This is a genomic window from Runella limosa DSM 17973, from assembly GCF_000482465.1.
In the GTDB taxonomy this organism is placed as follows: Bacteria; Bacteroidota; Bacteroidia; order Cytophagales; family Spirosomataceae; genus Runella; species Runella limosa.
Map to the genome: position 1 here is coordinate 1 of NZ_KI519429.1, position 57,671 is coordinate 57,671.

Annotated in this window: 41 protein-coding genes; 7 read left to right on the top strand and 34 right to left on the bottom strand. The window is 42.9% G+C overall.

Annotated elements, in window-relative coordinates:
* The 21 genes from K339_RS37795 to K339_RS0128820 form a co-directional block, all read right to left on the bottom strand.
* A partial coding sequence (locus K339_RS37795; RefSeq protein ID WP_211243840.1) for a hypothetical protein occupies nt 1-262 on the bottom strand: 262 nt, incomplete at its 3' end.
* A 56-nt stretch (nt 263-318) separates the two neighbouring features.
* Complete coding sequence (locus tag K339_RS0128730) at nt 319-2,715, bottom strand: hypothetical protein (RefSeq protein WP_028526686.1); 2,397 nt, start codon at nt 2,713-2,715, stop codon at nt 319-321.
* Between the two features lie 3 nt (nt 2,716-2,718).
* Complete coding sequence (locus K339_RS0128735; protein WP_028526687.1) at nt 2,719-6,399, bottom strand: hypothetical protein; 3,681 nt, start codon at nt 6,397-6,399, stop codon at nt 2,719-2,721.
* A gap of 23 nt (nt 6,400-6,422) precedes the next feature.
* Nucleotides 6,423-8,132, bottom strand: coding sequence for a hypothetical protein (locus tag K339_RS0128740; protein ID WP_157607774.1), 1,710 nt, complete (start codon nt 8,130-8,132; stop codon nt 6,423-6,425).
* A 231-nt stretch (nt 8,133-8,363) separates the two neighbouring features.
* On the bottom strand, nt 8,364-9,005 hold the full coding sequence (locus K339_RS36310; protein ID WP_051398320.1) for a methyltransferase family protein: 642 nt from the start codon (nt 9,003-9,005) through the stop codon (nt 8,364-8,366).
* Entirely contained in the window at nt 9,002-9,712 is a 711-nt protein-coding gene (locus tag K339_RS0128750; protein ID WP_028526689.1) for a GNAT family N-acetyltransferase, read from the bottom strand. Before K339_RS0128750 ends, K339_RS36310 begins: the two co-directional genes overlap by 4 nt.
* Nucleotides 9,687-9,887, bottom strand: coding sequence for a hypothetical protein (locus tag K339_RS37335; RefSeq protein WP_157607775.1), 201 nt, complete (start codon nt 9,885-9,887; stop codon nt 9,687-9,689). The genes K339_RS0128750 and K339_RS37335 overlap by 26 nt, the downstream gene beginning before the upstream one ends.
* Complete coding sequence (locus K339_RS37340; RefSeq protein ID WP_157607776.1) at nt 9,877-10,050, bottom strand: hypothetical protein; 174 nt, start codon at nt 10,048-10,050, stop codon at nt 9,877-9,879. The genes K339_RS37335 and K339_RS37340 overlap by 11 nt, the downstream gene beginning before the upstream one ends.
* A gap of 75 nt (nt 10,051-10,125) precedes the next feature.
* On the bottom strand, nt 10,126-11,070 hold the full coding sequence (locus K339_RS0128755) for an NAD(P)-dependent alcohol dehydrogenase (RefSeq protein WP_028526690.1): 945 nt from the start codon (nt 11,068-11,070) through the stop codon (nt 10,126-10,128).
* A 141-nt stretch (nt 11,071-11,211) separates the two neighbouring features.
* Nucleotides 11,212-13,689: a DUF8696 domain-containing protein gene (locus K339_RS0128760; protein WP_028526691.1), complete on the bottom strand. Its 2,478-nt coding sequence runs from the start codon at nt 13,687-13,689 to the stop codon at nt 11,212-11,214.
* A gap of 21 nt (nt 13,690-13,710) precedes the next feature.
* Nucleotides 13,711-14,466, bottom strand: coding sequence for a hypothetical protein (locus K339_RS0128765; protein ID WP_028526692.1), 756 nt, complete (start codon nt 14,464-14,466; stop codon nt 13,711-13,713).
* A 17-nt stretch (nt 14,467-14,483) separates the two neighbouring features.
* Nucleotides 14,484-14,867 (bottom strand): cupin domain-containing protein, encoded by a 384-nt coding sequence (locus tag K339_RS0128770; protein WP_028526693.1) that lies wholly within the window; start codon nt 14,865-14,867, stop codon nt 14,484-14,486.
* 20 nt (nt 14,868-14,887) lie between these two features.
* Entirely contained in the window at nt 14,888-15,259 is a 372-nt protein-coding gene (locus K339_RS0128775; RefSeq protein WP_157607777.1) for a cupin domain-containing protein, read from the bottom strand.
* An 8-nt stretch (nt 15,260-15,267) separates the two neighbouring features.
* On the bottom strand, nt 15,268-16,479 hold the full coding sequence (locus K339_RS0128780; protein ID WP_028526695.1) for a hypothetical protein: 1,212 nt from the start codon (nt 16,477-16,479) through the stop codon (nt 15,268-15,270).
* Between the two features lie 23 nt (nt 16,480-16,502).
* The gene (locus K339_RS0128785) at nt 16,503-16,907 is read right to left on the bottom strand and encodes a hypothetical protein (RefSeq protein WP_028526696.1); all 405 of its coding nucleotides are present in this window, start codon (nt 16,905-16,907) and stop codon (nt 16,503-16,505) included.
* A 13-nt stretch (nt 16,908-16,920) separates the two neighbouring features.
* Nucleotides 16,921-18,183, bottom strand: a complete 1,263-nt coding sequence (locus K339_RS0128790) for a hypothetical protein (RefSeq protein WP_028526697.1) — start codon at nt 18,181-18,183, stop codon at nt 16,921-16,923.
* 1 nt (nt 18,184) lies between these two features.
* Nucleotides 18,185-20,677, bottom strand: a complete 2,493-nt coding sequence (locus tag K339_RS0128795) for a hypothetical protein (RefSeq protein ID WP_028526698.1) — start codon at nt 20,675-20,677, stop codon at nt 18,185-18,187.
* Nucleotides 20,678-21,051: 374 nt separating this feature from the next.
* On the bottom strand, nt 21,052-24,051 hold the full coding sequence (locus K339_RS0128805) for a ligand-binding sensor domain-containing protein (RefSeq protein WP_028526699.1): 3,000 nt from the start codon (nt 24,049-24,051) through the stop codon (nt 21,052-21,054).
* The gene (locus K339_RS0128810) at nt 24,052-24,693 is read right to left on the bottom strand and encodes a response regulator (RefSeq protein ID WP_028526700.1); all 642 of its coding nucleotides are present in this window, start codon (nt 24,691-24,693) and stop codon (nt 24,052-24,054) included.
* 133 nt (nt 24,694-24,826) lie between these two features.
* Nucleotides 24,827-25,645 carry a nuclear transport factor 2 family protein gene (locus K339_RS0128815; RefSeq protein WP_169731912.1) on the bottom strand — a complete coding sequence of 273 codons (819 nt, stop codon included), beginning with the start codon at nt 25,643-25,645 and terminating at the stop codon, nt 24,827-24,829.
* A gap of 51 nt (nt 25,646-25,696) precedes the next feature.
* Nucleotides 25,697-25,888 carry a response regulator transcription factor gene (locus tag K339_RS0128820; RefSeq protein ID WP_037302188.1) on the bottom strand — a complete coding sequence of 64 codons (192 nt, stop codon included), beginning with the start codon at nt 25,886-25,888 and terminating at the stop codon, nt 25,697-25,699.
* A gap of 194 nt (nt 25,889-26,082) precedes the next feature.
* Between K339_RS0128820 and K339_RS36315 the strand changes: the two genes are divergently transcribed.
* Both K339_RS36315 and K339_RS36320 read left to right on the top strand, forming a co-directional pair.
* Nucleotides 26,083-28,029, top strand: a complete 1,947-nt coding sequence (locus K339_RS36315; protein WP_028526703.1) for a histidine kinase — start codon at nt 26,083-26,085, stop codon at nt 28,027-28,029.
* A 22-nt stretch (nt 28,030-28,051) separates the two neighbouring features.
* Entirely contained in the window at nt 28,052-30,043 is a 1,992-nt protein-coding gene (locus K339_RS36320) for a tetratricopeptide repeat-containing sensor histidine kinase (protein WP_028526704.1), read from the top strand.
* Nucleotides 30,044-30,047: 4 nt separating this feature from the next.
* Here K339_RS36320 and K339_RS0128840 read toward each other — a convergent pair whose 3' ends face one another.
* Nucleotides 30,048-30,689: a response regulator gene (locus tag K339_RS0128840; RefSeq protein WP_028526705.1), complete on the bottom strand. Its 642-nt coding sequence runs from the start codon at nt 30,687-30,689 to the stop codon at nt 30,048-30,050.
* A 202-nt stretch (nt 30,690-30,891) separates the two neighbouring features.
* Between K339_RS0128840 and K339_RS36325 the strand changes: the two genes are divergently transcribed.
* Nucleotides 30,892-32,706 carry a tetratricopeptide repeat-containing sensor histidine kinase gene (locus K339_RS36325; RefSeq protein ID WP_051398322.1) on the top strand — a complete coding sequence of 605 codons (1,815 nt, stop codon included), beginning with the start codon at nt 30,892-30,894 and terminating at the stop codon, nt 32,704-32,706.
* Between the two features lie 17 nt (nt 32,707-32,723).
* Here the strand turns inward: K339_RS36325 and K339_RS0128850 are convergent, their stop codons facing one another.
* The 8 genes from K339_RS0128850 to K339_RS0128890 all read right to left on the bottom strand — a co-directional run bounded on the left by K339_RS0128850 (nt 32,724) and on the right by K339_RS0128890 (nt 47,904).
* Nucleotides 32,724-33,374 carry a response regulator gene (locus K339_RS0128850; RefSeq protein ID WP_037302189.1) on the bottom strand — a complete coding sequence of 217 codons (651 nt, stop codon included), beginning with the start codon at nt 33,372-33,374 and terminating at the stop codon, nt 32,724-32,726.
* 146 nt (nt 33,375-33,520) lie between these two features.
* Entirely contained in the window at nt 33,521-36,634 is a 3,114-nt protein-coding gene (locus tag K339_RS0128855) for an efflux RND transporter permease subunit (RefSeq protein ID WP_028526707.1), read from the bottom strand.
* Nucleotides 36,635-36,646: 12 nt separating this feature from the next.
* The gene (locus K339_RS0128860) at nt 36,647-37,753 is read right to left on the bottom strand and encodes an efflux RND transporter periplasmic adaptor subunit (RefSeq protein ID WP_028526708.1); all 1,107 of its coding nucleotides are present in this window, start codon (nt 37,751-37,753) and stop codon (nt 36,647-36,649) included.
* Between the two features lie 184 nt (nt 37,754-37,937).
* Nucleotides 37,938-38,441, bottom strand: coding sequence for a DUF4843 domain-containing protein (locus K339_RS0128865; protein WP_157607778.1), 504 nt, complete (start codon nt 38,439-38,441; stop codon nt 37,938-37,940).
* Between the two features lie 51 nt (nt 38,442-38,492).
* The gene (locus K339_RS0128870; RefSeq protein ID WP_028526710.1) at nt 38,493-39,899 is read right to left on the bottom strand and encodes a RagB/SusD family nutrient uptake outer membrane protein; all 1,407 of its coding nucleotides are present in this window, start codon (nt 39,897-39,899) and stop codon (nt 38,493-38,495) included.
* A 21-nt stretch (nt 39,900-39,920) separates the two neighbouring features.
* A complete protein-coding gene (locus K339_RS0128875; RefSeq protein WP_028526711.1) occupies nt 39,921-42,902 on the bottom strand; it encodes a SusC/RagA family TonB-linked outer membrane protein in 2,982 nt (993 codons plus the stop codon).
* Between the two features lie 239 nt (nt 42,903-43,141).
* Nucleotides 43,142-44,725 carry a RagB/SusD family nutrient uptake outer membrane protein gene (locus K339_RS0128885; protein WP_037302190.1) on the bottom strand — a complete coding sequence of 528 codons (1,584 nt, stop codon included), beginning with the start codon at nt 44,723-44,725 and terminating at the stop codon, nt 43,142-43,144.
* A 26-nt stretch (nt 44,726-44,751) separates the two neighbouring features.
* The gene (locus K339_RS0128890; RefSeq protein ID WP_028526713.1) at nt 44,752-47,904 is read right to left on the bottom strand and encodes a SusC/RagA family TonB-linked outer membrane protein; all 3,153 of its coding nucleotides are present in this window, start codon (nt 47,902-47,904) and stop codon (nt 44,752-44,754) included.
* 239 nt (nt 47,905-48,143) lie between these two features.
* Between K339_RS0128890 and K339_RS0128895 the strand changes: the two genes are divergently transcribed.
* Nucleotides 48,144-51,185 (top strand): PD-(D/E)XK nuclease family protein, encoded by a 3,042-nt coding sequence (locus tag K339_RS0128895; protein WP_051398324.1) that lies wholly within the window; start codon nt 48,144-48,146, stop codon nt 51,183-51,185.
* An 8-nt stretch (nt 51,186-51,193) separates the two neighbouring features.
* On the opposite strand, the gene K339_RS35180 is transcribed toward K339_RS0128895, so the two are convergent.
* Nucleotides 51,194-51,544 carry a LytTR family DNA-binding domain-containing protein gene (locus tag K339_RS35180; RefSeq protein WP_051398325.1) on the bottom strand — a complete coding sequence of 117 codons (351 nt, stop codon included), beginning with the start codon at nt 51,542-51,544 and terminating at the stop codon, nt 51,194-51,196.
* Between the two features lie 128 nt (nt 51,545-51,672).
* Between K339_RS35180 and K339_RS0128905 the strand changes: the two genes are divergently transcribed.
* The 3 genes from K339_RS0128905 (at nt 51,673) to K339_RS0128915 (ending at nt 54,105) form a co-directional block, all read left to right on the top strand.
* Complete coding sequence (locus K339_RS0128905) at nt 51,673-52,197, top strand: 3'-5' exonuclease (RefSeq protein ID WP_028526715.1); 525 nt, start codon at nt 51,673-51,675, stop codon at nt 52,195-52,197.
* A 252-nt stretch (nt 52,198-52,449) separates the two neighbouring features.
* Nucleotides 52,450-52,989 carry a TetR/AcrR family transcriptional regulator gene (locus K339_RS36330; protein ID WP_051398326.1) on the top strand — a complete coding sequence of 180 codons (540 nt, stop codon included), beginning with the start codon at nt 52,450-52,452 and terminating at the stop codon, nt 52,987-52,989.
* Nucleotides 52,990-53,022: 33 nt separating this feature from the next.
* A complete protein-coding gene (locus tag K339_RS0128915) occupies nt 53,023-54,105 on the top strand; it encodes an MBL fold metallo-hydrolase (protein WP_028526716.1) in 1,083 nt (360 codons plus the stop codon).
* Nucleotides 54,106-54,223: 118 nt separating this feature from the next.
* Here the strand turns inward: K339_RS0128915 and K339_RS0128920 are convergent, their stop codons facing one another.
* From K339_RS0128920 to K339_RS35190, 3 genes are all read right to left on the bottom strand, one after another.
* On the bottom strand, nt 54,224-54,472 hold the full coding sequence (locus K339_RS0128920) for a NifU family protein (protein WP_206019723.1): 249 nt from the start codon (nt 54,470-54,472) through the stop codon (nt 54,224-54,226).
* A 74-nt stretch (nt 54,473-54,546) separates the two neighbouring features.
* Nucleotides 54,547-55,653: an Mrp/NBP35 family ATP-binding protein gene (locus tag K339_RS0128925; protein ID WP_028526718.1), complete on the bottom strand. Its 1,107-nt coding sequence runs from the start codon at nt 55,651-55,653 to the stop codon at nt 54,547-54,549.
* Nucleotides 55,654-56,034: 381 nt separating this feature from the next.
* The gene (locus K339_RS35190; RefSeq protein WP_037302193.1) at nt 56,035-57,468 is read right to left on the bottom strand and encodes a PQQ-dependent sugar dehydrogenase; all 1,434 of its coding nucleotides are present in this window, start codon (nt 57,466-57,468) and stop codon (nt 56,035-56,037) included.
* Nucleotides 57,469-57,671 lie beyond the last annotated feature (203 nt).

Genomic DNA, 57,671 nt, shown 5'->3' on the forward strand with positions numbered 1-57,671 from the left:
CATGAATATCTTCTGGCATGCTGCTTATCCAGTCATCAATAGCTTTGAGCTCGTTCTCAACTTTGGTGAAAACCCAAGTAGTATTATCTTCACAAGCGATGTGAATAAAGTCACTACTAATGTCGATTCCAAGATAAGTACCCATAACTAAAATAAAAAAAGATGAAACAATTAAATGCCTATAAACAACATTGTGAGACGGGCTAAAATACCCAATGAACTGTCCGTTATCAGCATTTGTCATGAAGGAGAAACCAAACATAACCTCAGTATCTGAGTACCAGTGAGTAATCGGTTTAACTCCTTCATTGCCAAATATTATTTTGAAAAAGTAAATCTACAATAGAGTAAAATAGAATTTCCTCCAATTTGGCTTGGTTGCAGGGTCGGATACCTATACTGCAACTTAAAGTTGTACCCTCCTGCGGTAGGCATGGCAAATTCAATACCTACCTGACGTCCAACATCCATGATTTTTTGATCCCAGTCGTCTTCTAGTTCGATTTGTTGCTGGTTAGCATTACATTCCACCGCTACTTCTAATGTTCCTTCCAAAATGGCCTTGAGTTGATTTTTGGCCGCAATATCTTCTTCAGTAAAGCCTCTTAACGCCAGTTCATCCGCAACTCGTTGTGCCTCTGTTGCTAGCCTATCTCTCTTCTGCATAACGCTTTCTCCCGCTGGAGCAGGACTTGCGCTTGCCGCCAACTGATTCCGCAAAGTTGTCAATTGCAGTTCCCAATCATTCAGGTTTTTCTTCACTTGTTCGTGCCAAGGCGCATTAAAAACAGGGATGGCTTTGAAATAAGGATAAAGACGCTCAACCGACCTATTAACCAACGGCGTAGTGGATGAACTCAATTCAAAATTATCCCAGCCTTCTTCTCTAAGGAGCAACTTTGAGACCAGAACGTTGGTGTTTGATTCCTGCACAAAGCGTTTTGACTGACTAGGAATTCGGTTTATTTTTTCGGCAAACGTGGCGAATTGACTTGTTTTAAACGAATAAGAAAGAATTTTTTTCCTAACTGTCTGCTGCGTATTGGTTGTATTTCCTGACAAAGCATTGCTGCTCAGTTGTTGATAGGATGAATTGGCTTGAAACGAGACAGGCGGAGTCACTTCCAACCAAAACTCAAGCGAATACAACGAATTGGTTGTGATCGTAGGTAATTTATAAGCCAGTGCCGAAATACTGTTGGGCATCATCTTCACTTCAAAAGGTACCTCTCCTACCACCGTTTCACCTTGCTTCACTCTCACATATTTACGCTTGCTATACCCCACTCGGTTTTGTTCAAAACTATTTACCTCATTCTGGATATTATAGTTTAACAATACAAAACGTTCGTCTTCAAGGCCTTCATTCGGCAAGTAGAATTGTTGCCCAATGGCTGGGTAGCTTAGCACAATATCACTGAAAGCAATCTGGTAGTCGTTGGGTTTTACTTTCAACGCTACTGTCGAGGTCGTTTTAAACTCGGTTTCTACCCAGTTGTTTGTATTTTGCTTACTTTCTTCCAAAACCAGCACCATCATAAACCTAATCGTCTCGCCTGTCGCTGGTTTTTGAGTAGTGTTATTGCCATTGATTGTAAATACCAATTCTTTTGATTCGCGTCTATCGGTCATCAACAGCGGAATGACGGTCGAGTTGGCTTTTTTCAACTCATACGATTTTAATTTCCAACGACGTTTATACGCCGTTTTTGTACCCGCATCGTACCATTGCCATTTTTGCTCAAGTTGTTTTGACAGCGACACGTAAATACTTCCTTGTGGTTCAATCGAATCGCCTGGCGTAATGCTAGACACAATCGACTCTGTCCCTTGGCTCCGATCTACCACAGGTCCCGAACTAGGAATACATGGTGTACCTATTTCGATAGGCACATACGTTTTCGCAGGATTCCCGTCCTCGTCTTCGGTGTCTAATGCCCACCAAACGGCGGCCCCAACAACTGGGTTGAGCCCCCAAGCCAAGTCAATGAGATTACTATTTAAAAATTCTAACTCACCCTTTAACCAAGTCGGATTAGGCCCCCCGAAATCGGCCATCATTTGGGAATCTATTTTGTACAAATCTTCTATATTATCGTCATCGTGTTTCCACTGAAGTGCCCCTTTAATGTAAGCATAAAGTTGTCCTCTACCATAGAACCCGTTGATACCCAACGTCCCTGAAGCCCCATCACAAGAAGCAGAAGCTGCATAACGCAGAAGCGCAACATCAAAGCCCGCCCCTAGGTTAATTCCTGCCCGCAAGGCATCAAACAACCACGGCGTAGCGTAGTCGAAACCCATCCAACCACCAAAAGCAATTCCTGCACCGCTGGTAAGGCTCGGGTCTGGCGCTCCACGGGTACTCATAAGTTGACTTCTGATGTTGTCAGGAATTGAAAAGCCTTCTCGATTAGGGGGCAACGGTGGTAAGCCATAAATACCGTACGTACCCATTGCAAAATAAGCACCTGCTCCCCCCAACCGAATGTTAAAGCCTGGGATTACTACACTCACTTCGGCATACTGTGGCATACTCGCCAGTAAATTTCCAGGGTCTCCTGCATTGGTGGGTGCCCAAGGATTACCAATATAAACATACCAATCGTTGCTTCCTACGTACAGGGCCATCTTACCCGCTAAATCAGGCTCATTTAGGTCTGCATTGTCGGTGCGGGCTGTTCCAACCAGCACATTTCCTACGTTGATATACACTCTCTATGAGCCCGTCAGTACATGATTATTGAAGTCGTACATGAGACCCAAACTAGCCCTCAGCTTCATGCCGTTGTTGACCCCAATTGCCAGTGATGCCGTAGGTGGTTTGATAAAGTCCATGAAGCCCCCCACCGCAAGGTAATCTACCCCACCTCGCACCAAGTCGATTTGTGAAAACAGCCCCATGCCCCCGTTGAAGGCAAAGCCACCCGCGGCGGCGTCTTTGAACAGTACCGAAAACAAAAGTTGAAACTTCCCTTCCTCTGGCACCTGCGGGAAGTTCGACATGGGAGCATCAGTAGAACACTGCCCTCCCCCTATCAATCGGTCTACCACCGCATCAATCATAGGCTTGGGGCTATTTTCTCTCATTTTCATATTATAAGACAAGCCACCTACAAACCCATTGATAGCGAGGTATTGCCCAATCATCAGATTAAGATTTTCAATTTTACCATCAATCGAGAAGTAGGAATAGCCATTTGTTCCCATCGTTCTTCCGAAAATAGCCGCAACATTCCCTTGTACTTCTACCCCCACCCCCAATTTAAAATCGACGCATCCTCGAAACCCATTGCCAAATACAGGGTCGTTGTCAATGAGAGTAAAGCTACCTTTGATGTGACATACTGCCGCATCAGCATCAATACCAATCCCTAATAAATTGAGATTAAACTCCTCAATACTAGGCTTATAGTCCTCCCCTATTTTACAAACCGCACTCAGTTCGAGCGTAGCACTCGCCCCAAACGACGACCAGGTATCGTTGCTTTGACTAGCACTGCCATTTTGACCTATGAGTTTGATACCCAGCGTAAAAGAAACGCCTAACCTAACCCCTCCTCCTTCTTCAAACTTTCCGTCAAAAAATGGGGTAATATTTTTCAAATCAGCATCAAAACCTTTAACGTGCGGAATCGCAGGAGGTTGATTACCCGTTCCTGTTGCTGAAGTAGTGACAAACCCGAGCGTAGGCTGAGATTCAAAACCTGTTTTGGTAGAATACCTCAACCCTGTAAACTGCATCAAGGGGATGTCTATCCCTTTGGTTGTATCAATAATAGACCATTTTCCATTAAGGCTTATCTTTATCTCAGCATCATATACTGCGCTGCTCGTTGGTCTGGCCTTCGTAAAAATACACTCTACCCGCGACCCTTCCTGCATTTTAAAAACGGACTTAATGCTATTGGCCTTCAACTCCACGTTATCCCCAATAACGGCCAATACAAGGCTCTTGTCAGATTGACGGTACTCAGCCGTGTACCTGAAGGGGTCATCAAACAGCGGAAATCTTAGCCGACCTTCTAGTTTAGGTATAAAACTCAAATCATGGTTGGCCGACTTAATTGTGAGAGCTAAACGGTCGATGGAGAACTGCCACCCCGACAATACGCCCCCCGAATCACCCTCAAGCGTTAAGATGTTTTCTACTACCCCCGTCAGCTGCATCGAACCATTAAAACCAATGGTAAGGTTTTCAAACCCTGCGGTCAACCCGCGACCTGTTTGTCCCCCTTTGGCAAATTTGAAAGAAGGCGGTAGCGTCACCGCAATTCGTTTGGCGTATAAGCCTGTCCACAAGTTTATATTGCCAGCTAAAGCCGCTTGGTCTTCCTCAGGGAGACGGATGCCCGCGGGATTTGCCAAAGCAGACAAATCAAGAGCGGCCTCTTTTATCTCAAAAGCCCAATCAGGATGCGAAACGAAATAGAAGGGTTTGACGCTCGTTTCAAGCATCAACTCTTCCCATTTTTCGACTTCTACGGCAAACAACGCCTTTACTTGCGAACTATCGGCCACCTGTCGTACTACACTGGTATCAAGACCTATTTCTCCTACCAAACGAATCCGTTTGAAGGCCATGTTGCAGTCGAGGGTTATACTTGTCGTTTGGGCTAAATCTTCAGAACCCTTCAAGGTAAAGCTGTAATTAGACCCAAATGAAGGCAAACGTAAATCTGCTCCCAAATAAAGTGTCGCCTGATCACCTGATATTCCATTGGGAGAAAAACAAAGATCTTTAGCCCCAAAATAAAGTTCTTGGGGCGTTTGCAGGGGCAAAGGAGGCGTTTGAATGACGACTTGCATGGTTGCCTTGGTAGGCGTAAACTCCATGCCAAATACCCCAAACTTCAGTTTATTGTCCCCTAAAGCTAAATCAATACCGAGGGGTAGCGTCGCTTCGTAAGACTCTTCATTGAGTCTGAGGGTACGCTCTATGTTATCAATGTTATTAAATTGTTCTTTCAAACCCGACACAATCCCTGTGGTGATAGCACCTTCTACCCCCGTTTTCATGGTAATCGTATCGGCGGGTGTTCCTGTTTGCCTTTGATTCAAGGCTAAGAGTTGTTGTACAGCTCCGTTTTCGAGGTATCCAGCGTCTTTTACACCATACGCTTTCCCTTTCACGGCAAAAAAACAACTGCTCTTTTTCTTTAACTCAAGGTCATCAAACTTAACCTGAATCCAAGAATTCAAATAGGGGTTTTTTATCAGTCCATTCCCCTTAAATTTCCCATTTTCATTGGTCGCCGATTTTACCACCAATTTAAAATAGCCCAATTGTACTGGCACATTTTCTAGGGTAGTGATGTTCCCCAAATCAACCAAGTCTTTTGGCAAAATCGTACTATCGACGATGCACGCACAGGCTTCGGTCGGGGCTAAGGCTAAATCACACTCCGAAGGCAATGGCCTACTATCATTATCAACTCCCTCAAGCTTAAAAACTTGGGCTGGACTAAATCCACGATTGGGGAGATTATCATCACTTATTGAATTACTTTTTGCCTTAACAGCAAGAGCATAGGTGCGGCCTTTTTCCAGGGGTTTTGAAAAGTCTTGAGGCTGTAACAACTCAGTAAGTTGAGGCGATACATTTGGGCCAAGTAGTTCTTTTTTCACCACAAAATTAACGTCATTTCGATCGATAGCCGTTTGGATAAGTTGGTTCGGGTCTTCTATTCCCGTCACCATTTCAAGAAGGTAGATAGTGTACGAAAAGTCATTCACCATCACGCTGTTGAGTTGGGCTAAGGCTGGAGTGAAAGCAACTGGAAACGGTATGTTTGGATTGTCCAATGGCGGCACCTCCGTACACATGGGGCACGGCTGATTGTTGATGCTATTAATCAAAGGGGAGCTTAATTGCTGGAACGTCAAATTGGCGCATCCTACATTACTCAATTCGTTGGTTAATTGCTGATTAAGCGTTTCGGGGCGCAGACGTATGCACAATTGATAATTTCCGCTGGGGATTTGCCCATCGGGATTACTGGCAAGGTATTCCACTAATGTCTTACCATCACCCGTAATAAAACTATCCTCGCCAAATAGCTCGCTCAAATCTTGAACAGTATATGATTTTGTGCCTGCAACGGTTCCCGCAGGGCCTAGTACACCACCAGATGCAGGTGCATTAGGATTCGTAATGAGTCGAAAAGACGTGGTCTGTGAATAAAAAACTGCTTCAATCTGAAAGGGCTGATTTTCAGTCGTGAGGTTGGTTAGGGTCAAAATCATTTGACCTGAGTTGGCAATTTCTTCCAACTCAGACAGCCTAGACAAAGGACGTTGGGTGGTCACCAAAAAATTAATGTTAATTACTTGAGCTCCCACGCTCTCCCCTGAGAGTAGGCATACAATCAACCAAAATATCTTGCGTAATTCTTTCATTGCTTGACAATTAACAGTCTTCTTCAAAATCGAATCCCATAACTTAATGTCGCCCTTAATTCGCTAAAATTGCGATAGACTAGCGCATCCTGTTGTACTTTATAACGGTTGTATAAATAGTTACCTCCGACACTGATGCTCTGCTTATTGAGGGGGCAAAAAATAGTCAGCCCAGTATTAGTCATGATGCCGTCGTCCTGGCCATCGACTTTCCTAAGCTGACTATTATGATTTACCCCCACTCTTACTTTCAGCTTTGGTATCTCTTTACTCAATCCTACATTTGGCCCTATATTTAACAAGGATTTACCTGCGGTTTCGATGGATACATAGCTCAGAGCAATGGTTGAACTGAGTTTTCGTGGAATATGCGTAAAGTTGTATGTTACCACTCCAATCATCGACGACGCTCCCGTGTATTGGCGCGTAAAAGCATTTTGGTCGTTTGTATTTTGGTACGTAGCAGTTATCCCAAATGATTGCTGACTTATCTTACTTCCAAGCGAATAGTTAATGGTGGCATTGTACGATGAATTAACGACACTTACGGCCAGCGAGTCATTAAAAAAATCGCCCAACCCTCGGCTTTGACCTACCCCAAAATTGGAATAATTAAGTCCAACAGTGAGGCGTTTCATCGGACTCATCGAGAGATTGACCGAACTCACGTTTCGATGGGTAGTGGCCCCCTTATTTCCCTTCAAGTTATCGTGGGAGCGCCCTATGGAACCGTTGATGATTAATTTGTTTTTGAAAAGCATAAAAGTGGGCGAAATGGTTATCTGTTCTACATCGTTTTGGAAATAATACGCCCCAAGTGATTGATAATCGGGGTCAACGCGCTGGTAAATCGCACGAATAGCTCCTTTTTTAAACCTCCAACCCATCGCTGCCATACCCGCCGTAAAAAAATTGGAACTAGCGTTTACCGCCACTATATCCAACAATTTATTTTGCCAAGGTTCAGGATTTTCAACATCTCTTTTTAGGGAATTTCGGGTAAGTAAACTAGCCCCTACGTCCAAGTCAAATGTTAATTTCTGTTTAAAAAAGCCGAAGTGGTTTTTGAGTCCCACGGCAAGGTTTTCCATGGGTAACACCCTAGATTGCGGTGAGGGTGCGGTGATTGAACTGATGATATCTTTGGCTTTAAATACGCTAACATCTACGTAAGATTTTGGCGAACCAACCCCCACCTTTGCTGCCCATCCTATGCGCTGATACACTGGCCGAATGTGCTGATAACGAACATCTTGCCCCGTCGCATCTTCATTTATAGGCCGTGCAAACTGCCCATACACAAAACCTAATCGAATATTTTTAGGGGTATATTCGACTCCTGCACCCAAAAAATTGGCTCCCCCAAGAGTGTAATCCGAAAATCGTACATTTCGGTATCCTAAATGGAGTTTGAGTGATTTATAATAAGGACTCACTCCGTATTGATTGAACGGTTGAGAAAATCTACGTTCCTGCTCGCTTACCACCAGTGTAAATGGGAACGTCATTCCAAACCACTTCACGACGGGCGTACCTGTCAGATACCATGTGAAGGGTTGGCGGCGATTGTTGATACCATTGGCCTGATAAAACTGTACATTGGCGGCCAAACTCCCCCTGATTTCTAGGATTTTTTGGTTCTTGAGCGAGCCTAAGTTCTGTGATACAACGGGTGTATGAACCAGCAGAAACAAAGCCACCAAGTAACGCAAACAACAACATAGATTCCTCATATTTTACTTGTATTTGATTGCCGCATTCATCTTTTGGATTTGTTATTTTCGTCTAGCTGGAACTGTCCAGTAGCGCAAAAATAAACAAACGCTTACTAATATACGTCTTTGGAGCATTTGCCTAAAAGCGTATAATATCTTAGTTCGTAACCGATACAAAACTCACCCTACTTAGCCATTTTCTCCCCCCCCAATCTTGGTAGTTTTCATCATGTACCTTGAAAGCTACCCCTAATACACAAAGGGTAAAAACCGCTTAGAGACTTTCTGGTAACGTGCATATTCCTCTCCAAAAGCAGCAACTAACGTAGCCTCTTCTACCACAATGCGGTAATAATAGGCACCCCCTAACAATACCGCCGTAGCCAATGCCGTCATGTAAGCATGCACGACCAAGGTGCTACCCACAATGGCCACATACGCTCCCAAATAGCTTGGGTGACGAACGTACTGATAAGCCCCACTGGTGATGATGCGTTGTTCATGTTGAATTTTTACTTCGGACGTAAAAAAACGCCCCAAGGTCCGAATACACCAAGTACGAAACCATAGGCCTCCGATTATTCCGATTACCCCCGTTACAAACACTCCATCCACAATCACGTGACCTTTACCGACATACATCCACTCAATCATGGCTGCCGCTTGACTTCCTACGTACACCAACACAATACCCAAGGTCGAAAAACGATCGTGCGCCGCTTGAGTTTGTACACCTTGAAGCGTGATAGGGGGTTGGGTAAAGACTAAAGCGATTGTTTTCAGCAACAAAAACAGCAAGGGAATACTCAGTATCTGCTCCCAATGTCCCCAAAGTGGTAGCAGATACACTATCACCGAAAAAACAACGATATTCAATAGTTTGTGCTTCATATAACCTCTACAATCTGGTGGGTTTTGTATAATTGTTTCTCAAGCGGTTTGGGTTGTTCACGAAAATAGTTAGAAAGAGCGTAGGAGTCTAATTTAAGGCCAAGTGTTACTTTCTCAACACCATTGGCAACGTAACGCTTGTCTCCATCGATATTTTCAGCTCCCAGTTGCTTGTAAAATTTCTCGTAACTTGGACTGCAATTAATAAACAAATACGTAGTGTCTTCACGCATTGAAACACTCGACAAGGAACTCGACATTATCATTTTAGCAATTCCTGCCTGTTGGTAAAGTGGATGCACCACCAGCCGACTTACTTCACAAAGTAGTTCTCCTTGACGTTCTAAACGGTCTTTACACTCGAAATGCTCCGCTGGCACACCTTGATAGCTTAGAAAAGGAAATTCGGCACCCGAGGGAAGTTCGTACCTAAATCCGCACTCTTGTAATAGCGCTTTACTTACCCAATTGGTGTATTTTTTGTACGAATACACAACGCGTAAGTACCCGACGATTTCCTGCGTTTGTTCATTCAGCGACACAAAATGTTTGGAATGTGCATCAAAACTATCCATGTCTAAACCCTGCTCATTGGCTCGAATAAACGCCTTGTTCTCCGACTGGGCGTACACTTGGTAACGCAATTGAAACACCCGTTTCAATTCTTCTTTTTCGGTGACTTCACGGTAAATAAAAGACGGTGACATGGTCGTAAAAATTAGTGGTCAACATCGTAGATGATTGAATATACATATAGGTCGCGATGCTTACGAGGATTCCTCCCGCAAGTAGCAACCCCAAACCAAAAAGCGTGTTTGGCGCAATTCGGATACGTTTCCGTTGCCAACCGACAGGTATTGCAAGTGTAGAGCTATTTTTCATCTATCTGTGAGTTTAGGTGATTTACTACAGTCGTACTAATGATGGACACAAAATTCAGCAGGATACGGCATTTTCCTGCCCCCCAATCTTGGTAGTTTTCTTCCATCATTGACATGGGCAAAGTACCCCATTTAAAATTGATTCTGTACTCATGGTTATCCATGATATTGATTCATGGATAACCATGATTTTGCAACTACTGGTTTTCCATTAAAAGAATAAATTGCCCCCACATCCATCATAACTGTATCACCAATTTACCCCTGACGTGCCCTGCTTCTAAGTTGGCCGTAGCTTCGTAGATGCTTTCGAGACCTTGGTACGTTTTATCAATATTTATCTTGAGCTTTCCTTCTTCGACTTGTTGTACTACCCATTTTAGGTCATCGATAGAAGGTTTTAGAAAAAAAACAGCCATTTTTTTAGCACGAAACGGATTCCACAACGCGCTGAACATTTTTGCGGGGCCAGGCACTGTGTTGAGGTAAAGCCCCCCACGGCGAAGGGCCTGTTTGGCGTCTTTAAACGAATATTTATCTACCACGTCAAAAATCAAATCGTACGCCTCCATCTGGGCAAAAGGAGACGTTTGTGAGTAGTCGATTACGCGGTCGGCCCCGAGCGATTTTACAAAATTTGCGTTGTTATACCGACAAACCGCCGTCACATTGGCACCCATTTGTTTTGCAAGCTGTACGCTAATGTGTCCCAATGACCCCGCAGCGCCTAAAATAAGCACATTTTGACCCGCTTTTACTTTGCCTACGTCGCGCAAGCACTGTAATGCAGAGACCGCAGAGATAGGCAACGTACAGGCCGTTTCAAACGTAATAGAAGTTGGTTTTGGGATAATTTGCTCCGCTTTCACGAGCACATATTCGGCATAAGGCCCCGACTGCTTAAAAGCATCAACGGTTCCCAGTACTTCATCGCCTACTTTCCACACCGTACTGTCCTCTCCCACCTCCGCTATTTCCCCAGCAAAATCAGTCCCCATGAGCATTGGGAGTTTACGCCTCACAAACATCTTAGCCTCTCCGCTTCGGATTTTCAGTTCAAGGGGAGAAATCGTAAAAGCGTTCACTTTGACCAATACTTCCCCAGCAGCAGGGACAGGCGTAGGAACTTGCGCTATTCGCAGAGCGTCGAGGTTTCCGTAGTTTTGTAGTAAAATCGCTTTCATAAGAGGTTTATAGCATAAAAATTTTGCCCCAAATATCATGGAAACTGAGAACTTTTCTTCTCATGGTTTTCCATGATATTTGGGGCAAATGAGGGGGAAATTTTAACAAATGTGGCCTGATTGGAGGCCCAGTGCTAAATATTAATTACAGCCACCAATCTCCGCTTTGAATACAGTACCACTTTCTGCTCTAAAGCCAGGTTTTAGTTCCACCGATTTATTTGATCTAAACAAAACATTAGAGCTACCTGTAATTGCATTTTGTCCTGTGATTGTAAAATTACTCTTTACAGGAAACGTCACTGAGTTTAAAGGACTTGAATTATTTAAAGTAACGGCTGTGGTTGAAATGGCTATCTGCCTATTGCCTGTATTTACTTCTGCACAGGCGCCACTTTTTACCACCGCTCGATAATAAGTCGTAGTATTGATATTGGTTACATTTAAACTGGTAGAAGTATTGTTTATATCCACTGGTGAGGTAAAGGCAGAACTTGAGCTCGATTGCCATTTCAATACATTCCCAACTTTGCCGCTTAGATTAATCGTATTGTTGTTTATACCCGCACAGAAAATACCGTTTACTGACGATAACGTACCTGAGACAGTTGTTGGACTGACCGTAAAGCTTGTTGCAATAGAATTTGCAGAAGCACAACTACTATTTTGCACAACAGCTCTAAAATATCTATCAGCAGTCATGTTGCCTACATTGATTGTTGCAGTTGTGAGGTTAATGTCTAATGGCGAGGCAAAATCTGGTGTTGAGCTTTGTTGCCATTTTAAGATATTGCCTGTTTGGCCACTAAGGGTAATTGGTATAGGTGTAGTTGAGCCTGTGCATACAGTTGTGCCACCTGTTACGGTGCCCCCTTTACTTGCGGCGATAATATTGAAACTAAATAATGGGATAGCCAAACCAACAACTTTTGGATTTGTAGAAACCACACGCACTTTATAGTTTGTTCCAACAGTATTTGTGGGTAATATACTTGTGATTGGACTTGATAGTCCTGTCCCAAGATTTTGATTTCTTGTAAAATCGCCATTTGCATCGCTCAATTCTACTCTAAAAGTATTTTCTATATCGTAGATGCCTGATGCTGTGAATGGGACCGAAATATTTGTGCCTGCACAATATGAGCTACTTGATAATGGATTTGTTGAAAGAGAGCCTTCAAAAAAGCATTTTTGCGAAAACATATCTCCTCTTGCGAATGAAACTGTAAATATTCTTGAGCCTTCAACTGTTATTCCCATACCATATTCATCGCCAAGAGGAATGTTCGTTTCACTTGTATTTTGTCTGCTCCATAAATAATTTCCATCAAGATTATATTTTGCAAAATAGGCAGCGTATTGGTAAAATTCGGGATATAATGAAGTTGGTACCGTTAAAATATTGGAACCATAGTTTGATGGGGTATTAAAATTGACGCCATCAATGATAAAGCTACCCACTGTGTAAATTGATAAACCATCATCTGAAAAAGTAATATCATTGATAGTTCCTCCTGACCTTTTACCCCATTGAAGCGTACCACTTGAATTATATTTTGCGATATATCCTTCATCTATCTGTAAACCAGAGCCCCAAGGACTACTAAAACTAACAGTATTGGAATTTTGAGAAAAACTCATATCTTCACAATATCGACCAGCCACATAAACTGAATTATCTTTAGCTATCACTGATGTACCCCAAGTTTCACAATTATCACCAAACCTTCTTGACCAACTATAATCACCTGTTGTAGTAAACTTTACTAAATAACCACTGTATATGCCTGAGTAGAAATTTGGCATACTATTGGTGGCGGTATTGTAAGGGGTATTAAAATTTAGTAGTGAAGAACGAGAGGTTCCGACAACATAGATGGAATTATTATCAATAGCGATGGAACCTGCATAATCTTCGTCGGTACCGCCCGCACGTTTTATCCACTGAGTCGAGCCGTTTGCTTTATCAAACTTTGCTACAAACATATCAGCATTATCACCACCTGGTGCAGATAAGGTATTGCTACTATATGATGAGGGTGTATTAAAATTTGCGGGCGCACTTGTAATTACACCTGTTAGGTAAATACCATCATTTAGACCTGCTAATCCCGAACCCCAATCCCAGCCACTACCGCCAAATCTTTTAACCCAATTTACAGCCCCATTTGTGCTATATTTTGCGATAAATCCGTCCCTATTTCCAGCAGAAGTAAGTTCGGCAATACCTGAACTTGAAAAAGGGCTAAAATTCATAGTGCCTTCAAAATTACCAGTAATATATATGGCACCATCAAAGAATAGTATATCAATGCAAAGTTCGTTACCTGTACCGCCAGCTCGCCTTGCCCATAATACTTCGCCATCTTTATTGTATTTGACCAAATAAGCATCACCATTTACAGCAGTTAAAGTAGTATTTCCAAATGTAATAGTGCCATTGAAATGTCCCACTTCATAAAAATTGTCGAAATGGTCTGAAGTACATTTTCTTGCTTCGTTAGGTGCTATTTCGGTTGCATCGTCATTTCGTTTTACGGCTTCCCAAATTTTATGGGTTTGAGCAGATGCACTAAAAGTTAATAAAATGAATAAAATTATTATTACTATTTTTTTCATAATTTTAAAATTTACGCTTTTTTACTTATTTTGCACATTTGTCATTGTTAAAGATTTTACTTCATTTGATGGAATAATTGATACTTGACGACTCTTTTTTTCGTAGAAAAAGAAAAAATCCTTGGTTTTCCCTAAATAGATTTTGTCTCTGTTGGTTTCGACTGAAATAGTATCTGAAAGTATTATTTTATAAGAATTGGGAGAAGTTTCTGTTTTATTCCAGTCATATCTTCCAATAAAAAATGAGAAACTTAATATAGTAATAGTAGATGCCACTATGACAGGATTGTATTTATCTTTATGAGAATTTTTCTTTGCGAAGTAGTCAAAAAAAGTAGCCCAAATAAGTGAATGAAATACGATTAAAGCCATTTTGTCAAATTCAAACCAAATAGAATTAAATATGACGAAAATAGTAATTAAAAAACTAACATTACGCCACCACTTATTTTTATTTAATTTTGAAAAAAAGCTATTACCTTCTTTTATTTTTTCATCTATGTTATCATTTTCAATGGATTTATGTGACCAAAAAACAATCCACAATGTTATTATTACTATTAACAATAGAACCAATGCTAAATAACCAGAAACAAACCCTGCAATTTTGAATAAAGGCTCAATAACATATAGCGCAATTTCAGATGTAGTTAGGTAATCAAAAATGGGAATATTCCAATGGCTATAATAGGTTATTAATCTAATGCACGAACAAACAACCAATAATGGAATTATTACTGCTATAGTTTCCGAGATTTTTTTTGTTGTAGATTCCATTGTTTCAGTTGATTTTACTACCAAATACCATCTACTTTTATTGCTTCATCAGCCCCAGGCCATTTAGGCATAGTGGATATTATTATACAAAGTGGTTCACTTCCAATATTTTTAAATTGAAAGCTACAGCCAACAGGAATAGAAAAACAATCGCCACAAGTAAAATCTTTGACCTTTGTTTCTTCATTATTTTCCTGCCAAATTGATCCAGAACCCGATAGGCAATACCACACCTCATCAACAGTTTTATGTTTTACAGCTGATGAAGTCATGCCGACAGGTAAAGTACAATGACACAAACCTCCTTTTTCCAAGGTTGGTAATAGCCTAATTTCTGAACCATCGGGGGCCAAATAATCATATTTCTTTTGGAGTGTCTTGAATTCAAAGAGATTATTCATATTTTGAGAATTTTATTAATTCAAAGATAAATTGAGGGATGAACATCATCAGAATTGTAACAAGGCTTGCTAATTACACACAACCTATTTGTATCAGATGTTTTACTGATTTTATGGTGAATACCCTTACCAATCATCATTAATTCATTAGGCAGTAAGGTAGTTTTCAGTCTGATTCCCCCTACTGGTTCATACGTTTCAACTTCAATTTCTCCATCAATCACCAAATAAATCTCATCGAAATCCTGATGAAAATGTGCGTCTGTTGCTCGTATGTCTGGAAAAATCACCAAATCGGGCTGATATTCTTCTCCCGATAAAATTTGAAAAAACTCTCCACAAAACGGAGATGTTTTTCTGGTGAATGAATCTATTTTTTTTATGAGTATCAATTTGCTTATTATTTAATCTTCACCTTTGTTGCCTTTTCCCAAAGATTGATGATAGTGAGGATGTTATTTGCACCAGGAGGAACAACATTACCTGCAACAATTATATTATTTTGCACGAATTGACCATCAAAATTGTCATATTCAATGTTTCTAAGCAGTTCAGCCATTGGACTTGCTAACTCTAAAAATTCACGTGTATTGGGGTGTGGGCTTATACCAACTTTTGCCCCAATTTTTATCAATCTATCTGCCGAAGTTTGACCTTCAGCCCCTAAATCGCTCACCACAGGCGAGTCCCACATGATTGCATGATGAAACCATGCCATCATGATGACTGAGCTAAATTCTTCACGAGTGAGTGTAGCATTTGGGTATTCATTATTAAATTGCCCAGGGCTGGTAATCCCCCGTCTTGCTAGAAGAATATCTCTCAAATCACCTATCGTTCTATTAATACTATTTATGTCTGTTGTATTGGCACTAACATTATTGTTTCGGTTGATATAGCCTTGCCAAATCTCAGTTAATAATTTGCTAAAAAGTGTTACAAATTCACGGTTGTTGATGTTAGAGCGTTGGTATTGAAATACTGGATTGGCAGGATTATTAATATCTCCATGTGATAAATCCATCCCAAACAAGCGATAATAAGCATTTCGCCGAACAGCTTCCTCACGGTCTCTGAGACGACTTACAGTATTTCTGAAAGAACTCGCCGAAGGATCCCTGAAAAATAATGCTTCTGAATTGCGTACCCAGTTTTGTAATAGTGGGTTAGGACGATTTGCTAATGTTAAAACCTCAGAATTGACATAGTGCGAAAGTACCTTCTCGAATATCTGAAGTATGCGAGTGTTTTCAATTAGAAATGAGTAAATTAGATGAAATGGATAATCAAATGGTGGATTATCTAAATTATCATTTTTTGGTATTTGCCAATCTCTGAAAGTTATTGTAAATGCTCTATCTATCAGTATTGGGTCATTTAGAGTAAAAAAATCAATTTGGGCCTCAAGTCCTATTCTAGCTGGATTTTGTCTATTATCGTTGTAATTCTCATCTTCTAATTCATCAAGATCTGCTGGTGTGTAGAGAATAGGAACATTATTTATATTGAATAGATTTCCTAAACCATTTACCCCACCTGGGTTCTGTCTATTATTATCATTATTTGGATTTTGAGCATTAAAAGCTCTTGCTATTTGTGAAAATAATTGCATCGTATTGTTTGTTTAAAATTATTCTAAAAATTTTTACTTATTCGTGTAGTTTTTCTTCTATTATCCACTAAAACTTCTCGATTATTTATAGTGAGTTCAACAACAATTTCTTCAAAAGTTTTTTCTTTTAGTATCAACTTACGCGTTAATATTTTGAATGCATCAACATCAGAAACTAACTCTCTAATGATTTGAAGTTGTTCTGATTGTACATTTTTTGATTCTACTCTATCAAAAAACTCACCCATTGCTTTTATTTCCGTTTCTTCTAAATTACCTTTATATGTTACGGCAATATCTGTTCTCTCTGGAGGCGTTAATAAAGTACTATCAATGTTTGTTACATCAACTTCTGTGACAGGAATTTTTGTGATTTTTTCGGCAGGTGTTGAAATAAATGCACCAGCTTTATGAACTGTCTTTTCCATTCTATTATTAGTTTTAATTGTATCTAAAATTATTCCCTATTCTGTTCATCCATTGCTCTTGCTGTTTATAGATAGCTGATAATGAATGTGTTTGTGTTGCAATCTTGTAGCCAGTTAGAGCCAAGATTCGTAAGCTTTCGTCTGTCCACTGTGGAGAGAAGTATAAGCCATCTCCAGCTCTCATTTCAAGTTTTAGCAAAGCATTGGGACTAGCTCTTTGTGGGTCTATCAAATCTACAATTGCCTGGCTTTTAAATGCTTGCTGCCTTGAGAGGAGTGTTAGCTTGGCAATTTTTCTAAGCAAGGGCAAGGTCTCGTTTATGATCTTAATGGAGGAAAACGGGTATTTTTTTGTATCGTAACTTGCCTTCCAAGCGTTTTCCATGTCATTCCACGCACCGTAATCAAAGCAAAGTTTACACATTTCGATGTTGAGTAAAACCCTAAGGTAGCTTATTGGATGCGGAGTGCTTGGGTTATAACTAAACACAAACAAATCATTTCCTGAGAGTACATCGTGTAAAGAAGCAACTGCTGCATACCCCGTATGTACAAAAGCAAAAGCATCTGCCGCTATTTCTGATGCCCAGGCAGCACAAACTTCTGCAACCAAAACCGAATCAAGTTTAAGCCCCTCATAAAGTGTCTTAGCTAATTCGTCATTCCAATTTAAAATATGAGCCACCTGATGCCCCGTTTCATGAATAATAGCGGTTGGTCTAAACAAATTATGCTGGGTCACTTTAACCACGGCAACAGGGCTGATGGTACCACCATCCCAAAGTCTTAAACCTGCTTTTAGAATTGAAGCTCCTAAACCATTATCAACATACGTCAGTACTGGTGGTGCTTCCATTCCTAATTGATTCAATAAAACATTCATACTTTTCAAGCATAGCATATCGCAAGCCCTGAGTAATGATGAAATGTTTTCAGAGGTTCGGCTATTAATAGCATCTGTAAAGAAATGCAGTGTTGTTTCAGTTCTCAGATATTGCTCCCTGAATGAAAGAATTGACACTTTTATCTGTTCCAAATCCTCAGAATCATCTCTTTGTGCCATCAATCGTTCTATCTGATATCCCTTCACTCTCAGCAAATCCACCGATTTCAACAAGTTATTCTTCAATTTTAGACCCAAGGAGTATTCTATTCCTTGCCAAGCCGATGCCGATGCCAAGTTTTCAAGAACAGCTAATTTCTCAGTTGCTTGTTGCCAGTGAGTCAATTGTCGGCTCAGTTGTTGTTTGATATTTTGATTATAAGTCTCTACCATCTCAATCAAATTGTTTGTTGGGTACAATCTTGATTTCTGGAATTAAATTGGAGATGCTCGGTAAAGATATTAAGTCCTTTATGTCGCCCAGAGATACGTTTTTCCCTTCTCTCAATATTTTTAACATAGCCCTAAGTTTGGCCATAAAAGGTATTTTTGTAAATATTATTTTGACAGTAACTCCATTTTTTGATGCTCTTTGGGCAGTTATAAATTCCTGTCGGCGGGCTTTAAAATAATTTTCGACAGCTTTGAATAGATAATCTGCAAATTTTGAAATCAATTCTTCTATCGCTTTTTTCAGTGCGGCCATCGCCATAGCTCCTATAGGTGCAAGTTGCTCTTCTCTTGGGTTTTCCATTTCATTGAGGAACATTTCGGGATAAGCCTCATGAATGATTTTTATTTTATCCCCAATATTTCTCAGCAAAATCCGTGATAAAACCTCGCTAAAGGACTTACGAATCGTTTGGGCTAAAGAAATGACATCCCCTTGATTGAGTTTTTCTGCTATTTGTTGGGCTTCGACTTGCCCGAAATAATAGTTAAAACTAATCTCAGATTTTAGAAAATTTAAAACGGCTTGAATGTCCGATTGCCCTAAAGGAGCAGGAGGTGTGGCGGGAGTAACTGTTGGCTTTGAACCAGATGTCGGTATTGTAATTACTTTGCTTCCTGGAATTTCAAAATAATAAAAACGTTGCCCAACTGCTATCTGATTGTGGTTATTAAGAAATTTAATTGGTACTGGTTTTGCCAAACAAGGTTCTTGAACCAATACCGCCGATGCCAATTTAGTAAGTGGATGTATTTGAATCCACCCAGCTTTATGAGCTGTACCTAATCCATAAACTCCTTTTTCTCCTAAACTTATTTTACTCAGCCAAGTACCAGGAATAGCCTCATAGATGTGCATTTTAGCTTTTACTGGGGCTTTTTTTAAATCAATGCCCATTGTTTGATTTAAAAAACTTGCTATTGTTCGACCCCCAAAAGTGTTTATGCAAGAGAGTTTTTGGTAATCTAAAGTTACATCATAAACCTTTGACAGCTTTTTGTATTGTTTTCTGCCACTAAGAGGTAGCATTTGCCAAGCAGTATTTGAGTTAGAAACCTCCCTAAGTTCTTGTTTGATATTATAATCAGGAAAATTGGCGGCGGCTGATGATTCAAAATTCTCCTTAACACAGTTTTCTATCGTTTCGAAATCTGAGACATAATCTTCTGGCATTGTTGCCAACTGATTCAGAGAGTTTTGCAGCGTTTCTTGGACTGTATTGGCAATAGCTTCATAACCAAGATTATTTTGGTCGGCAGTTTCAAGCCCAATGAGACCCATCCCAACATCTACCATGGAGCGAGAAAGTAATTTTGCTGGGCCTTTACCAACAAACTGACTAATGAGTTTTGCCACCAAACCCGCCAAAAAATTTACAACTTTGTCTCGCCCAATTACTTTAATTCCAATTTTAACGGCGGGTAAAATAGCCATCAATGCGGGTAGAAAATTCTGAATTGCAGGTTCGGCACTTTCTCCGTCATTCAAATTTTGAAGTTCCTGTATAAATTTTTGACGTGCGTTATCAAGTGTAACGAGTGCATTTTCTTGTTGGCTCTGTTTTTCTATTTCAGCTTCAAAATCTACTTCATAACTTAACTCTCCATTACCCAAAGCGGTATTTACTACCTCATCTACAAACCAGTTTTGAATTTCATTTATCTCATTATGTGCAGGAACAAATAATGACGATGGAGGGTTTTCGTTGTCCGCAACTGTCATTACCTCAAATTTGGTAAGTTTGTCAGCTAACTTATTGGCAATAGGTCTAACCGCTGCTGGAAGTTTATTGATAGCAGTTTTAATCACTCTTTTGATGAGCGGCCTTACGAGTTTTTTTAATTTATTAAAAAGAATGGTGGTAGGCATTAAGCTTCCCACTTTCTTAATTGCTTTTTTTGCAAAGTTTACTACTTTTCCAAAAAACTGTTGAATAGGAGGAGATGCTGGGTCTGTTTCACCCTCCCAAGTAAATCTGTCTAAGAATTGTTCGAGTTCTGTATTGCTTCTATTTAAATAATCTCCTTGCTGTAATTCATTACTCATTCTGTCAAAAATCTCTTCCACTTGAGCAATATGAGGAAGATAATAACTAAAAGCCTCTAATTCTAATTGGTTTTGGTATTGAGGCATTTCAGAAGCAATATTGCTACCAAATCGCTCTTGAACTTCATTCATCAATTCATAAAGTAATTCATTGAATTGGTGATTATGTAATTCGGCTCTAAGTTCAACGAACCGCTCGGTTTTCGGGTCAATGGATTGCCCAGCTTCAGATTGATAAGTGGTTGAAAAAGGCCCTTCATAAATGTAGTTATTAGTAAGAGGAGAATCAAAACGCTCTTTAAATTCCAATATTACTGAATCACTATTAGTATTCATCTCATTTACAAGAAATGGGCTTTCTAGTTCAAAATTTCTATCATTATCTTTCATTATTATATATTTTTTAAGTTATTAATTCAATGAGTTAAATCAGCAAAAATAGTCGATACTTTAAGAATTTATAAATCTAAAAATGATTAATACGTATCCTCCGTTCCACCTCTACTAAGGAGGTGGCTTTTATGCACCCGCACAAATTCTTCGGGTAAGAGTGAATCATTTCCTTATTTATTTTTCACCCAAACAACAACCCTACGACTGCTACTAAAACCGCCACGATCGACAGCACAATCACCAAGTACCATTTCCATCGTTGTTGTTTGGATTTCATATTTCAAAGGTCGGGATAATTGGAAGGCGGGACATCCCTTAATTAGGGTAAATCGAATACGTAGAAATACGTGTTTTTATCCCTTCACCTCATCCTAAAAAGGAATCTCTATGCTTATGGTTGTACCTCCACCCACCACCGATTTTATATCAAGCTTACCATTGAGCAATTGAGTACGGGTATGGAGATTAGATAACCCATTGCCAGTAGCAGAAATAACAGATGTATCAAATCCACGGCCATCGTCGATGTAATGAAGCGTCAAACTGTGGGCATTTTGGCTCAATTTGAGTATTATTTGATTGGCTTGGGCGTGCTTGAGCGCATTCTGAAAGAGTTCCTGTACTATTCGATACAAATTTACCTGCATTTCCTCGGGCAGGTTTTCAGGAAAATTGTCCGATTCTATAGCTACCTGTACTTTACCCGTTTGATTGATGATGATAGCCAATTCTTGAACGGCCTTGAGCAAGCCCAGCCGCTCCAAACTCCGTGGACTCATGGCATGAATCAACTGTCGCAGGTCATCAATTGATTCATTAAGAAGGTACTCGGTCTTCGCTTTAATAGGCAGCGAGGCAGGGTCATTGAGAAGTCCAAGCACCATTTTCATCGCTGATAAATTGGCTCCCAAGCCATCGTGCAGGTCTTGCCCAAAACGCATCCGCTCTGCTTCCTGAGTCTGCACCATCACGGCCAGTTCCCTCCGCTGCTGCTGCACTATGCCATATAGCCGATAACGATAAAATCCATAAATTCCCACTAGTAGGAGTAAAAGCATCGCAGCTCTAAAACCAATGGTTTCCCATAACTGCGGCGCTATTTCAATCTGCAACGCCGTAGGCACAGGATTCCAAACCCCGTCACTGTTGGCGGCTTTCACTTCAAAAGTGAATTTTCCTGCGGGTACTTGCACAAATTGCGCCGTGGTTTGTTGATGGACCTGACTCCATCTATTGTCAAGCCCTTTGAGACGGTATTGGTACGTGTTTTGGCCATTACTTACATAATCTAGGGCCGCATATTCTATCGAAAATGAGTTTTGGTCGGCTTTTAACGCAAGCTCGGTTTGCTTATCCAAATAAATAGTCGTTGATTTTTCATTGGCAAAACTCATTTTCCAACACCTCACTTCGGGGTAGTATTGATTGAGTGCAATCTCGTTAGGATCAAAATAATTAAACCCATTGGCTCCGCCAAAATACATCATTCCCGTCGATGTACTTACATACGCATTTCGATTGTATTCATTTCCTTGCAGCCCATCCGTCGGTTTGAAGTGCAAAAACTTGTCTTGTTGACTATCAAATCGCAAAATACCTCGATTGGTACTCATCCAAAAATACCCTTTTTTGTCCATCAATAGACCATACACGTGCGAGTTGGCCATGCCATCACGTTCATCATATTTCCGCCACTGATAGTTTTTTCCAATATCTACTTTGACTAATCCATCCGCACAGCCTAACCACCAACGCCCTGATTGCTCCAGCAACGATAATACGTGGGTTTGGGGAAAAAGATGGCGTTCTTCTTCCCAATTGCCATTGATTAATTTTCCAACATGTACGCCCTTATTTTCAACACTCACCATCACTTTTCCTCCTTGCAATCGAACAGCAAACTCAATCGTCTGTTTCTCGAAGGCACGTATTTCCTGAAAGTTATGTTTTTGTTTATCAAACAGATACACTCCCGATTCGGTCGCTATTAATAATTGGTTTTCGGACGCACTATCAATGTGTTTGATAAAATTGGCATTGAGCGCCCTATCGTTACGGTGCAGGATATTGGTAAATGTTTGAAAACGATTCTTACTTTTATCAAACCCAACCAAACCTTTGCCTGTCCCTAACCAAATAGTATGTTGCTCATCTCGATGAAAACACCAAATGGTTTCCGAAGGCAGTGTCGGCAGATATACATTTTTCTCTATTTTATCTGTACTAGGATTATAGACGTATAATCCATGAACGGTAGTTCCAACCCATATTTTTTGGTCATGCTCCACCAAACATCGAATCGAGTTGCTTTCCAGCGCACGGTGCGAGTTATAATTGACAGTCAAAAAGTTCTTTCCCTTGGGGATAAGTTTTAGTAACCCAATCGGCTCAATATGCACCCAGACGATTCCGTCGCCAAGCGTAAATAGAAAATAAGCGGGGGTTAGCGGTGGAACGGAAGGAGGATGGTATTTGACTTCCTGAAAATACGCTGTTTGAGGGTTAAATCGGAGTAAACCCGCCGATTGTGTCGCTATCCAAAGCATCCCATCGGGGGTTTGGATGATATTATGTACATCGTCCAAACGGCAACCGTTGGCTTCTAAAAACACTTTATACTGCTGATTGTGGGGATTAAACCGAATCAGTCCATTTTGTGTTCCAAACCACAACATCCCCGATTGATCCATCACTACCTCAATAAAAGTAGTAGGTTTGCCAACCTCATTGCGCGAATCATCGCTAAAATAATAACGTGCCTGACGCGAAAGCGTGTCAAAACATACCACACCGCTGTTGGCTTTTAGCCAGAGTTGCCCCTGCTTATCAAAGAAGAGATCGTGTTGATTGACAAAGTGAGTAATCGAAAAAGAAAAATCAGTGAATACGGTCGTTTTTGATTTTGAAGCGTGGTTATATTTGATAATTCCCTCTTTTTCTGACCAGTACCACAGCGCTCGATTAGTAGCCAAAAAGGGCATAATGTGTCCCGTCTCATCTTTCCCCTCGGCATTGGTGGCAAAGATTTGCGAAAAAGTGTTGGTGTTACGGTCGTAAAGATTGAGGCAATCTTCCGTCCCTATCCACAACTTGCCGTCGGGGGACTCAACAATACGGTTCACAAAACGCCCTCTAATTGAACCCTTTTGCCCTGTTTTCTGCCTATATACTTCTACCTGCGTACCATCGTAGCGATTGAGGCCGTCTTGGGTACCTATCCAAACATAGCCACGGGTATCTTTGTGCATGGCATATACTGAGCCTTGCGACAAACCCTCTTCGGTACTTAATAAGGTAGCGCGATAATTTTGCGCCTTGACCGAAAAGCTAAGGCAAACCAGCAACCAAACGATTAGACTATTTACGTTCATCTAATTGACTGAATACAAGCTATTTTCGCGAACAAACGCCATCAACTCCCCTACACTGTGTAAGTTGAGTTTGGAATAAATACTTTTGCGATGACTCTCAACCGTATGCTTGCTCAGGTTCATTTCTTGGGCAATCGTCGCTGCGTTTTTTCCTTTTGCCAATGCCTTCAACAGTACCTGTTCGCGGTCGGTAAGGGTTTTGATTGGACTCGGTTTCGATTTGGTCGCGACAAAACGACTACCATTGAGTAAAACGGGCATCAATTCACCACTAATAAAAACGTCCCCCTTACTGACGCTGGCGAGTGCGGCGAGGAGTTCGTCTTTCCCCGCCGTTTTCAGGCAATAGCCAGTTACCCCCAACCCCAACATGGTTTTGACGGTGTCGTAGTCGTTGAGCATAGAGAGTGTCAGAATCTTAACGGATGGATACTGTTGCTTTACTTCAATGGCTACCTCTTTTCCCGATTTCCCTGGCAAATCAATATCCAAAAGCAATACATCTACGGGCTGTTTTTTGAGAAAAGGCATTACCTCATTGCCATTATGAACCACCCCTGCGAGTTTGTAATCGGTTGCATAATCAATAATAAAACGAAGCCCATCCACAAAAAGTCGGTGATCATCAGCGATAAAAAGCATGGCACTAGAATAGGGTTGGTTTCTTAGCAAAGAAAAGGCAAGACCAAAAATCAAACCTCCGTAGTGACGAAAGTGTTTTTAGATTCATTTTGATTTTTGTTCAAGGGTTAAAAAGTCAGTAAGTAGCTCCAAACTATCGCGCTATATCTGTTTGCTGCGAACTTACAAACATCCACTTGCCATTGCGCCGCTGAAAAACATAGGTAGCCGCTACTTGCTTACTGCGCTCGATACCGTCTTTGTCTAAACGCACGGTTTTGTGGATACCCGTAGAAACGGCCAAGTCCCCCGATTGAAAAATCATAGGTTGGAGCATCTCAGTCGAAATAATATTTTGCTTATCCCCTTTCAAAGCCATTTCTTTTGTCACATAGCTACCCTGCACGGTGCTATATCTGAAATCATCAGAAAGACGATTGGCATAAAAGGCTTTTGAATCGGTCTTGTATTCGTTCTCTATTTTTTGCTGCATTTGGGTCGTAAACGTGTTGTCTTCGCCTCCTGTCTGATAGTCAATCTTGGTATGATGTATATCGGTATGTACCCATTGATTGTTTTGCCACTCAAAAGTGTAAGTAAAAGCATCTTTCCAGCTCATTTTTAAGCCGTTCGCAAATACCAAGTCATGCGTTCTGATCCCCGACACTACGCCCAATTTGCCCGATTGCTTCACGCGTACGTCAGAAAAAGAGGAGGTGGACTTGCCCGAAGCAGTTCGTTTTGCTAATTCGAGGGTTTGTTGTTTGTTGAAAATCTCCCCATTACCTCCAAAAAAGCGAACGTTTTCGGGGAGGCTTTGCACCCACTTAATGGGCTCTTTGTCAAAAGTTGTGCTGTTTTCATCAAATGCCTTTTTCAGGTCGGTTTGGGCGTAGATGCTTCCTGTCGTCAGCATGACAAAAGAAAGAGTCGTCAGCATGACAAATGTGAGGGGAAGTAGTAACTTTTTCATTGTAGGAATCATTGGTTTATGGTTTAAGCAATTCAATTGTTTTTGCAAAAATTAGTCTATCAGTCCTTCTTTAAAAGCGAGTTTTATCAACCCCACCACCGATTTCGCTCCCGTCTTTTGCAGCATATTACGACGGTGGGTTTCGATGGTCGGAACGCTCAGTTTCAACTGATTGGCTATCTGCTCGGTAGTTAATTCTTGGCTGATGAGTTGCAATATTTCTATTTCGCGTTTGGTGAGCATGACATCCGTATTGTTTTGATACAAAGGTGTCGCATCTTTCCCAAACCGTTTCTAGTCAGTTACCCTGATTTTAACTCATGGTAAACCCTGATTTTGTTCTCATGGTTTACCATGATATTTGAGTGTTTTTGGGTAAAGCATTTTGAATTGAAGCGTCAAAAAGTGAATTTTAAGAATAAACCTTTGCCCAAAAAATGAAAAAAATTCTGGCGCTGATTGTACTCACAAGCATTCATTTGAGCATTTTAGCTCAAAATGAGGTGTTCCGTATTGACAGTATTCCTTCTGAAGGGATTTTACTAGGTAGAGGCTGGAAATGGCATGCTGGCGATAACCCCGATTTTGCCAAGCCTGATTTTGATGATAGCAAATGGGAAGCAATTGATCCAACGAAGGATGTGATGGCGCTTGATCAAATAAGAAAGCCATCGGTCGTTTGGTTTCGATTACCTCTTGCTCTGCATGACAGCACGCTCTACCAAATGCTGTCCTTGGTGGTGAAACAGACAGGTGCCACTGCCTTTTATTTGAATGGACGTTTGTTAGGAAAATTCGGGAATATATCTCATGTAAAGGCAAATACAATCGGATATGACCCTATGGGGCAAGCAATTGCGCTCCCTCTGGAACTTAACAAATCTAATGTACTGGCAGTTCGTTTCGCATTTCCGGACATTTTTTTAGTCAAAAATTTTTATGCACCTAATTACTGCCTAAAACTAACAATTTGTTCAATTAAAAATAGTCATATAGTTGGTGAACATATAAATCGTCGCTCCATTCGAGCCCATTACTCAGGGATGTTTAAAGCAGGCATTTTCTTTTTATTTACTATTTTACACTTAGGTTTTTTTATACTTTTCCCGAAGCAAAAAGCGAATCTGTATTTTGGAATATATGCTTTTTTGGCATTTCTAATTCTTTTTGTAGATACTCTGACATCAACCTTTGTCTTTGAAGTCAATCTTCGGAATAAAATCGCTATAATCACCTGTTTTCTAAATCCGCTCGTCGAATTATTCATTTTTATTGCAGTCTATTATTTTCTTAGCTTACCCAGAGGCGTTTATTTCAAATTGACTGTGGGTATTTGCTTTTTGTCCATTCCTTTCATACTCAGGCCTTATTTTGAGGGACAAATTATTGGGATTCTGGCTCCTGCTTTAATGTTATCAATAGGCCTTCCTATCATTTGCCATAAAGCTCACAAAAAAGGAATGCAAGGAGCTTATGGAATTTTCCTGACCTCAATCATCTTCTTAATTTTGTACACGACTTATACATTCATGCGAGAGTTTCAGATAAATCTACCCTACCAGTTCTTATGGAATGAACTAACTTTTTCTACTGCCGCTTTAGCCATGCCAGCTACTATTTCTTATTATCTTATGATTGATTTTACCAACAGTAAAAAACAACTAAAAGACAACTTTTATAAATTTCAACAACTTGCCCAAGAAAAAGAAGCTACTCTCCAAAAACAAAACGCCGAGCTTCAAGCTGCCCTCCTCCAAGGCCAAACCATTGAGCGCAAGCGCGTAGCCGCCGACCTGCACGATAGCCTAGGCAGCACCATGTCGTCGCTAATCTATACCGTCAATGCCATTGATACTAATAAGCTCGACGAACAAGAAAAAAACGTTTACCGACATTTAAAACAAATGCTTGATACCGCCTACAACGAAATCAGGCTTCTCTCTCACAACCTCCTGCCCGAAGAATTTGAAAAACAAGGACTTGCCGAAGCTCTCCGATACTTTATCCGAAAAATTAACCAAACCAAAACCATCCAATTTGACCTCTCCATTGACCCAAACTTGGGAAGGCTTTCACCTAAAACAGAATTTGAACTCTACAGCATCTGCCTCGAACTTATCAACAACATCCTGAAACATTCTAAAGCCACCGAAGCCAAAATTGAGCTACTTAAACTTACTCCCACATTGGGGCGCTCCGCCGTTGCGGGCGGTGGGCCGCTAACCTTAATTATTTCCGACAACGGCCGTGGTTTTTTTGACAATGAATCTGACGGAAAAGGTATCAAAAACGTAAAGGCACGCATTGAAAGTCTCAACGGAACTTGGCAACACGATTCAAAACCCAATCAAGGTACTTACTTCACCATTTCCATTCCTGTATGAAATAGCTATTACCCTCTTCTCTATGAAAATAATAATCACCCTTGCTTTATTTATAGTGTGTAGCTCAATTACACGGGCACAATCCGTACAAGATGACTTACAAAAAATCATTGAATTTCGTAAAATGCCTTCTTCTTTTCAAAAAGACACCCTTCTAATAGGTACGCAAATTAACCTTGCTACTACCTACAATCGTCTCCAAAAACTAGACTCTGTTCGCTATTGGCTATGGGAAAGTGAAAAAATGCTTACTAAAACCAAATGGCAGCGTGGATGGGGTTTTTTCTATCGGGCACGCGGTCAATATTATGTTTTTACACTCAAAAAAGATTCTTCAGTCGCCGACTTCATTAAGTCGATAGCTATTTGGGAAAAAGACAAAAACTGGCGGCAAGCGGGCATCGCAAGTGCGCGCCTTGGAAATGCGCTTTTGATGGATTTGCAGTTTGATAAAAGCCTTTTTTACCTTAACCAAGCCCTCAAAACTTTTGAAGAACATAACGATTATTTTAGCCAAGCCAATACGCTCAATTACATGAGTAATGTATATCGTAGTATGAACAATTATGAAAAAGCATTGGAAATACACCGTAGAGTCATGCAGCTCGTGGCAAAGTACAAACTAAACCCGCAACTTATTGAATATAAGCACGTAGCTACTTCTTATTTATTTAACAATATGCTAGATAGCGGGCGTTATTATTTTGCCAAAGCTGGCATTGACATTGACAAAAATCCCGAAAAAATCAATGACAATTTTACCTACAATCGCCTCTCCGAGTTTTTTGACGGGGCTGGAATGCCTGAAAAAGTTGTCAAAATGGCCAACTTGTCGCTACAACTTGCCGAAAAGAATAAATCGGTGGCTTATGCGCGAACTGCCCACGAAATGCTCCATAAAAGCTACCAGAATCTCAAAAATTACGAACAAGCATTGTACCATTACGGCAAGGCACAGCAAATCAACGACTCCCTCGAAAAAGCCGAGGTGAGTCTCAAGCTAACTCAGTTGGAGATGCAATACCAAACTCAGAAAAAAGAGACTCAAATAGAACGTCAACGAGCAGAATTGGCCATTAGTAAACAATCTCTTTTGCTCAATGAATCAAAAATGCGTTTTCTCAACAAAGACCTTTTGCTCCAACAAGCACTCGTAGCCCAGCAAAACGCTGATAAAAAACGAAAAGAAGCTGAGTTTAAAATCGCTAATCAACAGCAAAAAGCGACGATGGAACAACTCACTCAACAAAATGAACTAACTTCCCAGCGCCAAACCCGTAATTTGCTATTGGCTAGTATTGCATTTTTGATGACACTTGCAGGCGTACTCTTTTATCATAACCAGAGTCTTAAAAGAAAAAACAAGGAAATATCAGCATCTGTTTTGAAAGGCCAAACCATTGAGCGCAAGCGCGTAGCCGCCGACCTGCACGATAGCCTAGGCAGCACCATGTCGTCGCTAATCTATACTGTCAATGCCATTGATACCAATAAGCTCGACGAACAAGAAAAAAACGTTTACCGACATTTAAAACAAATGCTTGATACCGCCTACAACGAAATCAGGCTTCTCTCCCACAACCTCCTGCCCGAAGAATTTGAAAAACAAGGGCTTACCGAAGCACTCCGATACTTTGTCCGAAAAATTAACCAAACCAAAACCATTCAATTTGACCTTTCCATTGACCCAAACTTGGGAAGACTTTCGCCCAAAATAGAATTTGAACTCTACAGCATCTGCCTCGAACTTATCAACAACATCCTGAAACATTCTAAAGCCACCGAAGCCAAAATCAACTTATCAAAAGTTACTCCCCCATTGGGGCGTTCCGCCGTTGCGGTTGGGGGGCTGAATCTAATCATTTCCGACAACGGCCGTGGTTTTTTTGACAATGAATCTGACGGAAAAGGAATCAAAAACGTAAAGGCGCGCATTGAAAGTCTCAACGGAACTTGGCACATTCAAAACCTACCTGATGGGGGTATGAGCAGCGAAATCGTCGTACCTATTTAACGACCTACTCCACCAACCCGTGTTTCAAGGCATATTTAGTCAGCCCAATGGCGCTTTTGACATTGAGTTTGTGAAACAAATTTCGACGATGGGTTTCGACAGTTGAAAGGCTGATGTATAGTTTTTCGGCGATTTCGGGGCTTGAAAACTCCATCGCAATGAGCTTGAGCACCTCTATTTCGCGCTCGGTGAGGTTTTGAATGGTCGTAGGCTGGGCATTGTTCCAATCTTCACCAGGCTGTGCCATAAGCTCATCAACAATCACAGGACTAAAATAGCGTTTCCCTTCCATCACTTGTTTAATGGCTCGTTCTAGCTCCTCTGGGTCTGATTTTTTAAGAATATACCCATGTACTCCCGCCCTAATCGCTTCACGAATATGAATCGCCTCTTCGACCATCGTAAGCATTAAAATCCGAATACTAGGATAGTACTGTCTGATTTGAAGCGTCAAGTCCACGCCGCTTAAATAGGGCATGTTAAAATCCAAAACCACCAAGTCTATTGACTCATTAGCCAACATTGACAGTACCTTGCGACTGTTGTCGGTGGTAGCAACAATTTCAACTTCTGGGATTCTTCTAAAAAGTAGTTTTAGACTTTCCAAAATCATTTGGTGATCGTCCACAAGGAGAACTTTTGTCATGTGTCTTACGGTAGGGTTAAGGAAGCACCAAGATAGTGTTTTCCTTCGATAAATATTTCGTTAAAAAATCAAGGACAAAATGTACCTCATGGTTTTCCATGATTTTATCCCAAAAACTCACCTTTCCCTAGGAATATCACCAAATTTTTTGGTAACTATGGACTTATTAGCTTTATCTGCCTTTGGTACACGACTTTGCCCTATGAAACCTTTCATTTTCCTAGTTTTTTTGATGAACCTCTGGGGAGCATTTATTACTGCTGCACTGAGTCAGTCGTCCGAAAATCTCTCTCCAAAAGAGTCGGCTACGGTGAAAGACTATTTTCAAAAAGTGGATGATTTTATGAACGATGACAACTACGATTCGGCCCAATATTGGCTCAATCGCGTCGATTTGTTACTCACCATCAAAAAACCTACTTACTTCACCTACCTTTTTCACAGTCGGCAGTGCGAAATTTATTACTTCAACAACTTGGTCGAAATTGGCATCAAAGAAGCAAACAAAGGCTTAGTCGTGGCAAAATTACTGAACGACCGCAGCCTTTTGGCCGACTCCTACAATTTTTTGGGCCTCTTTTACATCAATTCAGAACAACTCAAAAATGCCGAAAATAGCCTATTAAAAGCCCTAAGCTGTACCTTGGAAGACAACGACCAAGGCAAAGCCGATTACTACAACCTGACGCAGAAATACCACATTTACGGCAACTTAGCGGAGGTTTATATCAACCAACGGCAGTATGGAAAGGCCATTCCGGCCATCGACAGTTCCATGAAACTCGCCCTTCAAAAAGGGAAGGTTCGGCCGTATGCGTTGGGGCAATTTACCAAGGCGGAGTTGTTGCTCAAACAGGGCAACGCCAAAGAAGCCATGCAGTATTACGAACAAGCCCAACGCACTTGCAAACAGGCCAAAGACTTTACCAACCTACGGGACGTGTATTTGGTCACGTTTTCGGGAATTGCCAAATGTCAGCTCCAACTCAATCGCTTGCAGAAAGAGTTGATTTCGACGGGGTTGGATTTTTACCAAAACCAAAAAGACATCAACCGCTATTATTCCTTACTGTTTATCAACGACGCTATTCAGATTTTTAAGCAAACAAAGGATTACAAACTATTAGCCGAATGCCTTGAAATCAAATCAGACATTGAGAATCAAAATGTCAAAGGAAGCCTCAAAAAGCTGGAAACGACTGTCAATGTGAGCCTTCGTAACGAAAAGAAAGTGCTGGAAATGGAGCTTCAAAAAGTAAAAGCTTATCAAGAAAATGAGCGAAATCGCGAACAAAACCTGACCATCATTTTAGGACTTGTGGCCCTCATTGTTGGGATTTTGATATGGACCAACCAAAAATTGATTGCCAAAAACCGTGAGTTGGTGCAGAAGAACCAAGCGATTTCGGCGGCACTTCTCCAAGGGCAAACCACCGAACGAAAACGCATCGCCGCCGATTTGCACGATAGCCTCGGCGGAACCATGTCGGCGCTCAACTGGAGCCTTGAAGCCATCGACATCAAAAAACTTAACCCGCAAGAGCAAGAGGTGTATAAGCACGTCAAAAGAACCATTGCCAATGCCCACGACCAAGTACGGCTTCTTTCGCACAATCTACTCCCCGATGAGTTTGAAAAACAAGGGCTTACGGAAGCGTTACGCTATTTAATTCGTAAAATCAACCAAAACACAACGACTCATTTCAGCCTCGACATTGCCCCACAAATCGGACGGTTTGATAAGCGCGTCGAATTTGAGTTGTACAGCATTTGTCTGGAATTGGTCAATAATATTCTCAAACACTCCAAAGCTACTCATGCCACGATTCAACTTAGTTTAGAAAATCAACAGCTCTCGCTAGTCGTTACTGACAATGGGCTCGGTTTATTTGAAAATACCTCAGATGGAAAAGGGCTAAAAAATATCAAAGACCGCATCGAAAGCCTTAGAGGAACCTGGACGATGAAAAACAATGCCAATGGCGGTGTGTCTTCTCATTTAACCCTCCGCATTTAATATTTTTGCGCCCCACTTCATTTCACTAACCCGTGGCGCATGGCGTATTTCACTACACCTGCGACGCTCTTTACGCTCAATTTTTGCATCAAATTTCGGCGGTGCGTTTCTACCGTTGGCACGCTTATACACAGAATATCCGAAATTTCGTTGGTTGAAAACTCGTTGGCAATCAACTTTATAATTTCTATTTCACGGCTTGTCAGGTGTAGAATCGTGTCGGGGCGGGCATCGTTTAGGTCTTCGGGAGCAGAGGAAGATAGTTCTTCAATCACGGCTTCGCTGTAATATTTCCTGCCCGACATCAAGGTATAAATCGCCTTTTCTAACTCCTCTCGTCCTGATTTTTTTAAAATATAGCCATTTACTCCTGCTTTTATCGCTTCTCGGATGTGCGTGGCATCTTCGGCCATGGTCAAGAGAAGAACCTTTACCGTCGGAAACCGCTCTCGCAAAACAAGGGTCAAGTCAATTCCGCTCAGATGGGGCATGTGTAAGTCCGACACAACGATATCGACTTCGTGTTCTTCGAGAAAACTCATCACATTGCGGCTGTCGGTAAACGTAACCGCAACCGTTATATTTTCAATCGTTCCGAAGAGCATTTTTAGGCTGTCCAAAACGATTTGGTGGTCATCAACAATAACAAGCCGTATAGATGGTTGCATTTTTTCTCAATTTTCTACAAAATAGCGGCCTTCTAACTTTAAAACTACTCATGGTTTTCCATGATTTTTTACAGAAAAACCATGAAAAAAGCCTCTACGGTGAAGCAGAGGCTAAAATTAAGAAAGGGTATGGAAAACTTAAAGTCTTATGCCGTGGGTTCTGTCTCGGCGGTTGGCGCCTGAGCTTTCTTCTCCACAGGTTTGATATTGCTCGATAAATACGAATAAATAGCGGGAATGATGTAGAGCGTCAAAATGGTGGAGAACAAAAGCCCCCCCACAACCGAAATCCCCATCGAGACGCGGCTTTCAGAACCTGCTCCTAAGGCCAAAGCGATGGGTAAAATCCCCAAAATGGCACACAAACTCGTCATTACAATCGGACGAAAACGAGCTACTGCCGCTTCTCTTACCGCTTGTAATTTGTTTATGCCCGACTCTTTCCGCTGGTTGGCAAATTCCACAATCAAAATCCCGTTTTTGGTCACAAGCCCCACCAACGTAATGATTCCAATTTGGCTAAAGATGTTAAGCGTTTGGCCAAAATCCCAGAGCGACAACAACGCGCCACAAACCGCCAAAGGCACCGTTAAAAGGATAATAATCGGGTCAACAAAACTTTCAAATTGCGCCGCCAAGATGAGGTAAATCAACACCAAGGCCAACCCAAAAGCAAACAAAAGACTGGAAGAACTATCCTTAAACTCCCGCGACTGCCCGTCGAGGGCTGTCGTATATGATTCGTCCAACACTCCTTTCGCGATGCGGTCTATTTCATCCAAGGCTTTTCCTAGCGTAACCCCCTTGGCCAAACCTGCAGTAATGGTAGCCGCCGATGATCGGTTGAAACGGAACAACTGAGGCGGCGAACTTTGCTCGGTAAGTTTCACAAAATTATCAAGCTGAATCAACTCTCCTCGGTTACTTTTTACAAACAATGATTTCAAATCCATCAAATCATCACGGTCTGTGCGGTCAATTTGCCCAATGACTTGGTATTGTTTTCCGTTCATCAAGAAATAACCAAATCGGCGACCAGAAAGACCTAGCTGCAACGTTTGAGCAATATCTTGAATCGAAACCCCTAAGTTTTGGGCTTTATCACGGTCAATTTCAAGGCGAATTTCAGGTTTGGTAAACTTCAAGTTTATATCCGTTCCTACAAACATTGGGCTTTCGTTCACCCGTTTCATCAATTCAGGAATCACCGCCCGCAATTTCTCGTAGCTCGTAGCTTGTACAACGTACGACACAGGGAAACTACTTCCTCCCCGTTGCCCCGTTTGAATGGTGGGATCTTGCAACACAAACGATTTTGCCCCCGACAGTTTCGCTACTTTTGATTGTACTGCATCAGCGATTTCCATTTGCGAACGTTGGCGCATCATAGGCTCACTTAATACCACCCGCACGAAACCCGTATTGGTCGCATTGGTTGAGAATCCTGGCGCTGTAATCGTGATTAAGGCATCTCGTTCGTTGTCTTTTACTTCATCTTCCACTACTTTACCAAACATTTTGAGGTAACGATCAGTGAAATCAAAAGTAGCACCCTCTTGCATGGTCAACGACACCCTAAAACCACGGCGATCTTCCATGGGAGCCAATTCGGATGGGATGGCCTCGTATTTGAACAATAAATAGATAATTCCTACAAAACCTACCATCAGCACCCATGCCATCCAACGGATTGTCATAAAAGACGCCAATGACGACTCGTATGCGTTGTTCAACCACAAAAAGAATGGTTCTGTCACGCGGTACAACCAAGGTTGTGAGTGGCTCGATTTTAGCAATTTTGAGCTCAACATCGGCGTCAGGGTCAGCGACACAAAAGCCGAAATAATGACCGAACCAGCTACCACAATCCCAAATTCGCGGAACAAGCGCCCCGTCACCCCTTGCAAAAAGATAATGGGCAAAAACACCGCTGCCAGCGTAACAGTTGTTGATATAATGGCAAAATAAATTTCTTTAGAACCCTCAATCGCAGCTTCTCGCGGTGAAAGCCCTTCTTCGATTTTGGTATAAATGTTTTCCAATACCACAATGGCATCGTCCACCACCAGACCAATCGAAAGTACGATTCCAAGCAGGGTCAATACATTGATAGAAAAGCCCATGATGTACATCAAGAAGAACGTTCCGACCAAGGATACGGGAATCGCCGTCAGGGGAATGATGGTACTACGCCAGTCGCGCAAGAAGATAAAGATAATCAAGGCCACCAGAATAAAGGCGGTGATGATGGTTTCTTCTACTTCCAAAATTGAAAGACGTACCGAGCGGGTATAGTCAAAACCAATTGCCGCCACAATATCAGGTGGTAGGTCTTTTCTAATTTGATCAATGCGCTTATAAACCTCATCCACAATCGCGATTTGGTTGGCACCAGGCTGAGGCACAACGGCCACACCCACCATCGGAACGCCATCGCGGCGCATCAAGGTACGTTCGTTTTCGGGCGCTAATTCGGCCCGACCTACGTCCATGAACTTCACTACGCGGTCAGACTCTTCTTTGACAATGAGGTTATTAAATTCATCAACGGTCGTCAAACGTCCAAGTGTACGAACGGTCAATTCGGTGGTAGCCCCTTCAATCGAACCCGATGGAAGCTCAATGTTTTGGCGCGTCAAGGCGTTCAACACGTCGATGGCCGTCAAACGATACGAAGCCAATTTGAGCGGATCAATCCACAAACGCATGGCGTAGCGTTTTTCTCCCCATATTTGAATCGAACTTACCCCCGAAATGGTCTGTAAACGTTCCTTTACTTGACGTTCTACAATGTCGTTCAAATCCAGCATCGAGCGCTTATCGCTCTTCACGTTCATAAAGAAAATGGGGTTTGAATCCGCATCGGCTTTGGAAACAATCGGCGGGTCAATATCGCGCGGCAATAACCCCAACGAACGAGACACGCGGTCGCGCACGTCGTTGGCTGCCGTCTCCAAGTCCACGCCCAAATCAAACTCCACAGTAATGTTACTTCGCCCGTCGCGGCTGGCCGACGTCAGGGTCTTAATCCCCGAAATTCCGTTGATAGATTCCTCCAACGGTTCGGTGATTTGGGACTCAATAATCTCGGCATTAGCCCCTGTATAATTGGTCATTACGTTGATGACGGGCGGGTCCACGCTCGGGTACTCACGCACGCCAAGGTATGAGAAGCCAATCAACCCAAAAATAATGATGATGAGCGACATCACCACTGCCAATACGGGTCGTTGAATGCTGGTTGTTGATAATGATGCCATGATCGTTTTGTTTTACTTCTTAATATCTACTTCTCCCCCTGCTTTCACTTGCAAGATACCCGAAGTAATGAGGGTATCGCCTGGCATCAAGCCCTTGGTAATTTCGATTGTTTTATCGTTACGAATCCCAATTTCTACCGCAATTGTTTCGGCTTTGTTATTCTTCACAATAAAGACTCGATGCCCACGAAGGTCAGGAATAACGGCTTCGGTAGGAACGATGATGGCATTCGGTTTGGCATTTAGGATGATTTCTACGCGCGCAAATGCTCCAGGCACCAACTTACGCCCAGGATTCGGGCTGGTAGCGCGCAGGGTAAGTGTACGGGTACTTGGGTCAATCTTTGGCTCAACGGCATACACTGTCCCACGGTATTTTTCTTCTCCCCCTTCGGTCGAGAACGTAATACCTGTTCCCTTACGAACACTTGTAGCGTATTTGGCAGGCACCGAGAAATCGAGTTTGGCAGGGTTTACGTTGGTAAGGGTAGCAATGCGGGTGGCATTGTTTACGTAGCTTCCCGAACTGATGTAGCGCAACCCGACCGTGCCATCAAAAGGCGCTTTTATGACTGTTTTCGCAATTTGAGCTTTCAAGTTCTCAATGTCGGCGTTCATACTGTTCAAGTTGGTCAAGCTGATGTCATAATCACGCTGGCTAATGGCCTCTTTTTCCAACAATCGTTTCTGACGCTCTTCGTTTACTTCGGCCAATTTTTTCTGGTATTCCAATTTTTGAAGTTGGGCTTGTAAATCAGCATCATTGATACGAATCAGCACTGTCCCTTTTTGTATGTAATCACCTTCACGGAAGTTGATGGCAGTAATCCGCCCAGCAATTTCGCTGCGAATTTCTACTTCTTCGTTGGCGATGATGGTACCTGTTGAAAGAATTTTTTCTTCAATTCGCTGGTTTCCTACCACCAAAATCTCAACGGGGGCTGGCCCACCTGCTTTTCCAGGAGCTCCACCTTTGGCGCCCGCACCCGCATTTTTTCCTGTTCCCGCTCCTTTTTCCTCTTTTTTGGAGGCATATTCTTTTAAACGAGGGTAAAAGGCTAAACCAGTAATAAGTAGAATAACTAAAATTGTGACAACGGTTTTTACGGGCTTGCTCATTGGTTAGTAAATAGTAATAAATATCTGCTTAGTAGAGGTTCAGATAAGGTAACACCATAATTAGGCAAAAAAGGTCGCTTTCGCGGCTGGCATCGACGAATTTGTTTTTTGTGTCGCTTAAAAGAAACAAAAAAGCGACGCCCTGAAAGCGTCGCTTTAATGCGTATAGTGTTATTTACGAAGATTAACGTCGAATATTCAACGTAAACGTCTTGTAGTTTTCGCTTGGTTTAATTTGGTCGTTTCCTGTCAATGTCAACACCAATGGATAGTTTTGGGTCGCAGCAACGGTGGTAGGGATGCCTTCCAAAATTTCAAACTTGATGTAAGCAGAGCTGCTGTTGGCAGGAATCGTCACCGAACCTTTGCTTTCCAAGATACGGTAGTTGATATTCTCAACCGCCGTGCTTTTCGCCGCGTCAATGACATAGCCAAGTGTGGTAGCTTCTGGACGTTGCGCCCCAACCAATTGCACCAAAATACTGTCTCTTTTGAGCAATTGTCTAACAGTACGCTGGGCTGCGCCGTTCGATACGTTGTTGGTTGGCTGTGTTGCAAAGCCCGTACGAGGGTTTTTAAACTCCACCACGGGAGCCATGTCGTACGTCCAAGAAGGATTTTCGAAGCACGACGTGAGCGACAACGCCATTGCTCCTACTACTAAAAATTGGATGAATTTATTTTTCATGTTTTGTTCAATGTTTAAGTAACTGACTTGAGCCATCTTCTGCTTTAGCTCTTAGTAACCACGGTTCTGCTTCAAGCTTGAGTTGAGTTGAACTTGAGCTGTAGGAAGCGGCGCCAAGATGCGGAAATCGTCGTAAGGAACCACAGCCGAAAGGCTCGCTTTGGTAATGGTTTGTCCACGGCGTTTCAAATCAAAGAAACGGTGCCCTTCCAAGTACAATTCCAAACGGCGCTCCGTCATGATAGCATCAATCAAATCAGCTCCTTTTACAGTAGCAGCCACGGGCGTAGCACCCGAACGCGTACGGATACGGTTCAAATCTGCCAATGCTAAATCATCTTTACCCGTTGCAGCATACGCTTCAGCACGAATAAGCAATACTTCTGAGAAACGAATCACAGGGATATTATCCGTAAATGGTCCTCTTGAACCTGGGTATTTGCGACTAAACAAAACCGATTCTCCACCTTTTACACCTGCAAACATGGCTTGCGTACGACGAACGTCCGTGGCTTCAAACAAGCCTAAAAGTTCATTGGTAGGCACGACATCCGCCCAGTTTCCAGTCGTTAAGTTGGTAGTCAACGAGTGCATAGACTCGTTCGCCCCCAAACCTTCGGTTGCTTGTACGTAGTTGATTTCAAAAAGCGACTCAGTGTTTGGCGCCGTTGTAAAGGCCGCAGCGTAGTTAGCACCAGTAGCCAAAGCCGCACCATTAGGGGCGTCAAGCGCCGCAGTTGCGTACGTAATAGCATCTGCATATTTTTCCCAGTAAAGATACACCCGCGCCAAAAGAGCGTTAGCCGCTGCTTTGTTGGCACGAAGGCGGTTGCCTGTGGCAGGGAACAACGCGATGGCTTCTTTCAAATCTTTTTCAATCAACTGATACGTTTCCTCAATCGTCGAACGTGATTTGAAATCTGCTTTGGTCACGTCGTCCGTAGGTTCAGTACGCAAAATCATTCCCAAGTTTGCCCCACCCACTACTTTGGTAGGCTCGTAACAAAACACCCGTGCCATGTCAAAGTACAAAAGCGCACGTAAAAACAACGCTTCAGCTTTGATTTGAGCTTTTTCGGCCTCAGTGGTATTGGCGCCACCAATTCCTTTGATAATAAAATTGGCTTCGTTAATGCCCGCGTAATTATCCCAAAACGCCTGCATGTGCGCGCTTGGCGCGTTTACGCGTTCGTTAAAGAAACGGTTTGAGTTCGTGTTTGTCAAACGGACGTTATCCGCCATAATATCAGGAGCAATCATCAAACGTGCGCCGTAGTAGGTGTTTGGTTGCAAACGGTCGTACACCGAAATTAAAAGGGCACGTACTCCAGTAATATCAGTCAAAGCTACTTCTGTACTTATCGACTGTTTTGGCTCTGTATTGAGCAAGTCGCTACACGAAGTAGCCACCATTGCCAATACCACCAACGATATATTTTTAAGTTGTTTTGTCAACATGTCTTTTACGATGGTTTGAAATTAAAACTCGATTTGGATACCGCCCGTTACTTGCTTACTCTGCGGATAACGTCCAAGCTCCGTAAACAAAATCTCTGGGTCTAAGCCCGTGTACGCCGTCCAAGTTAGCAAATTGATAGCTTGGGCAAAGAAACGTACTTGGGTCAGTTTAAGCCGTTTTGTAATACTTGATGGCAAATCGTACCCAACGGTTACTTGTTTCAAACGAACGTATCCTGCGTTTTCGAGTTGCTTGGTTGAGAACGTCTGAATAGTACTACTTCCTGGCTCGACACCTCCCTCGTAAGCACGTGGTACACGCGTAATTTGCCCTGGGGTTGTCCAACGCGCAAGTTGAGTCTGCATGTTGTTCCAACCTGCTGATGCCGAGCTTTCCATGAAGAAGCCGTTGTTGTTCAACACTTGGTTACCCCACTGTCCTTGGAAGAAAAACTCCAACGAAATACCTTTATAAGAAAGACGGTTGGTTACTCCACCAAATCCTTTTGGAAGTGGTGTCCCTTGGATTCTTGAATCACGTGCTTGTACCGTATAAGTGATGTTACCAAGTGAATCCAACCACATCGAACGACCATCAGCTGGGTTAACTCCCGCATACGTTGGATACCAGTTGATAGCCACTGGCTGGCCTACCCATAGACCCGTACCGATGTTGGTTTGTCCAGGCAACAATTGAAGAATTTTGTTACGTTGGAACGATACGTTCCAGTTAGTTTCCCAGCGGAAACCGCCTTTGTTCACGTTTACGTGGCTAAATTCCACTTCCAATCCTTTGTTTTCAACTTTACCAAGGTTTTCATTGATTGAACCAAAACCACTGTCGTTAGGCAAAGGACGAGACAACAACAATTTATCGTTGATTTTACGATATGCTTGTACTTCCCCAAAAATACGTCCGTTGAAAAGCGAGTAGTTAACCCCTACGTTGAAAGTTGAAGCAACCTCCCAAGACAAGTTGGCGTTTCCTAACTGCGAAGGGCGGATACCTGGTAGGTCGATGTACTGGCCACCCAAACCGAATAAGGCACGAGAGGCAAAGTCACTGATGTTGTTGTTCCCTGCTTTACCGTAACCTGCAAATACTTTCAACTCAGACAACCACGAATATTTTTTCAAGAAACTTTCTTCTGAAAGGCGATAACCCACTGAAAGGGCAGGGAACAAACCGTAACGGTTGTTTGAACCAAAACGAGAAGAACCGTCATAACGCAAAGTAGCGGTACCAATCAATTTATCTTTGTAGTCATAGTTCACCGAGCCAAATACACTGGCAATACGCCATGTAGTGTAAGTACCCGTAGTGGTGATTGGACGAGCCGCTGCCGCCAACGTCCGGAACAAACCATTCGGGAATCCTTGACCAGTAGCCGATACTACTTCTGAAATTTGCTCACGGTATTCGCCACCCACCAAAGCACCAATTGCATGATCACCGATGGTTTTATTGTAGTTCAACGTCTGAGCTGTGTTCCAGTTTAAGCTATAACGGTTAGCAACCGTAGCGCTACCACCCGTTGAAGCAAATTGCGGAACGATGGGATCACGGTATGAGTCGTCACGGTTGTTGGCATAATCAAGACCATAGAATGAACGAAACTTTAGTCCAGGGATGATTTCGTAGTTTACGGCAAGGTTACTTACCGTCTGAATCGTCGTGTTCTTACGTATTTCAAACTCTACACTTTGCACTGGGTTGTAGCTGAATGCCCCTGTAAGCGGCGCATTGTACGAACCATCTGCTTTGTAAACAGGCTGGTTTGGTAAAATCAACGCTGCGGCAAAGAAAGGGCTATTGATAAAAGCTCCGTCCGCAATGGCGCCGTTTTGGGTAGTTGCTGCCAAACCGATAGAAGTCTCAATTTTTAACTTTTTACTGGCTTGGTGATCCACGTTCAAACGAACTGTTCCACGACCAAAGTCTGACTTGATAACTTGCCCTTCTTGGAAGTTGTAAGATGTCGCCAAATAGAAATTTGTTTTACCATCCCCACCCGTAGCAGAGGCATCAATCATGCGAAGACGACCGCGCTGATACACATAATCTTGCCAATCGGTATTTTGAACTGTAGCAGGGTCGCCATATTGTGCAATAGAATTGGCGCGTGCCGTTTCTACTGAAGCGTTGGTAGTTCTCGCACGGTTTTCAAAACCTTCAATTTTAAGGGTTGCAAACTCAGCTGCCGTCAATACATCCAATTTTTTCAATACATCCGTAAAACCATCTTGGATAGACACCTTGAATTTGGTTTTACCCGCTTTACCACGTTTGGTTGTGATTAACACTACCCCGTTTGACCCTTGCGCACCATAAATGGCCGAAGCAGCCGCATCTTTCAATACTTGGATTGACTCGATGTCGTTAGGGTTCAACGAAGAAAGTACGTTTGAGCTCGCCGTTGTTGACAAACCACCACTGGCTACTTGTACCCCATCAATGATGTAAAGTGGGTCGTTACCAGCGTTGATAGAACCAACCCCGCGAACGCGAACGTTGATACCACCCCCAGGCTGACCACTCGTTGCGGTTACTTGTACCCCCGCCGCACGTCCTTGAAGGGCGCGGTCAACAGTTTGCATAGGCAAACCTTCAATCGTTTTACCACTTACTTGAGACACCGCCGCTGTGATGTCCTTCTTTGCCGTAGAACCACCGTAGGCAGTTACCACAACCTCATTAAGGTTGTTAGCTTCTGGGGTAAGTGTTACGTTAATGATTGTTTTAGAACCTACTTCAGAGGTTGTTTTTTCAAAACCTACGAAGCTAAATACAAGTTGGCCGCCGTTAGTAACGCCGATTTTGTACTTTCCATCGACATCGGTGTTCACACCGCGGGTAGTTCCTTTCACTACTACCGTCACCCCTGGCAGGGGTGTTCCATCTTCACTGCTTGTTACCGTTCCTGAAACGGTCCGCTCTTGTGCTCGAAGCTGTACACAAAAGCTCATCAACAAGCAAAAGCTTGCGAGTAAAATTTTACGCATACGATTTAGTTGGTTTTTAGGTTGATTCTAATGTGTTTTTCAACACACAGCTATAAACCCATTACGGTTTATAATTGTTCCGTAAAATTAAGCAAGAACGCAAGAAGTTGCAAGCACATTATTTAGTTTGCCAACTATTTATTATCCCAAATGGATTTTTTTGAGGTTATTTTAAACGCAAAAAGGAAAGCAAATGCTTTCCTTTTTGAAATAAATACGAATAAAATATACCTAAGCGATTAGTAGCCCGGATTTTGTTCGATGATTGGGTTCTGCGTTTTCTCGGTATCTGGGATTGGCCAGATAAAACGGAAATCAGCGTAAGGGATAGCCGCTTGAGTTGGATTGATCGCTCCACCTACCTTGTACAAAGCCGCTCCTTGTGCCGCATTCGCATACTTGGCAGGAATACCACCTGTGTTGAAATCTGGATCAACGGCATTGCGGTGAATATCCGACCAACGTTTTCCTTCTGCTAAGAACTCAATTCTTCTCTCCAACAAAATTGCCGCGATAAGCGCTTTTTTGTCAGCAAAGCTGGCAGCGGTGTATGCTTCTGTCGCAGGTGCAGCAAGGGCACGGTTACGTACGGCGTTCAACAAAGCAATCGCTCTATCAGACACCCCCGTTGCTTGGCGAGCTTCGGCTTCAGCTGAGTTCAACAATACTTCAGCGTAGCGAATCTGCGGTGCAAAGTCAGCTCTTTCGGTATAAGACGTGTATTTTTTAGTAAATACGTTTACAGTTGAGGCTCCGTTGGCATTGGCACCAGTAAGGTACAATTGCGTACGACGCTTATCAGTTTCCAACCATTTCGCATTGTTCCAGATGATTGGCGAAATTGCCAACAAACCACGCGCACCTAAGTTAGCCGCACCATACATACTTGGCAAAGCGCCGTTGGTACCCGTGTTATCCAAAGCATCGTTACGAATAGAGAAGATGCTCTCCGTCGAGTTGTTGTTTGTGAATGCGCCATTAGGCTCATCTGTCAATTTCCAAGCACCAATTGGGCTTACAAATGGCGCTGCCGCAGGTACCAATTTAGCACCTTCAGCAATCACACCTGCCCAGTCACCTTTGTGCAATTTCACGCGTTGTTTCAAGGCAATAGCCGCTGCTTTTGTCGCACGAACCGTTCCTGGTGAAAGTGTCGCTGGCAAGTTTGTTTCAGCAAAATCCAAATCAGCTAAGATTTTCTCGTAGTTCTCAGCTACCGTTGGACGAGGAATCGCTCTTACTTGATCTACTGCCGAACCTGAGTTAATGGCAAAATCACGGTAAGGAACCCCTAATTTATTTCCGTTTCCATCCAAATATGGTCTTGCAAAAAGCGTCACGGCTTCGTGGTGCGCCAATGCTCTCAAGAAACGACATTCTGCTTCAAATTGAGAAGCAGCGGCCGCCGTAATGATATTCGACTTGGCTGCATTTTTAAAGCCATCAATCGAAATGTTCGCTTTATTGATAAGCGCGTACAACGCTCCCCAATGCCCTACGTTGTTGGCAGTGGTGGTGTTGTAAGTAGCTTGATAGGTAATTTGGAAGAAAGCCGCTACGTTGATAACGTCTTCGCCGCGTGCATCACCTTGTTCGATGTTGGCCGCTCCAAAAGGATACCCACGTACCGAACCATCGGTGTACGGGCTACTTTGTGCCGCATCATATACGCCATACAACGACAAGAGGCAACGGTCAGCCGTGCTGAATGCACTGGCATCGGTAATGGCGTTGAAAGGGCTTTTGTCCAGGGCGGTTTCGCAACTGCTCATCATCGCCAGTGGAATCGCTCCTATTAATATTCTTTTTACTAATGTTTTCATAAATCAATCGTTTGTCGTAGTGTGAATTAAAAACCAACATTTAAACCAAAAGAAACGGTTCTAATTTGTGGACTAACTGCGTTGTCTAAACCCAACGTACTGATGTTGTCAGGGTCAGCTCCGCTGTATTTTGTCCATACAGCCAAGTTTTGTCCTTGCGCAAACAAACGCAAACTCTGCACAAAACCTTTCGTTGCTTTTGTCAACGCTTTGCTTGGTACACTGTAAGTCAATACGATGTTTTGTAAACGGAGGTAATCGCCGCTCTCTAAGAAACGAGAGTTTGCCAATTGAGATTGGTTGATGTTGTTACCTTGGCCATAGTACAACTTAGGTACGTTGGTAATATCGCCAGGCTTCTGCCATCTCTCAAGAATCTCACGACCGTTGTTTTGGAAACTTTGGTTCATCAACGCATCTTGACGAGTGATGTTGAAGATTTTGTTTCCACCTGAGTAACGCAACATTACTTCTAAGCTCAACCCTTTGTAGTTAAAGTTGTTGGTAAATGCACCAAACCACACTGGTGTAGGATTTCCTAAACGCGCACGGTCATTGAAAGTCAACGACGTTTGAGCGCCCAATGTACCTTCGTTTTGTCCAGAAGCTACATAATACCCACCGATTGAGAAAGGTGAACCGTTAGAAATGTTCAATTGAGCAAGTGTTCCGTCAGCTTTCACGTACACTGGGTTACCATTGGCAGAGTTTACACCTGAGAACTGGTATCCGTGAATCACGTTGATAGGTTGACCTACTTCAATCAAGTTATAGCCACCGTTTTGGATGTATGGAACCGCCGTACCACCGATTGAATAAAGGGCAGTGATTTGGTTTTTGATATTTGAGTAGTTGAAGTTGGCATTCCAAGTGAAGTCTTTTGTTCTCAAGATGTCACCACCAATCGACAACTCAATACCCTTGTTGCGAAGCGAGCCAATGTTTTGAGAAATTGAGTTACCAGGAACCCCTGCGCTCAAAGGCGTTGGAACACCTAGTACCAAATTATCAACGTCATTGATGAAGTAATCCGCTGTTAGGTTGAAACGGTTGTTAAGGATACCAATATCAACCCCTACGTCGTATTTGTTACTGGTTTCCCACTGCAAGTCAGAGTTACCGATAGCCGATACTGCAATACCGCTGATGTTTCCGTACGGACGAGCACCATACGTACTCAAGTAAGGGAAACCGCTCAAAGTGTTACCTACTCTTGCGTACGAAGCTTTTAATTTCACTTCGTTAAAGTATTGGCTCAAGCCACTGTTTACCCAGAAACCTTCTTGCGATACGCGCCAGCCTGCTGAGAAACCTGGGAATACCCCGTAACGTTTTTCAGGTGCCAAAGAGCTTTGTCCATCGCGACGAATCGACGCTTGTACAAAATATTTGTTGTTGAAATCGTAGTTGAAACGACCAAAAAATGATTCAAAACCAGACTGCGTCATTGATCCACCCGTTGTCTGAATGGCTGCACTACCCGTGATAAAGTTTTCTTTGATGAAGAACATATCCGAGATGTTTGAACCTGATGTCGAGTGCCACTTGTAGTTATCGCGTTGCACTTCGTGACCTGCTGTCAAGTAAATATTGTGGTTTTTACCCAACGTCAAGTTGTAGTTCACGTAGTTTTGCCATGTATAACGCAAACGGTTTTGGTTTTCGTTGTAAACATAACCGTTTGTTCCACCCGTTGATGTTCCGTAACCGTCACCGTGAAGGTTTGTCCAGCTTTGGAAGCTGTAATCACTTAACATATCTGCCGAGAATACCGAACGCAATTTCAAGCCTTGGATCGGAGAAATTTCGATAAAGCTGTTGTTGATGATACGATATTTGTCTGAACGGTACTGGTTGTTACGTAACGTAAAAGCAGCATTCGTGAAGTTGTCATCCACTGAAGTCGTGTTAGCGCCTGGGTTCATTGAGTTACCACTTGGCCAGTTGATATTGTAGCCTGTTGGGTGATTGGCATTGAAAGGCGAAACGTTTGGCAACAAACGAAGCGTTGACGAAATCGCACCACTCAAGGCGTTTGTACCGTTGTTTTGGTCTCCATCGTCTTGGCGGCTAATGGTAATGTTGTTACCCACTTTAAGGTACTTGTTTGCTTCGTGTTCTACGTTCAAACGCGCACGGTATGCTTTGTTAAAGTTGGTAATGATGATACCTTGTTGCTGCGAGTAGTTGAGCGACATGTAGTAGCTAGTCTTTTCAGTACCACCTTGCGCACTTAGGGTGTGGTTATGCACCGCTGCATTGTTTACCATCACTTGGTCTTGCCAGTTGGTGTTGGTTTGAGCTGCGTCCATGTTGGCACGCAAAGCTTGACCTGCATTGGCCAATTTTTCGTTGGCAATCATCACAAATTCTTGGGCATTCAAGACGTCAAAACGCTTGAGGGCGTTGTTGAAACCGATGGAAGCATCGTAGCTAACTTTGCCTCTTCCTTTTGCGCCTTTTTTGGTGGTAATCAAGATTACTCCCGCAGCCGCTCTTGAACCATAAATCGCCGTAGCCGATCCATCTTTCAACACTTCCATGTTTTCGATGTCGGCAGGGTTAATATCTCCCAAAGCGTTTGAGTTGGTTGTACTTGCCAAGTTACCCGAAATGATAGGTATTCCATCAACGACAATCAATGGGTCATTGGCTTGGTTTACTGAGTTTGTACCACGAATACGGATACGTGCTGGCGTGTTAACACCACCACCCACGTTCGTTACCTGTACCCCTGTCGCACGACCAGCCAACTGCTTGTCGATCGAAGGAGTCATCAAGTTTGCAAATTGTTTGGCATCTACTTTTGAAGCAGACCCTGTAAAAGCTTTACGCTGCTGCACACCGTATCCAACGACCACGACCTCACTCAGCTCATTGGCTAGGGTTTTAAGCGAAGGATTAATTACTGATTGGCTGCCTACCAACACTTCAAGTTCTTCCATTCCTACGAATGAAAACACCAAGGTACTATTGCCATTAGGAACTCGGATTGAGTACTTCCCGTTACCATCCGTAACAGTTCCTACTAGCGTACCTTTCACAACTACACTTACCCCAGGTAATGGAGAACTGTCATCACTACTGGTGACTGCACCAGTAACGGTACGCTCTTGCGCTCTGAGTTGAGTGCAAAAGCCCAATAACAAGCAAAAGCTTGCCAGTAAAAAATTACGCATACGATTTAGTTTGGTTTTTAGTTAAACAAATGGTGTTAACTCACTTACTTAGCACAAAATTAGGTGCTTTTGTGCTAATGTAAGCGCGAAATTAAAACATGATTAAAATAATATCTCTAAAAATCAGTAAGTATTCTTAGTAACATCGGCTAAAACCCCACATTTTAGCGACGAAAAATACTTATTTTACCTACAAAACCTTAAACCTTAAACCAAAACATTAAATACAACGCTTGGCCATGATTGAATCCTTTTTAGAAAAAACAGCTCGGTATATTTTTTCAAAACATCCTGACACTCGGCAACTTGAGCAGTTATCCATCATTGTTCCTACCCGACGTTCGGGGTATTTTTTAAAGCGTGCTTTGGCCCAGTGTTCTACTCAGCCATTTTTGGCACCTGAAGTAGTCGCAATTGACGATTTTGTAGCTGACCGTTGTAAAATCGAAATTGCCGATAATGTGAGCCTACTCTTTGAATTGTACGATATTTTCAAGCAAGTTGATAAAAATATCACCTTCGATCGCTACTTGCAGTGGGGTAGTATGTTACTGCGTGACTTTGACCAAATTGATCAGTATCTGATTGATGCCGATTACCTTTTTGACTATATCACCGAAGCCAAAGCCCTAGAACGGTGGCAAGTCGATTGGCCAAACAGCAATGTTTCTACCCAATCAGATCGCCTAAAAGCGTATTTTGAGTTGTTCTCAAACCTAAAAAAGGTATATTTTTCATTCAAAAAAGACCTAAAAGACAGAAACAGGGCGTTTCGAGGAATGGCCTACCGCGATTTAGCTGAAAATGCAGTTGATGTCCTACTCACCGCTGACCATTCAATCAAACCTCGTTACTATTTTGTTGGCTTCAATGCCCTGACTGGGGCCGAAGAGAAAATCATCAAAACCCTCGTTAATGCCAAACAAGCCGAAACGATTTGGGACTGTGATTACTACTATATGCGCGATAATCCACTCGCCGAAGGGGGAAAATTTTTGCGAAAATACCGTGACGCGGCTTGGTCAGGTGAATGGAAATGGAGTGAAAGCCATTTGTTAGGTACCCAGAAAGACATGCACGTCTATGCCGTTCCGAATGCTTCGATGCAGGCGAAAGTGGCGGGCGAGCTCTACCAACAATGGTGCGCGGAAGGACAAGGTGGTTCGGAACAACGCCCCGTGGGTATTGTTTTGGCCGACGAAAATCTTCTCGTTCCGATGCTCAATGGGCTTGATGAATCCATCACCGATTTGAACGTAACGATGGGTCTTACGCTTCGTAACTCGCTGTTATTTACGCTTATCGACTCCCTTTTTGAGTTACAATTTACCATTGCCGAATTTAGGTCAAAAGATGGACGAGCCATAAAAATTCCCAAATTCAACCACCGAACGGTACAAAAAGTCCTGAATCACCCCTTTATTCGTCGTTATGAGTTTCTAGCACTACAACAGCGTGATGTTTCGACCGAGACCATCATTCAAGTGACCATTCGGGAAATTCAGCAGCGCAATTTGGTCTATCTCGACCCTACCCTACTCCTCGAATGGGGGCAACAACACCCGCTTTTCAAAACACTTTTTAGCCGCTGGGACGACAACCCACACACCGTCATCAAGGTATTCTATGACCTGATTGATATTTTACGTGAGGTATATAAAGACACCCAAAACGCAATTGAAACGGAGTACCTGTACTTGTTTTATACACTCCTCAAACAACTCGAAACTACGCTCAGTTCTGAGCACGTTGAAAAGCTCAATTTGCGTACGTTTAAAGCGTTTTTGTACGAACTTATCCGCCAAACACGCATACCGTTTAGTGGCGAACCCGTCAGTCCGCTCCAAATCATAGGGATGCTCGAAACCAGGGCATTAGACTTTGAACGAATCATTATTTTGTCGATGAACGAAGGGGTTTTTCCGATGACCAAACGCCAAAATTCGCTCATCCCGTTTGACATTGCCAAAGAAGCGGGTTTGCCCGTTTTTAGCGACCAAGACGCGGTAATGTCGTACCATTTTTATCGGCTTTTACAACGCGCCAACGACGTTCACCTGGTCTATGTAACTGATTCAAACACCTACAATGGCGGCGAAAAAAGTCGCTTTATTCTCCAAATTGAGCATGAACTTGTACCCAAAGCCAACGGTAATATCAAGTTTACTGAACACGTAGTTAGGTTTCAGGAAAACCAGCAATCAGCAGATGAGCAGGTGTTAGATACCTCCTTCGTCGATGAGCGGGTGTTAGATACCTCCTTCGTCGGTATGACAAAGAACGGTAAACCCAAAACAGCAAACCAAAAACAACCCCTCAACAACGATTGGACTGTGCCCAAAACCCCCGAAACGCTGGCATTTTTACGTCAAAACTTAGCTAACGGTGGTCTATACGCAACCCACCTCAACCAGTACCTAAAATGCTCACTTCAATATTATTTTAGCCGCGTGGCTGGGGTTTCGGAAGACGAAGAAGTGGAAGAAAGAATGGGGGCTGCTGATTTTGGTTCGTGGATACACGCCGTGTTGGAACGTATTGACATCGAATTTTTGATGGACGGCAAGCCCATTAGCGATGCCGAAATCAAGGCCATTTTGCGCGAAGAATTTGCCAAATTGTTCCGAGGTTATGACCCAGAATCGGGTATCAATCGTCTTTTGTATCAAGTAGCCGAGCAAACCGTGTTGGATTTTCTGAAAGAACAACGCCAACGCGATGAAAACCTTACTGTGCTCGCTACCGAACAAAAATTGACCGCGACCTTTGACGTACCTTTGTCAGACGGCTCACTCGCTTTGAAAATTGCGGGTAAAATTGACCGAGTAGAACTCCTCGACAACGTCATTCGCGTGGCCGATTACAAAACGGGCAAAATCGAACAGCTCCCCAAAGTTACCCCCGACAAACTTGACCATATCATGAGCTCGGGTGACAACTCAAACCATGAAAAAATCAGGCAGTTATGGATTTATCAATACCTGATTTATAAACAAATGTTGCGTGAAAAAGGCTTGCGTTTGCGCGGGCGTGAGTTTCACTTAGATGCCTACGAAGTGACTTCGGGCTTTTACTCGCTACGCAATATCAAACGTGGTTTTATTTTCAATCCTTTAAAATTTGGCGATAGCCAAGACGCAGAATCGTATGTAGAACAATCGGAAAACTACCTTCGCGCCTTTGTCGTAGATAAACTTCTCAATCCTGATGAGCCTTTCCGCAAAACCGACTACTTAACAGCTTGTCAGTTTTGTGATTTTAGGGAAATTTGTGGTCGATAAATCGCCTCTCAAGCAGCCTGTATGAGCAATGCAGGTTGCTTGGCCCTTCGTCGGGCTACGGGTGCAGTAAAGCCATCTTTTTGGCGAACAAACCCATCATTGCCGACGGAAGCATGATGCAAATTCACAATACATCCCCGCCGAATTCTTACAAATGAGTTAGATAATTCTGTTTCGAAAAGCCCTAACGTTTTGGCTACAAGCATCGGTGGATGGGCATTTATCACGATAAGGGTGTAATTTCGACGCCCCTCCAAGCGAACAATTTCACTTAAAGGCACAAATACTTTTCCTCCAGTACATGGAAGACGTAAGCCAGCAACGCCTTTTTTGGTAAATGCAAGTTCATATACTTTCATGAGTAGCAGGGAGTTAGTGAATAGTTGTACAAAGGTGCATGATTTGCCTTTGGCCATTCAAGGGGAAAACTACCCTTCACTTCCCGCAATTTTCCCGTATTTTTGCAGCTTAGTTTATATCGATATATATGTTTGCCATTGTTGACATTGAAACCACGGGCGGCACTTACGCCACAAGCCGCATCACTGAAATTGCAATTATCCGCCACGATGGCACCCAAATCATAGATTCTTACCAAAGCCTGGTCAATCCTGCATGTTGGATTCCTAGTTTTATTACCCAACTGACGGGAATCGATAACGAGATGGTCAAAGATGCCCCAACTTTTGAAGAAATAGCCGACGAAGTACGCCGAATGACCCTCAATGCTGCCTTCGTAGCGCACAATGCCTCGTTCGATTATGGGTTTGTGCAACGGGAGTTCAACCGTTTGGATGAATATTTCAAACGCGATACGCTGTGTACTGTGAAATTAAGTCGGAAAATTTTCCCTGGCTATAAGTCCTACAGTTTGGGCAACATTTGCCGCGACCTCCAAATCCGACACGTCAATCATCACCGCGCCATGGGCGACGCCTCAGCCACTACCCTATTGTTTGAGCAGCTCCTCCAAAATGACCACGCTGGCATTCTAAAAGATTGGCGCCCGTAAACTAGCTCGTCCCGAATTCCAATTCGGGACGCAAACGGCCCAGCGTCTCCGACGCCTCATACTCGTCACAAACTCCAATTCGGGACGAAAACGGCCCAGCGTCTCTGACGCCTCATGCTCGTCCCGAACTCCGATTCGGGACGCAAACGGCCCAGCGTCTCCGACGCCACCCCACAGCAAAATATTTCTCCGTTCTTGAACCATTTTCTAAGTCAGCAAGTTTTGTAAGTGATTACTCACTTTCATTAAACAATGACTGAAAAACAAGAGCTTATTTTGGTAACCGCCCTTCGGCTTTTTGCCGAAAAAGGGTTTGACACCACCCCCACAAGCCTCATTGCTAAAGAAGCGGGCGTATCGGAAGGGTTGATTTTTCGCCATTTTACCAACAAAGACGGCCTTATGGACGCCATCGTCGCCATGAGCGAAGAGCGACTTAGCGCCAATGCCGAGCGTATTTTACAGTTGTCCAACCCCATTGATCAAATCCACGCTACGCTCGAACTACCCGTTAAGCTTTTTCAGGAAGAGCGTGAATTTTGGATGCTACAGTTTTCACTCAAGTGGCAGAAAAAATACAAGAACCAAACCTACACCCCAAGCCCTGCGCACCTAAAAGTGATCCAAGCACTTACCGATGGTTTTCGGGCGCTCGGATACGCACAACCCGAACAAGAAGTAAAGATTTTAATGATGCTTTTAGACGGTTTTAGTCACCAACTTGCCCTTTCTCCGTCTCCAGAGTACATTGAAACTACCCTCGCTTTTCTTAAAAGTAAATACCCCAACTAACACCGACAAATGTCTCGCAAATTCAAAAAAACCATGATGACAACCCTTCTCATTTTAGCCGCCCTCGCTTTGGGAGGTTATTTTTACATGCAACAGCCGCAATTTGGGCGAAATCCTGAGGGAGCGCACCTTGAGAAAATCAAAAAATCGTCTCATTACAAAGAAAAAGGTTTCCAAAATCAACACCTTACCCCCGACCTTGCCGAAGGCACTACCTACTGGGATATTCTCAAAGCCTATTTTGTCAAAGTCGAAAATAAAGAGCCTAACCAACCCCTCCCGTCGGTTAAAACCGATTTAAAAAATCTTCCCAACGATGCTCCTTCGGTGGTTTGGTTTGGACATTCATCGTATTTCTTAAAGGTTGAAGGAAAAACTATTTTGGTAGATCCTGTTTTTAGTGGAAATGCCTCACCTGTTTCTTTTTTTGGTTCCAACTACGGCGGCAGTAATGTCTATTCCTTGGATGATTTTCCACCCATCGACCTCCTCATTATTTCACACGACCACTACGACCACCTCGACTACCCAACCGTCAAAGCCCTTCAACCCAAAGTAAAACAAGTAGTTACATCGCTGGGTGTAGGGTCGCACTTACAACATTGGGGTTATTCTCCTTCACAAATCAATGAGTTAGACTGGTGGGAAAACACAACCGTTGCCGATTCGTTAGAAATCACCGCCGCGCCCGCCCGCCATTTTTCGGGCAGAGGGTTTAAACGTGCCCAAACGTTTTGGTCATCCTTTATTTTAAAAACACCCCAATACAACCTGTACCTTGGGGGAGATTCAGGATATGACACCCATTTTAAAGAAATTGGCGAGAAATACGGGCCGTTTGACTTAGCGATTTTGGAATGTGGCCAGTACAATCACATGTGGAAATACATTCACATGATGCCCGAAGAAGTAGCCCAAGCAGCCGTTGAACTAAAAGCAAAAACACTTTTACCCGTTCACTGGGCCAAGTTTACCTTAGGTCTCCATCCGTGGATGGAACCCATCGAGCGTGTTACCAAAAAAGCACAAGCGCTAAACGTTCCAATAACAACCCCTATGATTGGCGAAGTGGTACAAATTAATCGCCATTATCCTAACAAGGCTTGGTGGAAATAACTTTTGGTGAGGTATTCCCAAATAAAAAGCGCTTCTAAGTTTGATACTCAGAAGCGCTTTTTGCTTTGAATGAGTACGATGCTCACTCCGCTATGCTATCAAAATGAAGACTTTTTCCTTAAAATGCAGGCGTTAGGTTGAGGGCTTCTACTTTTTTGATTTCGGGTACCGATTTCAAAATAGCCTCTTCCAAGCCTGCCTTAAACGTCATTGAAGACATAGGACAAGCACTACAAGCACCCGTGAGCTCCAACATTACGGTCATGTCATCCGTAATTTCTTTCACTTTGACGTTGCCCCCATCCGCCTCCAAATACGGACGAATGCTATTGAGGGCATTTTCCACGCGTGATTTTAATTCTTCCATGAATGTTTGTATTAACCTGTGATTAAAACGCTAATATGTACATTTTTTCATTGCCAATCAAGGTTCGGACTTTTCTACACCCGAATCTCGACCTGTTTGGTTTTGGCCTGAGTCGCATTCCGAATGGCCACCTGCTGCGCCAAACTTTCGGCTGCTTCTTGAAATGCAGCTTTTGTAATTTCATCTTCACTCAAAAACGCTGGGCGGCCTTCATCTCCTCCTTCACGAATCCCCTGTACCAACGGAATTTGCCCAATGACTGGAACATCAAACTTTGACGCAAGTTCTTTTCCTCCATCTTTTCCAAACAAGAAATACTTATTGTTGGGAAGTTCGGCAGGGGTAAAATAGGCCATATTTTCAACGACCCCAAGCACAGGAACATTGATTTGCGGCTGACGGAACATTGCCAAACCTTTGATGGCATCGGCCAAGGCAACCTTCTGAGGCGTTGTCACAATTACTGCTCCCGTAACGGGCAATGCTTGCACCAACGTCAAGTGAATGTCACTTGTGCCAGGCGGCAGGTCAATCAACAAATAATCTAATTCGCCCCATTCTACATCACCAATCAACTGTCGCAATGCCGTACTCGCCATCGGGCCGCGCCAAACAGTGGCACTTTCGGCAGGCACTAAGAAGCCCATCGAAATCAGTTTGATTCCCCATTGCTGAATCGGCATCATCAGGTTGCGCCCATCACGCGTCACAATGCGAGGCTGCATATCTTCGGCGCCAAACATCACAGGCATCGAAGGCCCGTAAATATCAGCATCCAAAATGCCTACTTTTGCCCCCGCACGCAACAACGCCATGGCCAAATTGGCCGTCACCGTCGATTTTCCTACACCTCCTTTGCCTGATGCTATGGCAATGATATTTTTTACTTGTGGCATCACAGGCCCGCCCGAACGAGTGGTCGTAATATCGGCCGTCATGTTCACATTGACCCGAATATGATCGCCAAAAAACTTATGAATGGCATCCGTACAATCTTTGCGGATGAGTTCTTTCAACGGGCAAGCGGGAGTCGTTAGCACCACCGTAAAACTTACCAAGTCAAGCCCTGTTTCTACGTCTCGAATCATGCCGAGCGTTACAAGGTCTTTTTTAAGATCTGGCTCTTGTACAGTACTGAGCGCTTGAAGTATTTTTTCTTTGTTAATCGTTAGGTCACCCATTGTAATGACGGTATCCCTAGTTCGGGTACACTTTTGCTATGATAGGACTGGTCAATTTTTTTAACTAACCCCAAAAGTACAAGGAAAGTTTGCTAAACCCCTAACACCGTCCTTGAAAACAGGTTGAACGCATTAAAAAAAGTAGCCTCAGCGAGGCTAAATCTTAGTAGAAAAAAAGGGTAAAGGCCATCCAAAAGCCCCATCGGGGTGACATCTTTCACCGAACGTCGGCCGCCCCGACGAAGGTTTTTTGGGGGGGGATTTGATTCATTTTTCTACGAAGATTTAGCTCCTCTGGAGCAATCAACAGCTACTCTAGAATGCGTTCAACCGTCCTTGAAAAGTAGATTTGGCTCAGATTACGTATAACCTGAGCCACGATTATTTTTTCACGGGTACTAAACGAAATACAAAACCTGGATCTTCAACCCCTACATAGATATAACCGTCGCGACCCATTTGTACGTTGCGCAAACGACCGAGGTTTTCGAGCAAAATTTCCTCTTTTACTACTTTTCCGTTTTCCATTTTACAACGGTTGAGGTACTTAAAACGAAGCGAACCTACCAACAAGTCGCCCTTCCAAGCAGGGTATTTATCGCCCGTCACAAACGCCATCCCGCTCGGGCCAATCGACGGAATCCAGTACAAATTAGGCTGCGCCATGCCTTCTTTGGCCGTTAGTGGCGTCAACACCGTTCCGTCGTAATTGATACCGTACGAAATCGTAGGCCAACCGTAGTTGACATTTTTTCGAATCAAATTCAACTCATCGCCACCGCGTGGGCCGTGTTCATGTTCCCACATTTCGCCCGTCGTAGGGTGCATGGCCAAACCTTGCGGATTGCGATGCCCAAACGAGTATATCGACGCAATCGCTTTGTCTTGTTTGACATACGGATTATCGGCAGGAATGCTTCCATCGTCATTGATTCGGTGAATTTTTCCACAGGCATTTTCAACCGACTGCGGAAAGAGCGGCTGGTGCTGCCCACGATCACCCACTGATACAAACAAGAAGCCGTTACGATCAAACTCCAAACGTGAACCATAATGGTGGCGCGTTTTTAAGTAAGGCAATGCCTCAAAAATTACTTTTTGGTCGGTTAGCATGTTTCCCATGAGTCGGGCACGCATAACGGCCGTGGTAGAAAGTTTTGTTCCATCAACCGTTTTAAAAGCCGAATAAGAGAAATAAATCAGTTGGTTTTGGGCAAATTTAGGGTGAAGTTCCACATCAAGTAGTCCCCCCTGACCTTCGGCCAGCACCTCAGGCCCACCCGTTACTTTTTCCTTCTGTTTATCTCTATCCACCCGATAAATACTGCCGTTACGGTCGGTAATGAGCATATCACCATCGGGCAAAAATGTCATTCCCCACGCACTACTCAACCCACTGGCAATGGTGTCGAGTTTCACGGTCATATCTTCCGATGTAAAAATATTTGATTTAGGTTTTGACGCAAAGCTGTACTTGCTTGCTTTATCGAGTCCCTCCAAAATATAGTCGGCTAAGGCGTTGATATCCTCTTTTTTGAGCGACTTCCCCCACGCAGGCATCCCATTGTCGGGGTAGCCGTTGGTGATACTTTTGATTAAATCGTCCTTCGTTTTGCCATGTTTCCACTGGCGATCTACAAACATTTCTACTTTTTCGCCGTGACAACCTGAGCAGAAATTTTTGTAGTTGTTGGCAGCCGTTTCAAAAGCGGCAGGTGTAGCCACATACTCGGTGGTGGGCTGGGGTTGATGCGTCAGTTGGCTGGCCAAAATCACGGTTGCCGCCACTGAGCTAATCGCTGCGTATTTAAACATGTTTGAAATAGATAGGGGTTGGTTTTTTGATGTAAATTAAGTAGAAATCCTGTTGTCTTTAACCAATTTCCCCAAAATTGGTTTTCCATCCTGCGTGAGAAGGGTTGCTCACAACCCGACTCGCTACCTCAAAAGCAATTTTAATATCAGGAAATTACTCGGGTTGTGAGCAACCCTCAGCACGATAATTACTCGGGTTGTGA

Coding starts and splice junctions, on each gene's coding strand:
- K339_RS0128925 (WP_028526718.1), bottom strand. CDS start 55,653: ATGGGTGACCTAACGATTAACAAAGAAAAAATACTTCAAGCGCTCAGT.
- K339_RS36320 (WP_028526704.1), top strand. CDS start 28,052: ATGAAAATAATAATCACCCTTGCTTTATTTATAGTGTGTAGCTCAATT.
- K339_RS0128790 (WP_028526697.1), bottom strand. CDS start 18,183: ATGGTAGAGACTTATAATCAAAATATCAAACAACAACTGAGCCGACAA.
- K339_RS0128885 (WP_037302190.1), bottom strand. CDS start 44,725: ATGAAAACATTAGTAAAAAGAATATTAATAGGAGCGATTCCACTGGCG.
- K339_RS0128765 (WP_028526692.1), bottom strand. CDS start 14,466: ATGGAATCTACAACAAAAAAAATCTCGGAAACTATAGCAGTAATAATT.
- K339_RS0128920 (WP_206019723.1), bottom strand. CDS start 54,472: ATGGAAGAATTAAAATCACGCGTGGAAAATGCCCTCAATAGCATTCGT.
- K339_RS36310 (WP_051398320.1), bottom strand. CDS start 9,005: ATGAAGCACAAACTATTGAATATCGTTGTTTTTTCGGTGATAGTGTAT.
- K339_RS0128865 (WP_157607778.1), bottom strand. CDS start 38,441: ATGAAAAATAAATTCATCCAATTTTTAGTAGTAGGAGCAATGGCGTTG.
- K339_RS0128735 (WP_028526687.1), bottom strand. CDS start 6,399: ATGAAAGAATTACGCAAGATATTTTGGTTGATTGTATGCCTACTCTCA.
- K339_RS36325 (WP_051398322.1), top strand. CDS start 30,892: ATGAAACCTTTCATTTTCCTAGTTTTTTTGATGAACCTCTGGGGAGCA.
- K339_RS0128890 (WP_028526713.1), bottom strand. CDS start 47,904: ATGCGTAATTTTTTACTGGCAAGCTTTTGCTTGTTATTGGGCTTTTGC.
- K339_RS36315 (WP_028526703.1), top strand. CDS start 26,083: ATGAAAAAAATTCTGGCGCTGATTGTACTCACAAGCATTCATTTGAGC.
- K339_RS0128740 (WP_157607774.1), bottom strand. CDS start 8,132: ATGAGGAATCTATGTTGTTGTTTGCGTTACTTGGTGGCTTTGTTTCTG.
- K339_RS0128755 (WP_028526690.1), bottom strand. CDS start 11,070: ATGAAAGCGATTTTACTACAAAACTACGGAAACCTCGACGCTCTGCGA.
- K339_RS0128785 (WP_028526696.1), bottom strand. CDS start 16,907: ATGGAAAAGACAGTTCATAAAGCTGGTGCATTTATTTCAACACCTGCC.
- K339_RS0128780 (WP_028526695.1), bottom strand. CDS start 16,479: ATGCAATTATTTTCACAAATAGCAAGAGCTTTTAATGCTCAAAATCCA.
- K339_RS36330 (WP_051398326.1), top strand. CDS start 52,450: ATGACTGAAAAACAAGAGCTTATTTTGGTAACCGCCCTTCGGCTTTTT.
- K339_RS0128870 (WP_028526710.1), bottom strand. CDS start 39,899: ATGTTGACAAAACAACTTAAAAATATATCGTTGGTGGTATTGGCAATG.
- K339_RS0128915 (WP_028526716.1), top strand. CDS start 53,023: ATGATGACAACCCTTCTCATTTTAGCCGCCCTCGCTTTGGGAGGTTAT.
- K339_RS0128795 (WP_028526698.1), bottom strand. CDS start 20,677: ATGAAAGATAATGATAGAAATTTTGAACTAGAAAGCCCATTTCTTGTA.
- K339_RS0128810 (WP_028526700.1), bottom strand. CDS start 24,693: ATGCTTTTTATCGCTGATGATCACCGACTTTTTGTGGATGGGCTTCGT.
- K339_RS0128805 (WP_028526699.1), bottom strand. CDS start 24,051: ATGAACGTAAATAGTCTAATCGTTTGGTTGCTGGTTTGCCTTAGCTTT.
- K339_RS0128770 (WP_028526693.1), bottom strand. CDS start 14,867: ATGAATAATCTCTTTGAATTCAAGACACTCCAAAAGAAATATGATTAT.
- K339_RS0128760 (WP_028526691.1), bottom strand. CDS start 13,689: ATGAAAAAAATAGTAATAATAATTTTATTCATTTTATTAACTTTTAGT.
- K339_RS0128850 (WP_037302189.1), bottom strand. CDS start 33,374: ATGCAACCATCTATACGGCTTGTTATTGTTGATGACCACCAAATCGTT.
- K339_RS0128905 (WP_028526715.1), top strand. CDS start 51,673: ATGTTTGCCATTGTTGACATTGAAACCACGGGCGGCACTTACGCCACA.
- K339_RS35180 (WP_051398325.1), bottom strand. CDS start 51,544: ATGAAAGTATATGAACTTGCATTTACCAAAAAAGGCGTTGCTGGCTTA.
- K339_RS37340 (WP_157607776.1), bottom strand. CDS start 10,050: ATGGATAACCATGAGTACAGAATCAATTTTAAATGGGGTACTTTGCCC.
- K339_RS0128750 (WP_028526689.1), bottom strand. CDS start 9,712: ATGTCACCGTCTTTTATTTACCGTGAAGTCACCGAAAAAGAAGAATTG.
- K339_RS0128875 (WP_028526711.1), bottom strand. CDS start 42,902: ATGCGTAAAATTTTACTCGCAAGCTTTTGCTTGTTGATGAGCTTTTGT.
- K339_RS0128895 (WP_051398324.1), top strand. CDS start 48,144: ATGATTGAATCCTTTTTAGAAAAAACAGCTCGGTATATTTTTTCAAAA.
- K339_RS0128860 (WP_028526708.1), bottom strand. CDS start 37,753: ATGAGCAAGCCCGTAAAAACCGTTGTCACAATTTTAGTTATTCTACTT.
- K339_RS0128855 (WP_028526707.1), bottom strand. CDS start 36,634: ATGGCATCATTATCAACAACCAGCATTCAACGACCCGTATTGGCAGTG.
- K339_RS37335 (WP_157607775.1), bottom strand. CDS start 9,887: ATGAAAAATAGCTCTACACTTGCAATACCTGTCGGTTGGCAACGGAAA.
- K339_RS35190 (WP_037302193.1), bottom strand. CDS start 57,468: ATGTTTAAATACGCAGCGATTAGCTCAGTGGCGGCAACCGTGATTTTG.
- K339_RS0128815 (WP_169731912.1), bottom strand. CDS start 25,645: ATGAAAAAGTTACTACTTCCCCTCACATTTGTCATGCTGACGACTCTT.
- K339_RS0128820 (WP_037302188.1), bottom strand. CDS start 25,888: ATGCTCACCAAACGCGAAATAGAAATATTGCAACTCATCAGCCAAGAA.
- K339_RS0128840 (WP_028526705.1), bottom strand. CDS start 30,689: ATGACAAAAGTTCTCCTTGTGGACGATCACCAAATGATTTTGGAAAGT.